The sequence below is a fragment of the Streptomyces sp. NPDC059169 genome, assembly GCF_042755225.1.
Lineage (GTDB): Bacteria > Actinomycetota > Actinomycetes > Streptomycetales > Streptomycetaceae > Streptomyces.
In genome coordinates, this window is the sequence record NZ_JBHZCF010000012.1 from 119,652 (window position 1) to 171,547 (window position 51,896).

44 protein-coding genes and 1 riboswitch (1 of these 45 only partly in view) are annotated in these 51,896 nt (G+C 70.6%); of the genes, 12 read left to right on the forward strand and 32 right to left on the reverse strand.

Going from position 1 to position 51,896, the window contains the following annotated elements; all coding sequences use genetic code 11:
• Nucleotides 1–1,702 carry the 5' portion of an APC family permease gene (locus ACFXOM_RS22570; RefSeq protein ID WP_384938447.1) on the reverse strand. It extends 347 nt beyond the left edge of the window, so only the first 1,702 of its 2,049 coding nucleotides appear in the window; the start codon lies at nt 1,700–1,702; its stop codon lies off the left edge, out of view.
• A gap of 287 nt (nt 1,703–1,989) precedes the next feature.
• Between ACFXOM_RS22570 and ACFXOM_RS22575 the strand changes: the two genes are divergently transcribed.
• Together ACFXOM_RS22575 and ACFXOM_RS22580 are read left to right on the forward strand one after the other, a co-directional pair.
• Entirely contained in the window at nt 1,990–2,658 is a 669-nt protein-coding gene (locus tag ACFXOM_RS22575; RefSeq protein WP_384938445.1) for a potassium channel family protein, read from the forward strand.
• Nucleotides 2,658–3,338, forward strand: coding sequence for a potassium channel family protein (locus tag ACFXOM_RS22580; RefSeq protein ID WP_384938443.1), 681 nt, complete (start codon nt 2,658–2,660; stop codon nt 3,336–3,338). Before ACFXOM_RS22575 ends, ACFXOM_RS22580 begins: the two co-directional genes overlap by 1 nt.
• A gap of 365 nt (nt 3,339–3,703) precedes the next feature.
• Here the strand turns inward: ACFXOM_RS22580 and ACFXOM_RS22585 are convergent, their stop codons facing one another.
• The 7 genes from ACFXOM_RS22585 to ACFXOM_RS22615 all read right to left on the reverse strand — a co-directional run bounded on the left by ACFXOM_RS22585 (nt 3,704) and on the right by ACFXOM_RS22615 (nt 10,852).
• Complete coding sequence (locus ACFXOM_RS22585; RefSeq protein ID WP_385038983.1) at nt 3,704–4,447, reverse strand: DUF3159 domain-containing protein; 744 nt, start codon at nt 4,445–4,447, stop codon at nt 3,704–3,706.
• A gap of 3 nt (nt 4,448–4,450) precedes the next feature.
• The gene (locus tag ACFXOM_RS22590; protein ID WP_384938439.1) at nt 4,451–4,858 is read right to left on the reverse strand and encodes an OB-fold nucleic acid binding domain-containing protein; all 408 of its coding nucleotides are present in this window, start codon (nt 4,856–4,858) and stop codon (nt 4,451–4,453) included.
• Between the two features lie 193 nt (nt 4,859–5,051).
• Nucleotides 5,052–5,735, reverse strand: a complete 684-nt coding sequence (locus ACFXOM_RS22595) for a response regulator (protein ID WP_384938437.1) — start codon at nt 5,733–5,735, stop codon at nt 5,052–5,054.
• A 55-nt stretch (nt 5,736–5,790) separates the two neighbouring features.
• Nucleotides 5,791–8,334: an ATP-binding protein gene (locus tag ACFXOM_RS22600; protein ID WP_384938435.1), complete on the reverse strand. Its 2,544-nt coding sequence runs from the start codon at nt 8,332–8,334 to the stop codon at nt 5,791–5,793.
• Between the two features lie 652 nt (nt 8,335–8,986).
• Nucleotides 8,987–9,754: a DUF3710 domain-containing protein gene (locus ACFXOM_RS22605; protein ID WP_384938433.1), complete on the reverse strand. Its 768-nt coding sequence runs from the start codon at nt 9,752–9,754 to the stop codon at nt 8,987–8,989.
• Nucleotide 9,755: 1 nt separating this feature from the next.
• Nucleotides 9,756–10,277 (reverse strand): dUTP diphosphatase, encoded by a 522-nt coding sequence (dut, locus tag ACFXOM_RS22610; RefSeq protein WP_384938431.1) that lies wholly within the window; start codon nt 10,275–10,277, stop codon nt 9,756–9,758.
• Entirely contained in the window at nt 10,277–10,852 is a 576-nt protein-coding gene (locus ACFXOM_RS22615; protein ID WP_384938429.1) for a PaaI family thioesterase, read from the reverse strand. Before ACFXOM_RS22615 ends, dut begins: the two co-directional genes overlap by 1 nt.
• 57 nt (nt 10,853–10,909) lie before the next feature.
• Here ACFXOM_RS22615 and ACFXOM_RS22620 point away from each other — a divergent pair, with 57 nt between their 5' ends.
• Nucleotides 10,910–11,380 (forward strand): DUF3093 domain-containing protein, encoded by a 471-nt coding sequence (locus tag ACFXOM_RS22620; RefSeq protein ID WP_384938428.1) that lies wholly within the window; start codon nt 10,910–10,912, stop codon nt 11,378–11,380.
• Nucleotides 11,381–11,582: 202 nt separating this feature from the next.
• Here ACFXOM_RS22620 and ACFXOM_RS22625 read toward each other — a convergent pair whose 3' ends face one another.
• From ACFXOM_RS22625 to ACFXOM_RS22640, 4 genes are all read right to left on the reverse strand, one after another.
• The gene (locus ACFXOM_RS22625; RefSeq protein WP_385038986.1) at nt 11,583–12,518 is read right to left on the reverse strand and encodes a hypothetical protein; all 936 of its coding nucleotides are present in this window, start codon (nt 12,516–12,518) and stop codon (nt 11,583–11,585) included.
• 13 nt (nt 12,519–12,531) lie between these two features.
• A complete protein-coding gene (locus tag ACFXOM_RS22630) occupies nt 12,532–12,828 on the reverse strand; it encodes a DUF4193 domain-containing protein (protein ID WP_338673390.1) in 297 nt (98 codons plus the stop codon).
• Nucleotides 12,829–13,232: 404 nt separating this feature from the next.
• Nucleotides 13,233–14,477, reverse strand: coding sequence for a sensor histidine kinase (locus tag ACFXOM_RS22635; RefSeq protein WP_384938424.1), 1,245 nt, complete (start codon nt 14,475–14,477; stop codon nt 13,233–13,235).
• Between the two features lie 3 nt (nt 14,478–14,480).
• Nucleotides 14,481–15,134 carry a response regulator transcription factor gene (locus ACFXOM_RS22640; RefSeq protein ID WP_384938422.1) on the reverse strand — a complete coding sequence of 218 codons (654 nt, stop codon included), beginning with the start codon at nt 15,132–15,134 and terminating at the stop codon, nt 14,481–14,483.
• A 325-nt stretch (nt 15,135–15,459) separates the two neighbouring features.
• On the opposite strand from ACFXOM_RS22640, the gene ACFXOM_RS22645 reads away from it, so the two are divergent.
• Nucleotides 15,460–15,633: a hypothetical protein gene (locus tag ACFXOM_RS22645; RefSeq protein WP_384938420.1), complete on the forward strand. Its 174-nt coding sequence runs from the start codon at nt 15,460–15,462 to the stop codon at nt 15,631–15,633.
• 313 nt (nt 15,634–15,946) lie between these two features.
• Here ACFXOM_RS22645 and ACFXOM_RS22650 read toward each other — a convergent pair whose 3' ends face one another.
• Complete coding sequence (locus ACFXOM_RS22650) at nt 15,947–16,747, reverse strand: inositol monophosphatase family protein (protein WP_384938419.1); 801 nt, start codon at nt 16,745–16,747, stop codon at nt 15,947–15,949.
• A gap of 44 nt (nt 16,748–16,791) precedes the next feature.
• On the reverse strand, nt 16,792–17,919 hold the full coding sequence (locus ACFXOM_RS22655) for a ferrochelatase (protein WP_384938417.1): 1,128 nt from the start codon (nt 17,917–17,919) through the stop codon (nt 16,792–16,794).
• Between the two features lie 129 nt (nt 17,920–18,048).
• On the opposite strand from ACFXOM_RS22655, the gene ACFXOM_RS22660 reads away from it, so the two are divergent.
• Nucleotides 18,049–19,287, forward strand: a complete 1,239-nt coding sequence (locus ACFXOM_RS22660; RefSeq protein WP_384938415.1) for an MFS transporter — start codon at nt 18,049–18,051, stop codon at nt 19,285–19,287.
• Nucleotides 19,250–20,566, forward strand: a complete 1,317-nt coding sequence (locus ACFXOM_RS22665) for a D-arabinono-1,4-lactone oxidase (protein WP_384938413.1) — start codon at nt 19,250–19,252, stop codon at nt 20,564–20,566. The genes ACFXOM_RS22660 and ACFXOM_RS22665 overlap by 38 nt, the downstream gene beginning before the upstream one ends.
• A gap of 22 nt (nt 20,567–20,588) precedes the next feature.
• Here the strand turns inward: ACFXOM_RS22665 and ACFXOM_RS22670 are convergent, their stop codons facing one another.
• The gene (locus ACFXOM_RS22670; RefSeq protein ID WP_384938411.1) at nt 20,589–21,410 is read right to left on the reverse strand and encodes a hypothetical protein; all 822 of its coding nucleotides are present in this window, start codon (nt 21,408–21,410) and stop codon (nt 20,589–20,591) included.
• A gap of 456 nt (nt 21,411–21,866) precedes the next feature.
• On the opposite strand from ACFXOM_RS22670, the gene sepH reads away from it, so the two are divergent.
• Nucleotides 21,867–22,949, forward strand: coding sequence for a septation protein SepH (gene sepH / locus ACFXOM_RS22675; RefSeq protein ID WP_384938409.1), 1,083 nt, complete (start codon nt 21,867–21,869; stop codon nt 22,947–22,949).
• 89 nt (nt 22,950–23,038) lie between these two features.
• Here sepH and ACFXOM_RS22680 read toward each other — a convergent pair whose 3' ends face one another.
• Nucleotides 23,039–23,893, reverse strand: coding sequence for a sulfurtransferase (locus ACFXOM_RS22680; RefSeq protein ID WP_385038989.1), 855 nt, complete (start codon nt 23,891–23,893; stop codon nt 23,039–23,041).
• A gap of 228 nt (nt 23,894–24,121) precedes the next feature.
• On the opposite strand from ACFXOM_RS22680, the gene ACFXOM_RS22685 reads away from it, so the two are divergent.
• On the forward strand, nt 24,122–24,901 hold the full coding sequence (locus ACFXOM_RS22685) for a VOC family protein (RefSeq protein ID WP_384938406.1): 780 nt from the start codon (nt 24,122–24,124) through the stop codon (nt 24,899–24,901).
• Nucleotides 24,902–24,973: 72 nt separating this feature from the next.
• Here ACFXOM_RS22685 and ACFXOM_RS22690 read toward each other — a convergent pair whose 3' ends face one another.
• The 4 genes from ACFXOM_RS22690 to ACFXOM_RS22705 form a co-directional block, all read right to left on the reverse strand.
• On the reverse strand, nt 24,974–25,624 hold the full coding sequence (locus ACFXOM_RS22690) for a thymidine kinase (protein WP_384938472.1): 651 nt from the start codon (nt 25,622–25,624) through the stop codon (nt 24,974–24,976).
• A 53-nt stretch (nt 25,625–25,677) separates the two neighbouring features.
• Nucleotides 25,678–26,871 carry an alkaline phosphatase family protein gene (locus tag ACFXOM_RS22695; RefSeq protein WP_384938404.1) on the reverse strand — a complete coding sequence of 398 codons (1,194 nt, stop codon included), beginning with the start codon at nt 26,869–26,871 and terminating at the stop codon, nt 25,678–25,680.
• A complete protein-coding gene (locus ACFXOM_RS22700; protein ID WP_384938402.1) occupies nt 26,871–27,455 on the reverse strand; it encodes a DUF5998 family protein in 585 nt (194 codons plus the stop codon). The genes ACFXOM_RS22695 and ACFXOM_RS22700 overlap by 1 nt, the downstream gene beginning before the upstream one ends.
• A gap of 207 nt (nt 27,456–27,662) precedes the next feature.
• Nucleotides 27,663–30,533 (reverse strand): GNAT family N-acetyltransferase, encoded by a 2,871-nt coding sequence (locus tag ACFXOM_RS22705; RefSeq protein ID WP_385038992.1) that lies wholly within the window; start codon nt 30,531–30,533, stop codon nt 27,663–27,665.
• 166 nt (nt 30,534–30,699) lie between these two features.
• On the opposite strand from ACFXOM_RS22705, the gene ACFXOM_RS22710 reads away from it, so the two are divergent.
• The gene (locus ACFXOM_RS22710) at nt 30,700–30,981 is read left to right on the forward strand and encodes an HPr family phosphocarrier protein (protein WP_189888432.1); all 282 of its coding nucleotides are present in this window, start codon (nt 30,700–30,702) and stop codon (nt 30,979–30,981) included.
• 126 nt (nt 30,982–31,107) lie between these two features.
• Here ACFXOM_RS22710 and ACFXOM_RS22715 read toward each other — a convergent pair whose 3' ends face one another.
• The 4 genes from ACFXOM_RS22715 to ACFXOM_RS22730 form a co-directional block, all read right to left on the reverse strand.
• Nucleotides 31,108–31,785, reverse strand: a complete 678-nt coding sequence (locus tag ACFXOM_RS22715) for a GntR family transcriptional regulator (protein ID WP_384938398.1) — start codon at nt 31,783–31,785, stop codon at nt 31,108–31,110.
• A gap of 203 nt (nt 31,786–31,988) precedes the next feature.
• Nucleotides 31,989–32,759: a M23 family metallopeptidase gene (locus ACFXOM_RS22720; RefSeq protein WP_384938396.1), complete on the reverse strand. Its 771-nt coding sequence runs from the start codon at nt 32,757–32,759 to the stop codon at nt 31,989–31,991.
• Between the two features lie 13 nt (nt 32,760–32,772).
• A riboswitch (cyclic di-AMP (ydaO/yuaA leader) is annotated at nt 32,773–32,936 on the reverse strand.
• Nucleotides 32,937–33,144: 208 nt separating this feature from the next.
• A complete protein-coding gene (locus ACFXOM_RS22725) occupies nt 33,145–34,527 on the reverse strand; it encodes a M16 family metallopeptidase (RefSeq protein WP_384938470.1) in 1,383 nt (460 codons plus the stop codon).
• 17 nt (nt 34,528–34,544) lie between these two features.
• The gene (locus ACFXOM_RS22730; RefSeq protein ID WP_384938394.1) at nt 34,545–35,885 is read right to left on the reverse strand and encodes a M16 family metallopeptidase; all 1,341 of its coding nucleotides are present in this window, start codon (nt 35,883–35,885) and stop codon (nt 34,545–34,547) included.
• Nucleotides 35,886–36,057: 172 nt separating this feature from the next.
• On the opposite strand from ACFXOM_RS22730, the gene ACFXOM_RS22735 reads away from it, so the two are divergent.
• On the forward strand, nt 36,058–38,508 hold the full coding sequence (locus ACFXOM_RS22735; RefSeq protein ID WP_384938392.1) for a DNA topoisomerase (ATP-hydrolyzing) subunit A: 2,451 nt from the start codon (nt 36,058–36,060) through the stop codon (nt 38,506–38,508).
• A 103-nt stretch (nt 38,509–38,611) separates the two neighbouring features.
• Here the strand turns inward: ACFXOM_RS22735 and ACFXOM_RS22740 are convergent, their stop codons facing one another.
• From ACFXOM_RS22740 to ACFXOM_RS22750, 3 genes are read right to left on the reverse strand one after another with little or no spacing between them, the layout of a single operon-like run.
• Nucleotides 38,612–39,730 (reverse strand): DUF1266 domain-containing protein, encoded by a 1,119-nt coding sequence (locus ACFXOM_RS22740; protein ID WP_385038995.1) that lies wholly within the window; start codon nt 39,728–39,730, stop codon nt 38,612–38,614.
• 20 nt (nt 39,731–39,750) lie between these two features.
• Nucleotides 39,751–40,863: a CobW family GTP-binding protein gene (locus ACFXOM_RS22745; RefSeq protein ID WP_384938388.1), complete on the reverse strand. Its 1,113-nt coding sequence runs from the start codon at nt 40,861–40,863 to the stop codon at nt 39,751–39,753.
• Nucleotides 40,864–40,915: 52 nt separating this feature from the next.
• A complete protein-coding gene (locus tag ACFXOM_RS22750) occupies nt 40,916–42,073 on the reverse strand; it encodes a citrate synthase (RefSeq protein WP_384938468.1) in 1,158 nt (385 codons plus the stop codon).
• 98 nt (nt 42,074–42,171) lie between these two features.
• Here ACFXOM_RS22750 and ACFXOM_RS22755 point away from each other — a divergent pair, with 98 nt between their 5' ends.
• On the forward strand, nt 42,172–43,407 hold the full coding sequence (locus tag ACFXOM_RS22755; RefSeq protein WP_384938386.1) for a citrate synthase: 1,236 nt from the start codon (nt 42,172–42,174) through the stop codon (nt 43,405–43,407).
• Between the two features lie 328 nt (nt 43,408–43,735).
• Here ACFXOM_RS22755 and ACFXOM_RS22760 read toward each other — a convergent pair whose 3' ends face one another.
• The 3 genes from ACFXOM_RS22760 to ACFXOM_RS22770 all read right to left on the reverse strand — a co-directional run bounded on the left by ACFXOM_RS22760 (nt 43,736) and on the right by ACFXOM_RS22770 (nt 48,090).
• A complete protein-coding gene (locus tag ACFXOM_RS22760) occupies nt 43,736–45,325 on the reverse strand; it encodes a cation acetate symporter (RefSeq protein WP_384938384.1) in 1,590 nt (529 codons plus the stop codon).
• Entirely contained in the window at nt 45,322–45,834 is a 513-nt protein-coding gene (locus ACFXOM_RS22765; RefSeq protein WP_385038998.1) for a DUF485 domain-containing protein, read from the reverse strand. Before ACFXOM_RS22765 ends, ACFXOM_RS22760 begins: the two co-directional genes overlap by 4 nt.
• Before the next feature lie 138 nt (nt 45,835–45,972).
• Nucleotides 45,973–48,090: a type IIA DNA topoisomerase subunit B gene (locus ACFXOM_RS22770; RefSeq protein ID WP_384938380.1), complete on the reverse strand. Its 2,118-nt coding sequence runs from the start codon at nt 48,088–48,090 to the stop codon at nt 45,973–45,975.
• A 436-nt stretch (nt 48,091–48,526) separates the two neighbouring features.
• Here ACFXOM_RS22770 and ACFXOM_RS22775 point away from each other — a divergent pair, with 436 nt between their 5' ends.
• On the forward strand, nt 48,527–48,757 hold the full coding sequence (locus ACFXOM_RS22775) for a hypothetical protein (RefSeq protein WP_384938378.1): 231 nt from the start codon (nt 48,527–48,529) through the stop codon (nt 48,755–48,757).
• Between the two features lie 201 nt (nt 48,758–48,958).
• Here ACFXOM_RS22775 and ACFXOM_RS22780 read toward each other — a convergent pair whose 3' ends face one another.
• Nucleotides 48,959–49,786 carry a serine protease gene (locus tag ACFXOM_RS22780; RefSeq protein ID WP_385039001.1) on the reverse strand — a complete coding sequence of 276 codons (828 nt, stop codon included), beginning with the start codon at nt 49,784–49,786 and terminating at the stop codon, nt 48,959–48,961.
• A 135-nt stretch (nt 49,787–49,921) separates the two neighbouring features.
• Nucleotides 49,922–51,487: an RNA polymerase sigma factor gene (locus ACFXOM_RS22785; protein ID WP_384938374.1), complete on the reverse strand. Its 1,566-nt coding sequence runs from the start codon at nt 51,485–51,487 to the stop codon at nt 49,922–49,924.
• Nucleotides 51,488–51,896 lie beyond the last annotated feature (409 nt).

Below are 51,896 nucleotides of genomic sequence, written 5' to 3' on the forward strand. Positions count from 1 at the left end.
CGTTGATGCCGCGACGGTCCCACTCCTCCTGGAGGGCCTTGGTCTCCGCCGGGTCGACGTTGATGCTGACGGCCTCCAGCTTGTCGGAGCGCATCAGCTTGGCGTAGGCAACGGCACGCAGCGTCGGGCGGTGCACCTTGGAGACCAGCACGATCGAGTGGACCCGGGACGGCCGCACGGTGTCGTCGCTCGGCTCGTCTGGGGCGGCGATCTCCTCCGCGACCCGGTCGTAGTGCTTGCGGATGGCCGTCATCGTTCCGTAGAAGATCACCATGCCCAGCAGGGCGACCCAGGCGCCGTGGGTGAACTTGGTGGCCAGGACGACCGTGAGCACCAGGCCGGTGAAGAACGCGCCGAAGGCGTTGATCGCACGCGAACGGATCATGTGGCGCCGCTTGGCCGGGTCGCGCTCCGTCCTGAGGTGGCGGTTCCAGTGCCGGACCATGCCGGTCTGGCTGAGCGTGAAGGAGACGAACACGCCGACGATGTAGAGCTGGATGAGCCGCGTGGAGTCCGCCCCGTAGATCCACACCAACAGCACGGCCGCTCCGGCGAGCAGCACGATGCCGTTGGAGAAGGCCAGCCGGTCGCCGCGGGTGTGCAGTTGGCGCGGCAGGTAGCGGTCCTGGGCGAGGATCGAACCGAGCAGCGGGAAGCCGTTGTACGCGGTGTTCGCGGCCAGGAAGAGGACCAGGGCGGTGGCTGCGGCGAGCAGCACGAAGAAGAACGTGCCGTCGCCGAAGACGGCCGCCGCCACCTGTGAGATCACCGGGTCCTGGACGTATCCGGAACCGACGGGCGTGCCGTTGCTGAGCAGGTCGTGGGCGGGGTTCTCGGCCATCCTGACGTCGGTGGCCATGGCGAGGCCGATGATCCCGCAGAACATGGTGACGGCGAGGGCACCCATGAGCAGCAGCGTGGTGGCGGCGTTCTTGCTCTTGGGCTTGCGGAACGCGGGGACGCCGTTGCTGATGGCCTCGACACCGGTCAGTGCGGCACAGCCGGAGGAAAAGGCGCGCAGCAGCAGGAAGATCAAGGCGAAACCGGCGAGTCCCTGGGCCTCGGGCTCGATCTCGAAGTCGGCGGTCGGCGCACGCATGCTGTCGCCGAGGACGAGGCCCCGGAATGCACCCCAGGCGATCATGATGAAGACACCAGCGACGAAGACGTAGGTCGGGATGGCGAAGAGCTTGCCCGACTCCTTCACCCCGCGCAGGTTCATGAGCGTCAGCAGCACGATGATGCCGATGGCGCAGAACACCTTGTGCTCCACGACGAACGGGATCGCGGAGCCCAGGTTCTCCACGCCGGAGGAGATCGACACGGCGACGGTGAGGACGTAGTCGACCAGCAGCGCGCTCGCCACGGTGAGACCGGCCTTCGGCCCCAGGTTGGTGTTGGCCACCTCGTAGTCGCCGCCGCCGCTGGGGTAGGCGTGGACGTTCTGCCGGTACGACGCGACGACCGTGAACATCAGGACCACGACGGCGACCGCGATCCACGGGCTGAAGTGGTACGCCGACACGCCCGCGATGGAGAGGACCAGCAGGACTTCGCCCGGGGCGTAGGCCACCGAGGACAGCGGATCGGAGGCGAAGACGGGGAGTGCGATGCGCTTAGGGAGGAGCGTTTCTCCGAGCCTGTCGCTGCGCAGCGCCCTACCGATCAGGATCCGTTTGGGAATGTCGGTCAGTTTGGACACGCAGAGGATCGTAAGGGTTCCATCTGAACGACGCCCACCCGCCGCCCCCGTCCGGCGGGGAAAGGCCCCTCCACGCGACGCTGCGCCGTTCCGCGCCCACGGAGGGCGACGCGGCCACGGTCCAGGATCGGCACCGCGGATGAGGGCGCGGAGGGCACCGCGGCATAAGCTCGTCAGGGGCAGCACCGCACGCGGCTGCTTCGTCGTTGCCCAGCAGAGCCGAGAAAGAAGAGTGAGCAGGGTGTTTGCACAGGTCACCGGGATGACCAGGACTGCGGGGTAGATAAGTGCACATCGTCATCATGGGCTGTGGCCGTGTGGGAGCGGCGCTCGCGCAGACCCTGGAACAGCAGGGGCACACGGTCGCCGTCGTCGACCAGGACCCGACCGCCTTCCGTCGTCTGGGCTCGGGATTCGGCGGCCGCCGCGTCACCGGGGTCGGCTTCGACCAGGACACCCTGCGCGAGGCGGGCATCGAGGAAGCCGGGGCGTTCGCCGCGGTGAGCAGCGGGGACAACTCGAACATCATCGCCGCGCGGGTGGCCCGCGAGATGTTCGGCATCGAGAACGTCGCCGCGCGGATCTACGACCCGCGGCGTGCCGAGGTCTACCAGCGACTGGGCATCCCGACCGTCGCCACCGTCCGCTGGACCGCGGACCAGATGTTGCGTCGGCTGCTGCCTTCGGGCGCCGAGCCGCTGTGGCGGGACCCGAGCGGCGGCGTGCAGCTCGCCGAGGTCCACACCTCGCCGGCCTGGATCGGCCACAAGATCAGCAAGCTGCAGGAGGAGACCGGCGTGCGTGTCGCGTTCCTCACGCGGCTGGGAGAAGCGGTGCTGCCGACTTCGCAGACGGTGCTTCAGGAAGGCGACCTGGTCCACGTGATGATGCGGACCGACGAGATCGAGAAGGTCGAGGCGGCGTTCGCCCAGGGTCCCGAGGAGGGTGGTCACTGATGCGGGTCGCGATTGCCGGGGCCGGCGCGGTGGGTCGTTCCATCGCGGGAGAGCTCCTGGAGAACGGGCACGAGGTGCTGCTGATCGACAAGGCTCCCACGGCCATCTCGGTGGAGCGGGTGCCGCAGGCGGAGTGGCTGCTGGCCGATGCCTGCGAGATCACGTCACTGGACGAGGCCGCTCTGCAGCGGTGCAACGTCGTGATCGCGGCGACCGGTGACGACAAGGTCAATCTGGTCGTGTCACTGCTCGCGAAGACCGAGTACGGTGTGCCGCGCGTGGTGGCCCGGGTCAACAACCCCAAGAACGAGTGGCTCTTCAACGAGGCGTGGGGCGTCGACGTAGCGGTGTCCACGCCACGTCTGATGTCGGCACTGGTCGAGGAGGCGGTGAGCGTCGGCGACCTGGTACGACTGCTGCGGTTCAGCCACGGTGACGCCAACCTGGTCGAGCTGACCCTGCCCCCGGAGTCGGCGCTCGCCGGTACCCAGATCGGGGACGTGGCGTGGCCCGAGGACACGTCGCTGGTGACGATCATCCGGGGCCCGCGGGTCCTCACTCCGCACGGTGAGGAGACCTTGGAGCCCGGCGACGAGCTCCTGTTCGTGGCGGCCCAGGCGCGCGAGGAGCAGTTGGAGGAACTGCTGTCGGTACGTCGTGAGGACACGGCGGCCGGCTGACGGTGCACGCCGGTGACGGGCCCGGGGGCCTGCTGCGTTCCCCGGGCCCTCCGGTGTGCGGGGGCCAGGCGCTCGCACCCGGGTTCGGCAAGCGCCTGGCCCAGGCGACCCAAGCGCCCAGCCCGGGCGACCTCCGTCAGCATCTGGACCCGGGCGGGACGCGGAAGGTGCCCTGCATCGCGCGACGCGTGTCGACGGCCGGTCCGGTCCGGTCCAAGGGCGCAGACGACGCGTGGGACGCAGCGGTGGCCGGTCGCACGCCGGGACGAAGCGGCGCGCATCGCACAGCCCGGGCGCACACGGACGGCAAGGCCCGGGACCCCGTCGAACCGGTCCCGGGCCTGCTGGGTGCACAGCGGTACGCCTCAGCCCTCGCGTTCCTGCGCGGCAGCGGCTTCACGTTCCTTCTCGGCGCGTTTCTGCTCCTCCATCTCCGCGAAGACGTCGATCGGCGGCGGAGCCTTCGCGAGGAAGACCCAGGTCAGGTAGACAGCGAGGAGGAACGGCGGGATCTTGAGGGCGACGAGCACCCAACCGAGCTGGGTGGTGTCGGCCCACCAGTAGAGCGGGAAGAGGATCGCGCACTTGGCGAGCAGGATCAGCCCCCACGCCCAGCTGGCCTTGGCATAGGCCTTCTTGCGGCCGGGGTTGCGCGTGCGCCAGGAGAGGTTCTCCTTGAACACCGGACCCAGGATCAGGCCGATCAGCGGCGCTCCGGCCAGGGTCGTGATGATGTACGCGAGTGCCAGGCCCAGCGTGTACAGCATGCCCGGCAGGTAGAAGTCCTTGGCGTTGCCGGTCATCATCGCGAAGACCACGCCGAAGGCCACGCCGAAGACGCCGCTGAAGGCGTGCTTGACCGTGTCGCGGCGGATCAATCGGACGGCGACCAGCAGCAGCGACACCGCGAGGGCCGCGATCGCCGAGATGTGCAGGTCCTTGTTGATCGTGAAGATCGTGACGAAGAGCAGTCCGGGAAGGACCGTCTCCACCATGCCCCGGACTCCGCCGAAGGCCTCGAACAGGGCTGCCTCGGTGATGGCCTGCGGCGTGGTGGCCGGACCATCGGGGTCCCGTTCCTGTGCGGTCGGCTTGTCGAGAGACGTCACCGGCTACTCCTGTCCGAGCGGTCGGAGTTCGTATTTGGGGTTGAACAGCACCCGACGGCCGTGGCTCATGGCGATCCGGCCCGAGGCGATCATCTTGCGGCCCGGTTCTATACCCACGATGGAGCGCCTGCCCAGCCAGACCACGTCCAACGCGGCGGAGCCGTCGAACAGCTCCGCCTCCAGGGCTGGCACTCCGGCCCGCGGCCTCAGGGTGACCGTGCGCAAGGTACCAGCCACCTTGACGATCTGGCGGTCACCGCAGTCGGAGATGGGCGTGCAGCCCGACGCCTGCGCATCCTCCTGGAGCTCTTCGGATTCCAGGTCCTGCTGGGAGCTGGAGAGTCGGTCGAGCATCCGACGGAAGCGGCCTACCGGCTTCTCGGCTTGGCCGGATCGAGGTACAGCACTCATACAGAAAGCCTACCGGGGTGTTCGGGGGCTCGATCAACGCCCGCGGCAGCGAACCGCGGGCGCCGTCGTCCGCTGGGGTCCACCTGCCGTACGGGGCGGGCCGTTGCCCCGCCTCGAGCCGTGCGGGCGGTGCGGGTCCTCGGCTCGACGGCGGCGACGACCGGCACCCTGCACGCGGGCGGATCGGGGGCGGTCAGCGCTCGAACCGGTAGCCCATGCCGGGCTCGGTGACGAAGTGCTTCGGGTGCGAGGGGTCGGCCTCCAGCTTGCGTCGCAGCTGCGCCATGTACACCCGCAGGTAATTGGTCTCCGTGCCGTACGAGGGGCCCCACACCTCCTGGAGGAGCTGCTTCTGGCTGACCAGCCTGCCGGTGTTGCGGACCAGGACCTCCAGCAGGTGCCACTCGGTCGGGGTGAGCCGGACGTCCCTTCCGCCCCGGTTGACCTTCTTCGCGGAGAGGTCGACGGTGAACCCCTCCGTCTCGACGATCACGGTGTCGTCGTCGCCGCCGACCGGTTCCGCCCTGCGCACCGCGGCGCGCAGCCGCGCCAGCAGTTCGTCCATGCCGAACGGCTTGGTCACGTAGTCGTCGGCCCCGGCATCGAGTGCCTCGACCTTCTCGTCAGAGGTGTGCCGCGCGGACAACACGAGGATCGGCACACGGGTCCAGCCGCGCAGCCCCTTGATCACCTCGACGCCGTCCATGTCCGGCAGACCCAGGTCGAGAACCACGACGTCGGGGTGGCGTGCGGCGGCCAGCTGCAGCGCCGTCGCCCCGTCGGGAGCCGCGTCCACGTCGTACCTGCGCGCCTTCAGGTTGATCACGAGGGCGCGTACGATCTGCGGCTCGTCGTCGACCACGAGCACTCGGGTCATGAGTGCCTTCCTTCCGTCTTCTCGATCGCTGCGTCGGGGTGATGGGTGGGCCGGTTCAGCTCGTCATGCGGGCGGGCAGTTCGCTGCCGAGCGGGATCACCCCGGGTGCCGCCCGCAGGGTGAGGACCATGGTCAGCCCGCCGCCGGGCGTGTCCTCGGCGGCCAGCGCGCCGCCCATGGCCTCGACGAAGCCGCGTGCCACGGCCAGGCCCAGTCCGACGCCCGCACCCCGGGGGGCGTCGCCGTAGCGCTGGAAGGGCTCGAAGATCCGTTCCTTCGCCTCGTCGGGCACCCCGTGGCCGCGGTCGACGACGCGCAGTTCCACCCGGCCGCCCAGGGCACTCGCGGACACCATGACGGCGGTGGTCTCTGGGCTGTACTTGACGGCGTTCTCGACGATGTTGGCCACGGCACGCTCCAGCAGCCCCTTGTCGACGCGGACCATCGGAAGCGTCTCGGGGATCTCCAGGTGCACGGACGCGTCGGGGACGCCCATGAGCGCCATGGGGACGACCTCGTCGAGATCGACGTCCCGGATGAGCGGGGTGACGGTGCGGGTCTGCAGGCGGGACATGTCGAGCAGGTTGCCCACCAGGTGGTCGAGCCGATCGGCGCCGTCCTCGATGCCTTCGAGGAGCGCGTCCCGGTCCTCCTCGGACCATTCGACGTCGTCGGACCGCAGTGAGCTGACGGCGGCCTTGATCCCGGCGAGCGGGGTGCGCAGATCGTGGCTGACGGCGGCCAGGAGGGCCGTACGGATGCGGTTGCCCTCGACGAGGGTGCGGGCCTCCTCGGCTTGTCCGACGAGACGCTGCCGTTCGAGGACGACGGCGGCCTGGGCGGCGAAGGCACCCAGCACCCGGCGGTCCTCGGCCGGCAGGACACGGCCGGAGAGTGCCAGCGCCATGTGGTCGCCCACGGGCATGTCCACGTCGGCGTCTTCGGGACGGCCCGCCGGCCCGGGGCCCACGCTGCCGGCGCAGGTCCACGGATCGACGTCACCGGCGCGCTCCAGCAGTGCCACCGATTCCATGGAGAAGGTCTCGCGTACCCGTTCCAGTAGCGCTTCGAGGCTGTCCTCACCGCGCAGCACGCTGCCTGCCAGGAAGGAGAGGACCTCGGACTCGGCGCGCAGCCGGGCGGCCTGGTGGGTGCGACGGGCGGCCAGGTCGACCACGGAGGCCACCGACACCGCCGTGGACACGAAGATCGCGATGGCGACGATGTTCTTGGGGTCGGCGATGGTCAGCCGGTGCAGTGGCGGGGTGAAGTAGTAGTTCAGCAGCAACGATCCGAAGGCGGCCGAGGCCAGCGCCGGGAGCAGTCCCCCGACGAGCGCGGCGGCCACGGTCAGCGCCAGGAACAGCAGCATGTCGTTGGCCAGGCCGAGTTCGACGCTGACGTGGGTCAGCAACAGGCACAGCAGGGCCGGCCCGGCGATGCCCACCGCCCATCCCCAGATGATCCGGGAGCGGCCGAGACGGGCGCCGCGGGTGACGGGGAGCCCGCGGCCGCGGCCGACCTCGCCGTGCGTGACGATGTGGACGTCGAGGTCGGGTCCGGATTCCCGGGCGACGATCGCACCGACTCCCGGTCCGAAGACGTACTGCCAGGTCTTGCGGCGCGAGGAGCCGAGCACGATCTGCGTGGCGTTGACGCCGCGGGCGAATTCGAGGAGCGCGCTGGGGATGTCGTCGCCGATGACGTGGTGGAACGATCCACCGAGGTCCTCGACGAGGGTCCGCTGCACCGCCAGCTCCTTGGGCGAGGCGGAGGTCAGTCCGTCGCTGCGGGCGATGTAGACGGCGAGGATCTCGCTCCCCGACCCCTTGGCGGCCATCCGGGCGGCACGGCGGATGAGGGTGCGTCCCTCGGGTCCCCCGGTGAGACCGACCACGATCCGTTCCCGGGCCTGCCAGGTGGAGCGGATGTTGTGCTCGCCCCGGTACTGCTGGAGGTACTCGTCCACCCGGTCGGCGACCCAGAGGAGTGCCAGTTCGCGGAGGGCGGTGAGGTTGCCGGGGCGGAAGTAGTTGGAGAGCGAGGCGTCGATCTTGTCCGGCTGGTAGATGTTGCCGTGCGCCATGCGTCGGCGCAGCGCCTGGGGCGACATGTCGACCAGTTCGATCTGGTCGGCCCGGCGGACGACCTCGTCGGGGACCGTCTCGCGCTGGCGCACGCCGGTTATCGACTCGACGACGTCCCCGAGCGACTCCAGGTGCTGGATGTTGACGGTCGAAATGACGTCGACCCCGGCGGCGAGGAGCTCTTCGACGTCCTGCCAGCGCTTGGCGTTCCGCGAGCCGGGGACGTTGGTGTGGGCCAGTTCGTCCACGAGGGCGACGACGGGGCTGCGCTCCAGGACCGCGTCCACGTCCATCTCGGTGAAGGTGGTGTCGCGGTACGGCACCAGGCACCGTGGGACCTGCTCCAACCCGTCCAGCATCACCTCGGTGCGCGGCCGGTCGTGGTGCTCCACGAACCCGACGACACAGTCGGTGCCCCGCTCGACCCGCCGGTGCGCCTCGGAGAGCATCGCGTACGTCTTCCCCACGCCCGGTGCCGCTCCGAGGTAGATCCGTAGCTTGCCGCGTGCCATGGCCCCATTGTCCTTCAGTGGCAGCCACGCAGGGGCTGCTGCGTCCCCCGTGGACGCCCTGCCGCAACCTACTCGGAACCACCGGCATACCGGGTACGACGGGGAGGTTGGACACCGTTTTGACGGGATTCTGATGCCCGCTCCGGCCCGTCCGACCACTACCCGACCGGAGCGCCGGAACGGGGGCCTGCCGGCGGGCGGCAGGGGAGGAGCCGGGCGGGTCACCGGGCGCGGACGGTCCGTGCCCTGGGCTGATGCCGTACGACGGCCGTGCCGGACCGGCCGGCCACGTCGCGTGGGCCGAGGGGGCCGATCCTGCTCGCGGGCAGGAGCCTGTGGACCCGCCGAGCGCGCCAGGGGCCCCTCGTCTCGCCGTCGCCGGGTCCGCGAGTCACGTGCATCGACGGGGTCGGCGTGCGGCCCGGACGGGGCCTCCGGTCAGCGCTTCCGCACCCTCCGCTGCGGGCTGCCTCCGGGCCCGTTCCTCCGGCGGCACGGGCCGTTGCCCATACGTGTCCGCCCCTCACGGCGGGTGACACGCAGGAGGGCCGCGCTCCGTAGCGGAGCGCGGCCCTCCTGCGTGTCACGTGTGCCCGGTGCACCGGCTCGCTCACGTTCCCTCCCCGGTCGCGCGCGCCGGGGACCGGTGGTGTCAGCGCACCTCGGTGATCTCCGGGCCGCGCTGCAGCTGTCCCATGCCGCCCGAGAAGCGGGACGTCTCCTGGTCCTCCTGCTGCACGCCCTCGGGGACCATCTGCGCATCGCTGGGCAGCTTCAGGACGATAGGGTCGCGGGGCGCCATCGGCCCCTCGCCGCGCACCACCACCGTGTCCCGGAAGATCTGCTCCAGCAGTCCTGCCGCCTGCGGCTGCACGGCGCCCTGTCCGGAGATCACGCCCCGCAGGAACCAGCGCGGACCGTCGACCCCCACGAACCGCACGAGCTGCACACCGCCGGTGCCGTCGGGCAGCTGCACCGGGACCTGCGCCCGCAGCTCCCAGCCGAGGGTGCCCTCGACCTCGTCGATGACACCGCCCTGCTGGGTGATTCCGCTGGCGATCTCCTCGCGGACCTCGCCCCAGATGCCTTCCTTCTTCGGCGCAGCGAATGCCTGGAGCTGGATGGCGCTGTCGCTCAGCACGACCGTCGCGGCGACGATCGCATCCCCCGCGACCTCGACGCGCAGTTCCATGCCCTCGACTCCGGGCACGAAGAGTCCGCCCAGGTCCACACGGCCTTCCTCTGGCTTGGCGACCTCGGTGAGGTCCCAGGGGCCGTCGGGCCGGGGTGCCGGAGGAAGGTTCACCCGGCGCGGCGCCTTCTCCTCGGCCGCCTCGTCCGTGTCGCGTTCGTCGACGACCTGCTCGGTCTCGCTCGCCACGTCATCGGCGGCACCACTCTTCTTGCGACGTCCGAACACGTCACTGTCCTTCCCGGTCGGATACGACCGAAGCGTATCGATTCCCACCCTGTGAACCGCCCGAGCCGCCCACAGCGGCATGACCGCCGGTGGACCCGAAGCCCCCCTCGGCCCGTGCCGAGCCGGGAAGCTCCGCCACCTCGTGGAAGCGCACCTTCTCGACCTGCTGGACGACCAGTTGGGCAACCCGGTCGAACCGTTCGAACCGCACGCTCTCGCGCGGGTCCAGATTGACCACGATTACCTTGATCTCCCCACGGTACCCGGCATCCACCGTCCCTGGGGCATTCACGAGGGCGACACCGCACCGGGCCGCCAGTCCCGAACGCGGATGCACAAAGGCCGCGTACCCGTCCGGAAGGGCGATGGACACGCCCGTCGGCAGAACGGCGCGCTCGCCCGGCGCGAGCTCCGCGGCCTGCGTGGTGACCAGGTCGGCACCGGCGTCGCCGGGGTGCCCGTAGGAGGGGAGCGGCACCTCCGGGTCCACTCGTCGGATCAGGACGTCGACGGGACTGCGCATCAGGGGTTCACCTCGAAGGCGCGGGTGCGCCTGACCTGGTCGGGGTCGGCCATGGCGGCCTGGATCTCCTCCGGGCGGCCGTTGTCGATGAAGTGGTCGACCTTGACTTCGATGAAGAGGGCTTCGGCCCGGACCGCGACGGGGCCCTCGGGCCCTCCGATCCGGCCGGTGGCCCGGGAGTAGATCTTGCGGCCGCTCACGGCGGTGACCTCGGCCTCCAGGAACAGCACCGTGTCCACCGGAACGGGACGGGCGAAGTCGGTCTCCAGCCGCCCGGTCACGGCGATCACCCGCAGCAACCAGTTCAGCGAACCGAGCGTCTCGTCGAGGGCCGTGGCCAGCACACCGCCGTGGGCGAGGCCCGGTGCGCCCTGATGGGCCGCGGTGACGGTGAACTCGGCGGTGAGACTGACGCCCTCACCCGCCCGTGCCTCCAGGTGCAGCCCGTGGGGCTGACCGCCCCCGCAGCCGAAACAGTGCTCGTAGTGCGCGCCGAGGAGCTCGCCGGGAGCGGGCGCGTCAGGGTGCCTTACCGGCGGTATGGCGTCGGCCGGAGGAGTCAGTGGAGTGCTCACAGGCGCAGACCTTACCCGCGCGGGTCGCCGCAGGTCGTGCCGTGCCAAGCTTGGTCCATGCAGTCCTCCGCCACTCCTTCCGCGCCGCGCTACGACGAACGCCTGACGGCCCCCCGTTCCTGGTGGCTCATCGCTGTCCTGGTGGGGGTGTCCGGCGGGCTGGTGATGCTTCCGCTGGGGCCGGTGCCGATGCTGGCCGGCCTCATCGGCGCTGGTGCACTGGCGGCGGCGGCGGTCAGCTCGTACGGCTCGGCGCGGATCCGGGTGGTCGCGGACTCCCTGGTCGCGGGCAGCGCCCGGATCCCGGTCTCCGCGCTCGGCGAAGCCGAGGCGTTGGACGCCGAGGAGGCCCGGGCCTGGCGGTCCTACAAGGCGGACCCGAGGGCGTTCATGGTGCTGCGCAGTTATGTGACCACGGCGGTGCGGGTGCCGGTCACGGATCCGGAGGATCCGACGCCCTACGTGTACCTCTCCACGCGCGACCCCCAGGGCCTGGTGGCCGCCCTCGGCGCCGTGCGGGCCGGCTGACCGCCCGCAGGCACGGAGGGTCTCGTCGCACGACGCACGACCGCAGCGTTCCGGGCGTTCCGGCTGGTCCGAGGGGACGGGTGGATACGAGCGGCCTGCGGGTACGGGTGGCTCTCCGGGCGGGCCGGTATCAGTTGCCGGCTCCCCGACCGGCGCTCGGTCGTCCGGCACGCTCCGAGAACCCGTCCGCGGTGCGGCCGCCTCAGAGTCCGAGTTCCCTGCGGACTTCGGGCGGGAGGTCGCCGGGCAGCTCCTTGGGCTGCTCCAGCGGAGGTTGTGCGGGCAGGGCGTCCCACGGGACTTGTCGGTTGCGCAGGTCTTTCCTGATGCGCTCGGCGAGCTTCCTGGTGTCGCGCCGGTTCATCAACGCACCCACCGCGGCCCCGATCATGAAGGGGATGAGGTTCGGTAGGTTGCGGATCGTGCGCTTCATGACCTGCTGGCGCAGCTCGCGTTTCATGTGGCCGCCGAGGGCCGCGTCGATCGTCCACGGCTTGGTCACGTCGACGCCGCGCTCCTCCGTCCAGCTGGTGAGGTAGGCGCTGGCTCGCTCCGTGACGCCGCCCGGCGGCCGCATGCCGTAGACCTCGTGCAGCTCGGCGATGAGCTTCAGCTCGATGGCGGCGACGCTGACGATCTCCGTCGCCAGTTCGGCCGGGAGCGCCGGCGGAACGGGCAGCATCGCGGCGGCGCCGATGCCGGCGCCCACGGTGGACGTGCCGTTCGCGGCGCCCGCGATCAGCTTGTCCGCGAGCTCTTCGGGGCCGAGCCCCGGGAACTGCTTGCGCAGGGTCGCGAGGTCGCGGACCGGGATCCGCGGCGCGATCTCGATGACCCGGTCGACGACGTACGCGAGTCCGGCCTTGGCGATCCGGCCGCTCCGGCGTACACCCCGCTTGACGTTGTCGAGGCGCCGGGCCTTGGTCAGGGGCCCGTCCTCCGGGGTTGCCTCGAGCGAGGCCGCGAGGCCCCGCTCGTCGTCACGTACGCCGGGAGGGGGCAGGCCGTCGGGGCGCCCGTGCCCGTCCGGCGTCGGGGCGCCGTCCCACGGGCCCGGACCGCTCGGGTGCGCCTCCGGAGAGCCCTTCCGCCGGAAGCGACGCTTCCGGGGCCGGTCCGCCGGTTTGTCGCCCGCCACGGCCGACCGGACCTCAGTCGCAGTCTCGGCAGATCGGCTGGCCGTTCTTCTCCCGGGCCAGCTGGCTGCGGTGGTGGACGAGGAAGCAGCTCATGCAGGTGAACTCGTCCGCCTGCTTGGGCAGCACCCGGACGGCCAGCTCCTCGTTCGAGAGGTCCGCGCCGGGGAGCTCCAGCCCCTCTGCCGCCTCGAACTCGTCGACGTCGACGGTCGAGGTCGACTTGTCGTTCCGACGGGCCTTGAGCTCCTCGATGCTGTCCTCGTTGAGGTCGTCATCGGTCTTGCGTGGGGTGTCGTAATCCGTTGCCATGTCGCTCTCCCCCTCTGGGTGTCTGCGGTGTCTCCAGCGCACGTAACGCGTGAGAGGCCGGACTTGTGCCCGACCTGAGGCGGAGATTTTGCCTCACATCAAGGTCTGTTACTCAATCGACACCCAACCGGACCCCCCAAGGGCGATCGGGTTGGATGGCGATGAGGACCGTACACGGTCCTAATGTCGCACTTCACAGGCGCCACCCCCGTGTACTTCCCGTGATCTGGACCCTCGGAAACCAGGACTTTTCCCAGCTTTCCAACAGGATTTCCGATCACGGAGCGTAGATGGCCGGAAAGCCCCCTCTGTGATCGATCACACACGGATCCCTCGGGTGCAGGTCCCTAAAATTCCGCGTAAAGCGAACACGAGGCGATTTCCCAGCGGCGGTCACCCGCGCGTCACACCGGCAGCGTGACACGCATGACGAGACCGCCGCCCTCGCGCGGCTCCGCGATGATACGGCCACCGTGGGCCCTCGCGACGGACCGGGCGATCGACAGGCCGAGCCCGACGCCCTTGTCGCTGCCGGTGCGCTCCTGCCTGAGCCGCCTGAACGGCTCGAAGAGGTTGTCGATCTCGTAGGCGGGCACGACTGGTCCGGTGTTGGACACGACCAACACGGCCTGACCGGGCAGGGCAGCCGTCGTGACTTCCACCCAGCCGCCCTCGGGGACGTTGTACCGCACCCCGTTCTGAACGAGGTTCAGTGCGATCCGCTCCAGCAGCACGCCGCTGCCCTGCACGACGGCGAGGGCCCGCTGGCCACGGATCTCCACTCCCTTGGCCACGGCTTCGGCGTGGGTCTGGTCGACGGCCCGCTCCGCGACCTCCGCGAGGTCCACGGGCTTGCGCTCCACGATCTGGTTCTCGCTGCGGGCGAGCAGCAGCAGGCCTTCCACCAGCTGCTCGCTGCGCTCGTTGGTGGCGAGCAGCGTCTTGCCCAGCTGATGGAGCTCCGGAGGCGCCTCCGGGTCCGCGAGCTGCACCTCCAGCAAGGTGCGGTTGATCGCGAGCGGGGTGCGGAGCTCGTGCGAGGCGTTGGCCACGAACCGCTGCTGGGCCGTGAAGGCGCGCTCCAGCCGGTCCAGCATCTCGTCGAACGTGTCCGCGAGCTCCTTCAGCTCGTCGTCCGGTCCGTCCAGCTCGATCCGCCGGGACAGGTCGGACCCGACCACGCGCCGCGCGGTTCGGGTGATCTTGCCCAGCGGGGAGAGCACCCGGCCGGCCATCGCGTACCCGAAGGCGAACGCGATGACGCTGAGACCGAGGAGCGCGAACAGGGAGCGGGTGAGGAGGTCGTCGAGCGCCTGCTGGCGCTGTTCGGCGACGCACAGCTTGAGCGCGGCGTTGGTCGCGTCATCGGTGGTGGCTTCGTTGAGGCGCGGACAGGCCGGGCTGGTGAAGCTCACGTCGACCCCTCGGGGAACGTGGATCTGCACCGACTGCAGTAGGCCGTCGTGCAGGGCCTGGGCGGCCAGCAGGTAGATGATCGAGAGCAGCAGGATGCCCGCGATCAGGAACATCCCGCCGTACAACAGGGTGAGCCGTATCCGGATGGTGGGCCGCAGCAGAGGGCCGACGGGCTCGCGTGGGTCCCAGGTGGGTTTCGGGGGCGCTGCGGGGGGCGCGGGTGCGGTGGCCACGGCTCAGATCCGGTAGCCGGAGCCGGGAACGGTCACGATCACCGGTGGTTCCCCGAGCTTGCGGCGCAAGGTCATCACGGTGACGCGCACCACGTTGGTGAAGGGATCGGTGTTCTCGTCCCACGCCTTCTCGAGCAGCTGCTCGGCGGAGACGACGGCGCCCTCGCTGCGCATCAGGACCTCCAGCACGGCGAACTCCTTCGGGGCGAGCTGGATCTCCCTGCCGTCGCGGAAGACCTCGCGGCGGTTGGGGTCGAGCTTGATCCCGGCCCGCTCGAGGACGGGCGGGAGCGGCACGGTGGTGCGGCGACCCAGGGCCCGGACGCGGGCGGTGAGCTCCGTGAAGGCGAACGGCTTGGGGAGGTAGTCGTCCGCGCCGAGCTCCAGGCCCTCGACCCGGTCGCTGACGTCGCCCGCGGCGGTGAGCATCAGGACGCGCGTGGGCATGCCCAGCTCGACGATCTTGCGGCAGACGTCGTCCCCGTGGACGAGCGGGAGGTCCCGGTCGAGGACGACCACGTCGTAGTCGTTCACTCCGATCCGCTCCAGGGCGGCCGCGCCGTCGTACACGACGTCGACGGCCATGGCCTCCCGGCGCAGTCCGGTGGCCACCGCATCGGCGAGCAGCTGCTCGTCCTCGACGACGAGTACGCGCACGTGGCTGGTCCTTTCTGTGGAGCGCCCGAGCCGATGGCCGGGGCATGCTTTCGGGTCAGTGACCGGTTTCGTAGCACTGACTGTGTCCCTCCATCCTGCCCCTTACGCGCGTAAACCGGCTGTAAACCGGAGCCTCGATCCGGTGACGCCGGGAATTCACGGGATTCACGGCAGAGTTGAGGTTTCTCAGAGGTTGGCCATGGGGAGGACGACTCCAACCCCACGATCACGCCGTGTATGTGGCTTGCCACACCCCGCTCTCCGTCCCCCCAGGGAGAGGGCGTGATCCACCCCGCCACCGATCCCACGACGAGGGGGCGCAACCATGGACGCATTCACCGCAGGACTCCTGCAGCGCATCAAGGCCACGGAGACCGACCTCAGCCGTGCGCGCGAGACGGGCGACGACTTCCTGGCGGACGTCGAGCAGGCCGAGCTGGACGACCTGCATCGCCTGGCAGCGGAGCACGGCGTCGCGGTCGGCGCAGCGAGCGCCTGACCGGACTCGCAGAAGGGCCCGGCGCGCAGCCGGGCCCTTTCGCATGCCCGACCGGGCTGCCCCCGCCCTCTTTCCTCTCCCCCGCTCCCTTCCCGCTTCCTGCTTCCCGCTCCGGGCCGAGCCGCCGCCACCACCGTTCCCGCGGCGTGGACGAAGCGCCTCGTGGTGCGCGGGGAACGCCGGGGTGCCGGGACGCCTGCGTGACTCTCCGAGCGGCGCGCAGGTTGCCCGTTCGCCAACCGGACCGGTAGTACGCCGGACCGGTAGTACGCCGGCCCCACCCGGCCACGGTGCGCGAAGCCCCGGGACGGGTTCAGTCGTGCCAGGCCCCCAGCTCCTCCAGAAGCTGCTGCAGCGGCTCGAACACTCCGGGCGTCGCCGCGACCGCCAGGTCCCCGGTGGGAGGCCCGCCCGGGCGTCCGCCGCTGAGCGCGCCCGCCTCGCGGGCGATGAGGTCGCCCGCCGCGAGGTCCCACGGGTGCAGGCCCCGCTCGTAGTAGCCGTCGAGACGGCCGGCGGCCAGGTCACAGAGGTCGACCGCCGCCGAGCCGCTGCGCCGGATGTCGCGCAGCCTGGGGATGAGCTGCTGGGCCACGTCCGCCTGGTGGGCGCGGACGGGGTGGACGTAGTTGAAGCCGGTCGCCACCAGTGCCTGGTCGAGCGGCGCCGCGGGACGGCACAGCAATCGCCGGTCACCACTGAAGGCGCCCTGACCGAGGACCGCCCGGTACGTCTCGCCCCGCATCGGCACGTCGACCACGCCCACCACGGTCTCGCCGTCCCGCTCGGCAGCGATCGACACCGCCCAGGTGGGCAGGCCGTACAAGTAGTTGACCGTGCCGTCGAGCGGGTCGACGACCCAGCGGATCCCGGTGGTGCCCTCGGTCGACGAGCCCTCCTCTCCGAGGAGACCGTCCTCGGGCCGGTGCTCGGCGAGGTAGCCGGTGATCAACTTCTCCGCGGCAATGTCCATCTCGGTGACGACGTCGATCGGACTGGACTTGGTCGCGGCGACCTCGAGGTCGTCGGGCCTGCCGTCGCGCAGGAGCACGCCGGCCCGCCGGCCCGCCTCCAGGGCGAGGGACAGCAGTTCGTCGAGGAGTGGATCGGTCACGGTGGCTCCCTCGTGCGTATGCGCGTTCACGTACAGGCGATCGGTCAGGCGTACGGGCTGTCGGCGCCGGCCGCCGCCGGGCGCTCCGACCGTGCCGGGCAGCAGCCGATCGGGCACACGTCGTGCGACGGTCCGAGCTCGCCCAGCGAGCACCGCTCGACGGGCCCGCCCCGCTCGGCCGCGGCCCGCTCCAGCACCAGCTCGCGGATGGCGGCCGCGAACCTCGGGTCCGCGCCCACGGTCGCCGAACGCCGTACCGGCAGCCCCAGTTCGGCCGCCTTGGCCGTCGCCTCGGTGTCCAGGTCGTACAGGACCTCCATGTGGTCCGAGACGAATCCGATGGGCACCATCACCACCGCAGGCACCCCGGCGCCGTGCAACTCCTCGAGGTGATCGCAGATGTCCGGCTCGAGCCACGGCACGTGCGGGGCACCACTGCGCGACTGGTAGACCAACTGCCACGGGTGGGCGACGCCCGTCTCGTCCCGCACCGCGTCCGCGATCACGCGGGCCGCGTCGAGGTGCTGGCGCACGTACGCTCCGCCGTCGCCGTGCTCCGCCACCGGTCCCGAGGCGTCCGCCGCCGCGTCGGGGATCGAATGCGTGGTGAAGGCCAGCCGCGCCTCCGCTCGTACGCGCTCGGGAAGGTCGGCAAGCGACGCGAGCACCCCGTCGACCATGGGACCGATGAACCCGGGGTGGTTGAAATAGTGCCGCAGCTTGTCCACGCGCGGCAGCGGCAGGCCCTCGGCCTCCAGGGCGGACAGTGCGTCAGCCAGGTTCTCCCGGTACTGGCGGCAGCCCGAGTACGAGGCGTAGGCGCTGGTCGTGATGACGGCGACGTGCCGCCGACCGTCCAGGACCATCTCCCGCAGCGTGTCCTTGAGGTAAGGCGCCCAGTTGCGGTTGCCCCAGTAGACCGGCAGCTCGAGCCCGGCGTCCTCGAAGTCCTTGCGGAGCGCCTCCAACAGCGACCTGTTCTGCTCGTTGATCGGGCTGACCCCGCCGAAGAGGAAGTAGTGCTGCCCGACCTCTTTGAGGCGCTCCCTGGGGATGCCGCGGCCCCGCGTCACGTTTTCCAGGAACGGGACCACGTCGTCCGGGCCTTCGGGACCGCCGAAGGAAAGCAGCAGCAGGGCGTCGTACGGGGCGGGATCGAGCTGTTCGGCCATGGTGTCGATCCTGCCACCCTTCCCACCGTCCGGCGGCGATGCCCCCGGAGCTCTCCGGAAGGCATTGGAGTAAGGCTTACCTAACCCGTAAGCTGTATCGGCCACTCACATCCCTTACGGAGCGCCGCCTTGCCCAGTCCCTACCGCGCGATATTCGCCGCCCCCGGCGCCACGGCGTTCTCGGCCGCCGGTTTCCTCGGCAGGATGCCGCTGTCCATGATGGGCATCGGGATCGTGACCATGATTTCCCAGCTCACCGGACGGTACGGGCTGGCGGGTGCGCTCTCGGCGACGCTCGCCCTCTCGGCCGCGGTGCTCGGTCCGCAGGTCTCCCGACTGGTCGACCGCCACGGTCAACGCAGGGTGCTCCGCCCCGCCCTGCTCGTTTCGGTCACGGCGGTCACGGGCTTCCTCGTCTCGGCGCAGCGGGGCGCCCCCGACTGGATCCTCTTCGCGTTCACGGCCTGCGCGGGGTGCATCCCGGCCGTGGGCGCGATGACCCGGGCGCGCTGGGCCGCGATCTACGAGGGGTCGCCGCGCGCGTTGCACGCCGCCTACGCGTTCGAGTCGATCGCCGACGAGGTGTGCTTCATCGTCGGACCGATCGTCTCCATCGGACTGTCCACGATGTGGTTCCCCGCGGCCGGCCCCCTGTTGGCCGGCCTGTTCCTCGTCATCGGCGTCCTGTGGTTGACAGCGCAGCGGGCCACCGAGCCCGTGCCGCATCCGGGCGGCGAGCACTCGGGTGGGACCGCGCTCCGCTCGCCGGGCCTGCAGGTGCTCGTGGCGACGTTCGTCGCCACGGGCGGGATCTTCGGTGCGATCGACGTGGTGACGGTGGCCTTCGCCGAGGAGCAGGGCGACAAGGCGGCGTCCAGCCTGGTCCTCGCGGTGTACGCGCTGGGATCGTGCCTGGCCGGAGCGGTCTTCGGGCTGCTGCACCTCAAGGGCGATCCCTCCCGCAGGTGGGTCCTGGGCGTCTGCGCGATGGCCGTGAGTATGATCCCCCTCCAACTGGCCGGGAACCTGCCGATCCTGGCCGTGGCGCTCTTTGTCGCTGGCCTCGCCATCGCACCGACGATGGTGACCACGATGGCCCTCGTCGAAGCGCACGTACCGCGCACCAAGCTGACCGAGGGCATGACCTGGACGGGTACCGGGCTCGCGGTCGGCGTGGCGCTCGGCTCGTCGGCCGCCGGCTGGGCGGTCGACGGGTACGGGGCCGGTGCGGCGTACGCGGTGCCCGCGGTGGCGGGAGTGCTCGCGGCCGTGGTGGCGTTCCTGGGGTACCGCCGGCTGCGCAGGCCGGTGCCGACGCGGGAGGGACGGGATGACCAGCACATCCAGAACGGGGAACGCGTGGCGTAACTGGGCGGGGACGGTGACCTCCCGCCCGGCGCGGGAGGTCTCGCCCGCCTCGGCCGACGAGTTGGCCGAGGCCGTGCGCCGGGCGGCACAGGACGGTCTGCGCGTGAAGATGGTCGGCTCCGGCCATTCCTTCACCGCCATCGCCGCCACCGACGGCGTGCTGGTCCGCCCCGACCTGCTCACCGGCATACGGGCGATCGACCGCACGGCGATGACCGTGACCGTGGAGGCGGGCACCCCCTTGAAGCGGCTCAACGCCGCGCTCGCCCGCGAGGACCTGTCGCTCACGAACATGGGCGACATCATGGAGCAGACGGTCGCGGGGGCGACGAGTACCGGGACCCACGGCACCGGCCGCGATTCGGCCTCGATCGCCGCGCAGATCGAGGGCCTTGAACTGGTCACCGCGGACGGTTCTGTGCTCACCTGCTCGAGGGTGGAGAACCCGGAGGTCTTCGCTGCGGCCCGGGTCGGACTCGGCGCGCTCGGCGTGATCAGCGCGGTCACCTTCGCCGTCGAACCGCTCTTCCTGCTGACGGCCCGCGAGGAACCGATGTCCTTCGACCGCGTCACGGCGGAGTTCGACGAGCTCCACGCGGAGAACGAGCACTTCGAGTTCTACTGGTTCCCGCACACGGGCAACTGCAACACCAAGCGCAACAACCGCAGCGCGGGGCCCGCGGCCCCCGTCGGGGCGGTCAGCGGCTGGATCGAGGACGAGCTGCTGTCCAACGGCGTGTTCCAGGTGGTCAATTCGCTGGGCAGGGCCGTCCCGGCGGCGATACCCCCGATGGCGAAGGTCGCCAGCCGGGCGCTGTCCGCGCGAACGTACACGGACATCCCCTACAAGGTGTTCACGAGCCCCCGCCGGGTGCGCTTCGCCGAGATGGAATACGCACTCCCGCGCGAAGCCGCGATCGGTGCACTGCGCGAGGTCAAGGCGATGATCGAGCGTTCACCCCTGCGGGTCAGCTTTCCCGTGGAGGTGCGGACCGCCCCCGCCGACGACATCGCACTCTCCACGGCATCGGACCGGGACAGCGCCTACATCGCCGTCCACATGTACAAGGGCACGCCGTACCGCGCCTACTTCACCCGGGTCGAGCGGATCATGACGGCGCACGGCGCCCGCCCCCACTGGGGAAAGATCCACACCCGGGACGCGGAGTACCTGGAGACGGTGTACCCGCGGTTCGGCGAGTTCAGGGCACTGCGGGACCAGTTGGACCCGGATCGGGTGTTCGGCAACGACTACCTGCGCAGGGTGCTGGGCGCCTAATCGCCCTACGGGCGGCGGGACCTCAGGGAGCCACCGGGGCGTCCGCCCCGGTGGACTCCGTCGGCGTCGGCGTCGGGGCAGGTGCGGACTCTTCCCCACCGGAGGGCCCCGAGGGACCGGCGGCCGGGTCCGACGGCCCGGGCACCGGGCTGCGACCACCGGGCGGGCCGGAGCTCGCGCCCTCCCCACCGCCCTCCCGAGGACTGCTCCCCGGGCTCGCGCCCGGACTCCGTTCCTCGCCGGCGCCCTTGTCAGTCCCTCCGTCACCCTGCTCGCCTGGACCACTCCGGTCGGCGGAACGCGATGAGGGCGGCGGGGACGACGGGGGCTGCGGTGACGCGGAGTCTCCCCCGCCACCGCCGCGCACGGCGGAGCCGACGGTCGTTCCGGCGCCACCACCGAGCTCCCGTCCGACGGCGAGTTCGTAGGCCGTGATGCCGGCCATCGCCACGGCGAAGACGACGGAGGCGGCAAGTGCGGACCGCTTCCAGCCGCGGACCCGCGTACCGTGGGTCGTCGCCGCCCCGAACTCCCCGTGCGCGGGGCGCCCCTGCCCCGAACCGGCGCCCACCCGACGGCTCCCGGGCCGCGGTTGGCCGGCGGCGTCGCGGATCTGTTCGCCGGTTCGCCGGAACAGGTGCTGGAAGACGGAGCCGCCGCAGGTGGCCACGACACTGACCACGCCTGCGCCGACGATCGTGCCGTAGACCCCCAGTTGGGAGGCGAGCACCGCCGCGGCGATCGCCGCGAGTGCACTCCCGGCTACCTGCGCGACGCTCAAATCAAGCCGCTTCTCCTGCTCTTGTGCTGCGCCCCCGTCGTGGTCGCGCCGGTTGTGGTCCATCTCCAACCTTCACTCGCCCATCTGTCCTACCGTGCACCAGAAAGAGACATCCGGGCGAATCGAATCGTTCCATTTCTGCGGATTTTGTGAAGCATGACACCGGACAATCGAGGCCTTGGAGGGCCAACTCCCACCTCGCACCACAAGTTCGGCGGCGCGCCGGGTCCACTCCGATGGCCCGAATGGAGTACTGTGGCGAGCCCTGGGTCCGGTCTCTCTCACGGGTGTGCGGCCCCAGGGAAGGGGGCCGAAGGCGGCACTCGAACCGGCGGCGCCGCGGCACCGCACGGTCACCCGATGCACCGCGTGACGAACGTCGTCACACAGCGTGGCAAACAGGTAACCGTGCCATAACGGCGATCCAGGGCCCATGCCCGACACGCCGGGCAACTCGGCAAGGTTGTGGCAGGCTGCACCCGGGCAGGCCACACTCGACTAGCGGAAGCAGCGACGCACGTGACGTCGGCAGGCACCACCCGGGAGGTCCCCATGCCCGAACTGCGTGTCGTGGCCGTCTCCAACGACGGCACACGACTGGTGCTGAAGGCTGCGGACAGCACGGAGTACACGCTTCCGATTGACGAACGGCTGCGCGCGGCCGTCCGCAACGACCGCGCCCGCCTCAATCAGATCGAGATCGAGGTGGAGAGCCATCTCCGCCCTCGGGACATCCAGGCGCGCATACGGGCCGGCGCCTCCGCCGAGGAGGTCGCCCAACTCGCCGGCATCCCCGTCGACCGGGTGCGCCGCTTCGAGGGGCCGGTGCTCGCCGAGCGCGCCTTCATGGCTGAGCGCGCCCGCAAGACGCCCGTCCGCCGCCCCGGGGAGAACGCCGGTCCCCAGCTCGGCGAGACGGTGGCCGAGCGCCTGCTCCTGCGGGGCGCCGAGAAGGACAGCGTGCAGTGGGACTCCTGGCGCCGGGACGACGGCACCTGGGAAGTACTGCTGGTCTACCGGGTTGCGGGCGAGCCGCACTCGGCGAGCTGGACGTACGATCCGCCGCGGCGGCTCGTCCAGGCCGTCGACGACGAGGCGCGTGCCCTGATCGGCGAGACCGACGACGCGATCGCGGTCAGCCAGGAGCCGAGCTTCCCGTTCGTCCCGCGCATCGCCCGGCTACCGAGGGACCGGCCGCTGGACCGCAGTCTCGACCGGCAGCCGGAACGCCAGCTGGAGCGCGCGCCCGCGGCTGCGGAGTCCGAGGAGAGCGAACGCGACTCCCTGACGAGCCTGCTCGAAGCGGTACCGAGTTTCCGCGGCGACATGGTCGTCCCGGAGCGGCCCGTGCCGGAACCGCCGTCCGCCGAACCCGTCGAGGAGCCCGCCGCCGAGGAGCCGGCGGCTCCCGCCGCTTCTGCCGGCGCCGGATCGGCTTACGCCGATGTGCTGATGCCCCGCGCCGTCAGCGGCCACCGAGACCGCCTCACCGGCACCACGGACCGCCAGGCGGAAGCGGACGGTGTGCGTCCGGGACGCCGTGCGGCCGTGCCCAGCTGGGACGAGATCGTCTTCGGCACCCGGCGGAAGAAGCAGGAGTAGTAAGGCCCGCCAGCGAGGGCTCGTACGCGTACGCCGCGTACGAGCCCGTCGTGTGCGCCCGCGAGGCCGACCGGGCCCGGGCGCGCGGCCTACTGCGGGTCGGGGCCCGTCGCCACGGGGCGGGAGTCGTCGAGTGACCATTCCGACCAGGAGCCTGCGTAGAGGGCGGCCGGGATCCCCGCGATCGCCAGAGCGAGCACCTCGTGGGCGCCGGAGACGCCCGAGCCGCAGTAGACGCCCACCTCGGACGCCTCCGTGGCGCCCAGCCGCTTGAAGCGGGCGGCCAGGTCCTCCGCCGGCAGGAACGTGGTACCGCCGGCGACGACGTTGTCCGTGGTCGGAGCCGACACCGCCCCGGGAATGTGGCCTCCGACCCGGTCGATCGGCTCGACGTCGCCCCGGTAGCGCTCTGCCGCCCGCGCGTCCAGCAGCAGCCCGGAGCGCGCCAGGGCCGCGGCCCGGTCCGCGTCGAGCAGCGGCAGCGCCCCCGGAACCGGCGTGAAGTCGCCGGGGATCGAGGCCGGGGCATCCGTCGACAACGCGCCGTCCCAGGCCGCCAGGCCGCCGTCGAGCACCCGCACGTCGGCGTGCCCCGTCCAACGCAGCAGCCACCAGGCCCGCGCCGCGGCCCACCCCTGACCTCCGTCGTAGACGACGACCGGGGAGTCGGCCGAGACACCGGCGCGGCGCATCGCCGCACCGAAGACCGTCAGGTCCGGCAGCGGGTGCCGCCCGCCCGCCCCGGGCGGGCCCGCCAGCTCGCTGTCGAGATCGACGTACACGGCTCCGGGGATGTGACCGGCCGCGTACGCGGCGTGCCCGTCGAGGGGCGGGGCACCGGCCGCGGCGGCCAGGCTCAGCTGCCAGCGGACGTCGAGCAGTACCGGAGACCGCGCTCCAGCCAACTCGCTCACGAGTTCGGTTGCGGTGATGATGGGGTTCATAAGGGCCATCCTCGCGCAGGGTGTGGCAGGCCCGTGCCACGGACGGAACGGATGGGGCTCGTCAAAGCGGGCATCCTCCCTTTCGGGATCCCGCGAAGAGCGGCGCGGCCCGGCGCGGCGCGCGCCGGGCGGTGCAAGCATCTGCAGGGGCTTGCGGCCGCTCTGCACGGCGGACTCCCCCGGTTCCGCGCACGGCCACGACGACGATGGTCCGAGGTGAGAGTGACGATGACGACCGAGGAGACTCGGCGCAGACCCGGCACACCCTGCTGGGTGAGCCTGATGGTGCACGGCCTTGACCCGACACAGGACTTCTACCGGGCCCTGTTCGGATGGGAGTTCAGTCCCGGCCCTCAGCCGCTCGGCCCCTACGTCCGCGCCCTGGTCGACGGCAAGGACGTGGCGGGCATCGGCCGGCTCCCCGCGGACCGCCATCTGCCGATCGCCTGGACGACCTACATGGCATCCGACGACGTTGACGAAACCGCCGAGCAGATCAGGTACTGCGGCGGCACCGTCGGCGTCGGCCCCCTGGACGCGGCGGACGCGGGCCGGTTGGTGATCGCCTCGGACCCGGAGGGTGCGATCTTCGGTGTGTGGCAGGCCGCCGCGCACGCCGGCACGGCCCTCTTCGGCACGCATGGCACCCCGGTCTGGAACGAACTGGTCACCAGGGAGACCTCGTCGGTGAGCAAGTTCTACAGATCGGTCTTCGGCTACGAAGCAGAGCCGGTCGTCTCCGCGGAATTCGACTATCTGACCCTGCACCTGGGCAATCGCCCGGTCGCGTCGATCCACGGCGTGGGCCACGCCCTTCCCCGGGACAAGGGTGCGCACTGGATGACCTACTTCGAGGTCGAGGACCCCGACGAGACGGCATCCCGCCTGGTGGATCTCGGGGGACACGTCATCCAGCCGCCGCGCGAGGGGCCGAGCGGACGACTCGCCACCGTCGCCGATCCGGAGGGAGCGGTCTTCACGATCGTACGGACCGCGACGCGCGACTGATCCGTCGCGACGGCCGGGAGGTGCGCTTCGTACGGGAGCGCCCCGTGCGGGGCGAGGACGCTCGCTCGATCGTCATTCCCGGGAGACGGGCAGCACATCGGGCGACAGCGCGCCGGCCCGGGAGGCGGCCGCCGTCATCCGGCGCCGGTGGTGCCTGCGGCACAGCACCTCGTAACCGATCTCGTCGACCGACTGGTTCACGTCACCGACCACCACCTGCGCGCCCTCGACGACCATCTCCCCGTTGATCGTGCGGGCGTTGTGCGTGGCCCGTGCACCGCACCAGCACAGCGCCTCGACCTGGAGGACCTCGACGCGGTCGGCGAGTTCGACCAGACGCTGCGAGCCGGGGAAGAGCTTGGAGCGGAAGTCCGTCGTGATGCCGAACGCGAAGACGTCGAGTGCGAGCTCGTCCACGACCCGGGCGAGCTGGTCGATCTGCTCGGGCGCGAGGAACTGCGCCTCGTCGGCGATGACGTAGTCGCAGCGGCCGCCCCGGGACAGATGGGCGACGAGGTAGGCGTAGAAGTCGAAGCCCTCGGCGGCCTCGATCGCATCGGTCACGAGGCCGAGCCGTGAGGACAACTTGCCCTCCCCGGCGCGGTCGTCACGGGTGAAGATCATGCCCTGGAGTCCCCGGGCCGACCGGTTGTGCTCGATCTGCAGAGCGAGGGTGCTCTTTCCGCAGTCCATCGTTCCGGAGAAGAACACCAGCTCGGGCATGAGGGAGTGACGGCCTTTCACGTGGGTGAGGGTGACGGCGACGGAGGACGGATTCAGGAGCGTACTTCGAGCAGCGGGACGAACTGCTCGGCGGGGGTCATCGAGCCGTGGACGGCGACCATCGCGGATTCGTGGGGCTCGTTCACCGAGGCCGTGATCACGACGTCGTCGCTCGCCGCTGCGACGACGTCGCCGATGCGCTGGTGGACCCTCTCGTCGACGCGCGGCCCGAACCAGCCCGCATCGATCGCCTCGCCCCGGCTCGCCACCCAGAACCGGTCCCCGAGCACCTCGCGCCACACCGCGAGCACATCGGCCTCGGCACCCGGGACGGCGTAGACGTGCCGCGCCCGGCCCTCGCCGCCGAGCAGGGCGACCCCCGCCTTGAGCTCCCAGTCCTCGTCGAAGTCGATGCGGGAGTCCTCATCGAAGGGAATGTCGATCATGCCGTGGTCAGCGGTGACGTACAACGCCGCGTGTGGCGGCAGCTGCTCGGCGAGTCGCTGGACGAGCCGGTCGACGTACATCAGCTGGCCGCGCCAGGCGTCGGAATCGACGCCGAAGCGGTGTCCCTTGCCGTCGAGCTCGCTGTAGTAGGTGTAGACGAGCGACCGGTCGCCGGCGGCGAGCTGCTCGGCGGCGAGGTCCATCCGCTCCTCGCCGGTGAGCCGACCGTGGAACGTGCCGCCACTCAGTGCGATCTTGGTGAGCGGCGTGTCCTGGAAGGCGGGCGAGGAGACCTGGGCGGTGTGCACCCCCGCCTCGTCGGCCAGCTGGAACACGGTCGGGTAGGGCTGCCAGACGCGCGGCGAGGTCCAGGGCTTCCACCGCAGCTGGTTCATCAGCTCGCCGGTCTCCGGATTGCGGGCGGTGTAGCCGGGCAGACCGTGGGCGCCGGGGGGCAGGCCCGTACCGACGGAGGCGAGCGACGTCGCGGTGGTGGCGGGGAAACCAGCCGTCAGGGGACGACCGGTGCCGCCGCACGAGGTGCCGAGGAGCGACGTGAGGTACGGCGCCTCTTCCGGATGCGAGAGCAGCTGCTCCCAGCCGAGGCCGTCGATCAGGAAGACGCAGTTCCGGTCGGCGGGGGCGAGCGGCTCGATGGCGGGGTGGAGTCCCGGGACGCCCTGGCCCGCGGCGATCGTCGGCAGGAGGTCGGCGAGCGAGGCCGAGCCGTATGCGGGCACGGGTGCCGTGTCGAGGGCGAGCGGGACGGGGTGGTCCTCGGGCCAGTAGGGCTGGGCCATCAGCGGGTGGCGGCCGTGGCCTCGGACAGCGCCTGCGCGAAGGCCAGCGTCTGGCGTACCGCGTCCGGTCCGTCGCCCGCCTCGCTGACGCGCAGGCTGAGGTCGTCGGCGGTGGAGTTGCCGGTGTAGCCGTGGTCGGCGTCGCAGTTGGGGTCGCCGCAGGCGGCCGGCTCGAGATCGATGCGGGAGACCGCGCCCCAGCCGATGGTGAGGACGACCTCGCGGGGCAGGGTGCCCGGGGCGTACGACTCGGGGTTGGCGACGACGCGGCTGACCACGACGGACGAGATCCGCGGGAGCTTGACGGACTCGGTGGAGGTCGTCGCGTAGGGGGTCGGCGAGGTGCTGTCCGCCGCCTGCTCGTCGGTGTGGCTGACGATGAAGCGGGTGCCGGTCAGCACCAGCACCGTGACGTGCCTGCGGACCTCGTTCGCGTCGAACGTGGTCTCCTGGTGGACCAGGTACGACGCGATCTGCTCGCCGCCGACAGCCGCCTCCACCGCTTCGGCCACGAGAGCCGGGTAGTAGCCACTGCGCTCGATGGCCGCGCGCAGCCCCTGGGTCGTCGTACCGGTCTTCGCCATGGGCTCCATCCTACGGGGCCCCGGGACCCCGGGAGTGCCCCCTACGGCGGGGGCCTTCCGGGGCGGCCTGTCCCCGGGCGGCTGCCCGGAGCCGGGCGGGGGACGATGAGCGGGCACGACCGTCGCCGCGGGGGCGGCCCGACCGGGGCCGACGGCCGCACCACTGCGTGCCGGACGGGCCGATCGGGCACCAGTGGTCGCCGCCGCTCAGTAGACGGGCAGCCGCCTCGGCCCGAGGTCGGTGCGGGGCGGTGGCGGGGCGAGACGGATCGAGGCGTCCAGCACCGAGAGGCCGTGCTGGGCGACGACCACCGGTTCGAGGCTGACGGCGACCACCTCCGGGTGGTCGTCGACCAGGCGTGAGACCCGCAGCAGCAGGTCTTCGAGGGCGGCGGTGTCGACGGGTGCGGAACCGCGCCAGCCGAAGAGGAGCGGGGCGGTCCTGACGGACCGGATGAGTTCGGCCGCGTCACGGTCGGTGGCCGGGACGAGGCGGTGGGCCGTGTCGCCGAGCAGATCCGTCGCGGGACCGGCGAGCCCGAACGACAGCACGGCGCCGACGGCCGGATCGATGGCGGCCCGGACGACGGTGTCCACGCCCCGCGGCGCCATCGGCTGGACGACGGGCCTGAGCTCTTCGGGCTTGCCGAGGGCCTCGGTCAACTCGGCGTAGGCCTGTCGCACTTGGCGCTCGTCGGCGAGGTCGAGGCGAACGCCACCGAGGTCGGGGCGGTGACGCAGGTGCGGGGCCGTGGTCTTGAGGGCCACGGGGTAGCCGAGGAGTGCGGCGGCCTGCGCGGCCGTGTCCGGGGTGGGCGCGGGCAGGGTCGGCCGTACGGAGATCCCGTAGCGCCCGAGGAGTGTCCGCGCGTCCTCCTCGCCCAGTGTGACGCCACCGTCCGCGGGCGCCCGATCGAGCAGTCCCCCGATGAGTGCCGCGGCACCGCCCTCGTCGACGTCCTCGAACTGCGGCACGCGGCCCGGGTCCGCTGCGGCCCGGCGCCACTGTCCGTACCGCACGGCCTCGGCCAGGGCGCGCACGGCCCTTTCGGCCGCCGGGTAGGCCGGGATCGACCGTTCGGCAGGACCGCCGTCGGGGGGCGGTTCGCCCGGCGCAGGTCCGGTCGCGGCGGACGCCGGCTGTGTGAAGGGGCGGGGCGTCCGCGCGGTGAGGGTCTCGGGGTCGGCCTCCGGGCCGGTCCCGCTGCGCGGCGGAGCGGAGCTGGTCGCCGCCGACAGGGCTTCGGCCAAGCCGCCGAGTTCGACGTGGACGACGACGACGGGCTTGGCCGGGGCTGTTGCCGCGGCCGAGCGCAGGGCCGCCGCCAGGACCTCCCCGTCGCCCGACTCGGTGACGCCGTTGGCGCCGACCCAGGGGATCGCGTTGACGACGACCGCGTCGCACGTGTCGTCCCGCAGCGCCGCCAGGAGCGCGCCGCAGAAGTCCTGTGGCGTCGCTCCCGTGGTCAGGTCGCGCGGCGGCAGCGGGCGCAGTCCCTCGGTGAGGCAGGCGTCGTAGGTGAGCAGCCCCAGCGACTCCGAATTGCCCAGGATCGCGATCCGCGGCCCGGCCGGCAGCGGCTGCCCGGCCAGCAGCAGCGCCGCGTCGACGAGTTCCGTGACCGTGTCGACACGGATGACGCCCGCCTGCCGGAGCAGCTCCGCAACGGTGGTGTGCGGGACGCGCGTCACCGGCACCGCGTGCCCGGCGGGCGCGCTGCCGCTGTGGCGAGCGCCCTTCACCACCACGACCGGCTTGACCGCGGCCGTGCGCCGGGCCAGTCGGGTGAACTTCCGCGGGTTGCCGATCGATTCGAGGTACAGCAGGACGACGTCGGTGTCCGGGTCCTCGTACCAGTACTGCAGGAAGTCGTTGCCCGAGACGTCCGCCCGGTTGCCGGACGAGATGAACGACGACAAGCCGGCGCCCCGCCGGTGGAGCCCGCTGAGCAGCGCTATGCCGATCGCACCGGACTGGGTGAACAGCGCCGTCCGGCCGTGCGCCGGCGCCTCCGGCGCGAGCGAGGCGTTCAGCCGCACCTCCGGCGTGGTGTTGATGACCCCGAACGCATTGGGCCCGATGATCCGCATGCCGTACGAGCGCGCCTGTCGAACCAGTTCGCGCTGGCGCTCGCGACCCTCCGGACCGCTCTCGGCATAGCCGGCGGCCAATACGACCAGGCCCTGCACCCCGTGCTCACCGCAGTCCGCAACGACCTCGGGCACCCGTTCGGCGGGCACGGCGACCACGGCGAGATCCACCGGTTCGCCGACCTCCGCGACGGACCGGTACGCGGGCACGCCGTCCATCTCGTGCGCGCCCCCGGACAGCGCACGGTTCACGGCGAACACACGACCGGTGTATCCGCCCGCGAGGAGGTTGCGCAGCGCGGCGCGGCCGACTCCGCCCGGGGTACGGCCGGCGCCGATCACCGCCACGGAGCGGGGTGCCAGCAGACGCTGCACCGAACGTGCCTCCGCCCGCTGTTCCCGGGCGCGCTGAACCGCCAGTGACTCGGCCGTGGGTTCCAGCTCCAGCGTGAGGTGGACGGACCCGTCCTCGAAACTGCGCTTCTGGGTGTAACCGGCGTCGGTGAACACCTTGATCATCTTGCTGTTCGCCGGCAGCACTTCCGCGGCGAAGCTCCGGATCCCCCGCTCCCGGGCGACCGCCGCGATGTGTTCCAGCAGGGTGGAGGCGACGCCGCGACCCTGGTGCGCGTCCTGTACCAGGAAGGCGACCTCGGCCTCGTCCGCGGGTGCGGACGCGGGCATGCCGTCCGCACCGATCCGGTCGTAGCGGACGGTGGCGATGAACTCGCCACCCACGGTCGCGGCGAGACCCACCCGGTCCACGTAGTCGTGGTGCGTGAAGCGGTGCACGTCCTTGGCGGACAACCGCGGGTACGGGGCGAAGAAGCGGTAGTACTTCGACTCGTCCGAGACCTGCTCGTAGAAACTGACGAGCCGCTCGGCGTCCTCGGTGGTGATGGGCCTGATGCGCGCGGTTCCACCGTCGCGCAGCACCACGTCGGCTTCCCAGTGGTCGGGGTACGCGTGGTCCGCCGGGCTCTGCATGGGGCAAGGGTACGGCCCGGGCACCGGTCGCGTGGCCCGGAGGCCGGAGGCAGGCTGGGAGGGCCGGATCGGCGCGCAACCCCCTCACCGCAGGCCGGTCCGCGAGCCTCCCGGCACCCGTGAGAGACTGGTCTAGACAACTTCTGAGACTCCGAAGGACATCACCATGGCAGAGCGCCGCGTCAATGTCGGCTGGGCCGAGGGCCTGCACGCCCGCCCCGCGTCCATCTTCGTCCGTGCCGCCACGGCCTCCGGGGTCCCCGTGACGATCGCCAAGGCCGACGGCACCCCGGTCAACGCCGCCTCCATGCTCGCCGTGCTCGGCCTGGGCGCGCAGGGCGGCGAGGAGATCGTGCTCGCCTCGGACGCCGACGGCGCGGAAGCCGCGCTGGACCGACTGGCGAAGTTGGTCGCCGAGGGGCTCGAAGAGCTTCCCGAGACCGTCTGAGCGTCCTCGCGAAATCATCACGGACCGCGGCACTGGAATTCCAGTGCCGCGGTTCTATTTCCACCCGCGCCGAGGCAGAAAAAACCGCGCGCCGAAATGCGCACTTGTTTGTATACGGGATCGGTGTTAATTCCGGTCGCCGACCCTGTTTACGGCATGTTGCGGAGACCTCACGCGCTCACGGACCCGCAGCCGGTGCGCGCCCGTCGTCCGTTCGGCGTGCAGCGCCGTGAGGGCACGTGCCCGCTCCGCGTCCCCGCGCGCCACCGCGTCGACGATCGCCCCGTGTTCGGCCCAGGCCTCGACCGGGCGCACGGGCTCCTCGACGGAGTACATCCAAGCGATCTTGTGCCGCAGCTGGGTGAGCAGGGCGGTGAGCCCGGGACTCCCCGATGCTTGGGCCAGGGTCTCGTGGAACCAGGCACCGAGCGCGCGCAGATCATCGCCCTGACCCCGACGCGCCCGCTCCTGACCGAGCCTGACCAGGCCCCGCAGCACCCTGAGATGCGCATCCGTGCGCCGCTGGGCGGCCCGCGCCGCCCCCAGCGGCTCCAGCAGCATCCTGACCTCCAACAGATCTGCCGCCTCCTGCTCGGTGGGCTCCGCGACACAGGCCCCCGCGTGCCGCCGCGTGACCACGAAACCCTCCGACTCCAGGGTGCGCAGCGCCTCGCGCACGGGCACGCGCGAGACGCCGTACCGGCGCGCCAGCTGCTCCTCGGTGAGGCGGCTCCCACGCTCGAAGACACCGGAAACGATGTCCTCGCGAATCGCCGTGCATACCGAGCGCGCTGGAATGCGCATACCGAACCTCCGCCTTTAATCCGCGCGAAACCCAGTCGAGCGACGCCTGTTCGGTGACTCTATTCCAAGAGGTCCGAATTTCCGATGGCCACCCGTAATCCATGGATATTTTTTGGCCGGAGTACGACGAAGGCCCCGGCTCGGTCGTCCCGGGCCGGGGCCTTCGTGAGGAAGGAGGGTGCGGAGGAGGAGCTGAGGACGGATCAGACGTTGACGCCGTGCGAGCGCAGGTAGGCGATCGGGTCGATGTCCGAGCCGTAGTCGGCACCCGTGCGCGCCTCGAAGTGCAGGTGCGGGCCGGTCGTGTTGCCGGTCGAGCCGGACAGGCCGATCTGCTGGCCCGGAGTGACCTTCTGCCCGACGGAGACACCGATCGAGGAGAGGTGGCCATACTGCGTGTACGTACCGTCGTGCATCTTGATCACGACGTTGTTGCCGTAGGCACCGCCCCAGCCGGCCTCCACGACCTCGCCCATGCCGACGGAGACGACCGGAGTGCCGGAGGAGGCGTGGAAATCGACGCCTGTGTGGCTGCCGGAAGACCAGATCGCACCGCCGGAGTGGTAGCCCGTGCTCACGTACGAGCCGGCGACCGGCGTGGTGTAGGACATCAGGCGCTTGCGCTCGGCCTCGCGCGCGGCGCGCTCGTGGGCCTCGCGGGCCGCCTTGACGCGGATCTCCGCCTTGCGCTTCGCCTCGGCCTCGGCGAGCGTCTGGGCGGCGGCCATCGAGGCCTCCTCCTGCTGCGCATCGGCCTGCGCGCCGACCTGACGGGCCAGCGAGTCATCGGTGACGATCGCGTTGAGCCCGGTGTCCTCGGGCGAGGAGGCTTCCGTGTCGGCGGCGAACGCCGGGGAGGCGAGGGTTCCGATCACGCCGGTGGTGGCGATGGCCGCCGCTCCCGTGATGCCCGCGCGCTTGCGCGAAAGGCGGCTCGGACCACGATGCTTCCCGGTGGCACGGGTGAACGCCATGAAGTGGCTGATCCTTTCCTTCCTTCTCGCCTACCGGGTTAGCTGACGGGTTCGGAGCAGGAAGGTCTCCTACGGGCCCCTCCGCGCGGATGCGAAGGCGTCCGATTCACCCCAGGGGACATGTGGGTCCCCGGCTCCCCAGGCTCGCGCCCGACGGGGACTCGGCGATGACTGCCCGATGCCGCGGGTGCGGCGGTACGACCGGCGGACAGCGCACTCGACGCTAGGCCGATCTTCATCCGATCACCAAACAGACACGCCCCTTTGTAGTGCACGCCACAGATCAGACGGGCAGGCAAACCAACAAAGCGGACATACGGAAAGGCCTCGTTGACACGCGGCCAACGAGGCCTCCCGGGCAGCGCCGGACGCGTCCGGCAGTCAATCAGCCGGAGACTACGGTCACTTCGCCGATTCCGAGGGCCTTCACCGGCTCCTCGATCTCCGAGGCGTCGCCGACGAGGATCGTGACGAGACGGTCGACCGGGAAGGCGTTGACGGCCGCAGCCGTGGCCTCGACCGTACCGGTCTCCACCAGGCGCGCGTACAACTGCGCCTGGAAGTCGTCGGGAAGGCCCTGCTCGACCTGGTCGGCGAGCGTGCCCGCGACCGAGGCGGCCGTCTCGTACTTCAATGGGGCCACACCCACCAGGTTCTGCACGGCGACGTCGCGCTCCGCGTCCGTCAGCCCCTCGGCGGCGAGGGTGCGCAGCACCTTCCAGAGGTCCTCCAAGGCCGGCCCCGTGTGCGGGGTGTCGACCGAACCGCTGATGGCGAGCATCGCGGCGCCCGTGGCCCCTCCGGGCGAGGAGGGGGCGGCAGAGCGCAGCACCTGGCTGAAGGCCCGCACGCCGTAGGTGTACCCCTTCTCCTCGCGCAGGACGCGGTCCAGCCGGGAGGTGAGCGTGCCACCCAGGCAGTACGCACCGAGGACCTGCGCCGCCCAGACCCGGTCGTGGCGGTCCGGGCCGATGCGGCCGATGAGCAGCTGCGTCTGGACCGCACCGGGACGGTCCACGATGACGACGCGGCCCGTGTCATCGGCGGTGATCGGCGGCATGGGCCGGCTCTCCACCACATCACCCGACCAGTTGCCGAGCGTGTCGGCGAGGAGGGCGTCCACGTCGGTTCCGAGGAGGTCGCCGACGATCACGGCGGTGGCCGCGGCGGGGCGCACGTGGGCCTCGTAGAAGGCCCGTACAGCGGCGGCGTCGATGCGCGCCACCGTCTCCTCGCTGCCCTGGCGGGGCCGTGACATCCGCGAGGAGGCGGGGAAGAGCTGCTTGGACAGCTCCTTCGCGGCGCGCCTGCCCGGGTTGGCGGTCTCGTGGGGGATCTCGTCCAACCGGTTACGGACGAGACGGTCGACCTCGCTGTCGGCGAACAGCGGCGCGCGCAGCGCCTCGGCGAGCAGACCCATGGCCTTGGGCAGCCGGGAGACGGGCACCTCGAGGGAGACCCGGACGCCCGGGTGGTCGGCGTGCGAGTCGAGCGTTGCTCCGCAGCGCTCGAGCTCCGCGGCGAACTCCTCCGCCGTGTGCTTGTCGGTGCCCTCGGACAGTGCCCTGGCCATGATCGTGGCGACACCGTCCAGGCCCTCGGGCTCGGCGTCGAGCGGGGCGTCGAGGAAGACCTCGACGGCCACGACCTGCTGGCCGGGTCGATGGCACCGCAGCACGGTCAGCCCGTTGTCGAGCGCGCCGCGCTCGGGCGCGGGGAAGGCCCACGGCCTGGCGTCTCCGGGCTGCGGCTGCGGGTGGAATTCCATGGTCGCGGCAGCGTCGGTCACTGGTCCGCCCCCTCTTCGTCGTCGTGAGCACCGCTGTCGGCGGAGGCGGGCTCGTACACCAGTACCGCCCTGTTGTCCGGCCGCAGCCGGGCCCTGGCGACCGCCTTCACCTCTTCTGCGGTGACGTCCAGGACCCGCTGGACGGCACTGAAGGCCAGCTGCGGGTCACCGAACAGGACGGCGTAGCGGCACAGTTCGTCCGCGCGGCCCGCGACCGTGCCGAGCCGGTCCAGCCACTCGCGCTCCAGCTGAGCCTGTGCGCGCTCCATCTCCTCCGGACTGGGCCCCTCAGCGGCGAACCGGGCCAACTCGTCGTCGACGGCGGCCTCGATGTCCGGTACCTCGACGCCCGCGGACGTCTTCACGTCCAGCCAGCCGAGCGAGGGGGCTCCGGCCAGCCGGAGCAGGCCGAAGCCCGCGGCGACGGCCGTGCGATCACGGCGGACCAGGCGGTTGTGCAGACGGGACGACTCACCGCCGCCGAGCACCGTGAGGGCCAGATCGGCGGCGTCGCACTCGCGGGTGCCGTCGTGCGGCAACCGGTAGGCAGCCATCAGGGCTCGGGCCGGTACGTCCTCGACGACTTCCTCCCGCAGCTGCTCGCCGATGACGTCGGGCAGGGACCCGTCGCGGGGCGACTGCTTCCCGTCGTGGGACGGGATGGAGCCGAAGTACTTCTCGACCCAGGCGAGGGTCTGCTCCGGGTCGATGTCGCCGACGACCGACAGGACCGCGTTGTTCGGCGCGTAGTACGTCCGGAAGAAGTGCCGCGCGTCCTCCAGGGTCGCCGCGTCCAGGTCGGCCATCGACCCGATCGGGGTGTGGTGGTACGGGTGCCCGTCCGGGTAGGAGAGGGCGGTCAGCTTCTCGAACGCCGTCCCGTACGGAACGTTGTCGTAGCGTTGGCGCCGCTCGTTCTTGACGACGTCGCGCTGGTTCTCCATGGACTCGTCGTCGAGGGCGACGAGGAGCGACCCCATGCGGTCGGCCTCCAGCCAGAGCGCGAGCTCGAGCTGGTGGGCGGGCATCGTCTCGAAGTAGTTGGTGCGCTCGAAGCTCGTGGTGCCGTTGAGCGAGCCGCCCGCGCCCTGGACGAGCTCGAAGTGACCGTTGCCCGGCACCTGCGCGGACCCCTGGAACATGAGGTGCTCGAAGAGGTGGGCGAGGCCGGTGCGGCCCCTGACCTCGTGGCGCGAGCCCACGTCGTACCAGAGGCACACCGCGGCGACCGGGGTCAGGTGGTCCTCTGAGAGCACCACGCGAAGGCCGTTGGCCAGGCGGTGCTCGGTCGCTTTCAGGCCGCCGGAGCCGGCCTCGGCTGTCGCCGTGTGACCCATGGGCATGTCGTCCCTTCGATCGCGGTTCAGGGTGTCCTGCCACTGTATGCAAGCGGGCTGACACCTGGCGAAGTTCCCCGCGGTTCCGGGTCGCGGTCAAGCTTGTCAGCGGGACGGTCCACAATGGTCGGCGTCAGATCCCGCACATGTTGGTGAAGGAGCCGCAAGCGCGATGGCCCGCCGCAGCACGAAGACGCCGCCGCCCGACGACTTCGAGGAGAGGATCCTCGACATCGACGTCGTCGACGAGATGCAGGGCTCCTTCCTCGAGTACGCGTACTCGGTGATCTACTCCCGCGCCCTGCCCGACGCACGGGACGGCATGAAACCGGTCCACCGCCGGATCGTGTACCAGATGAACGAGATGGGGCTCCGCCCCGACCGCGGCTATGTGAAGTGCGCCCGTGTGGTCGGCGAAGTGATGGGCAAGCTCCATCCGCACGGAGACGCGTCGATCTACGACGCGCTGGTGCGGATGGCACAGCCCTTCTCGATGCGCCTGCCGCTGGTCGACGGCCACGGCAACTTCGGTTCGCTGGGCAACGACGACCCTCCGGCAGCGATGCGCTACACGGAGTGCCGGATGGCCGCCGCCACGGGGCTGATGACCGAGTCGATCGAAGAGAACACGGTCGACTTCACACCGAACTACGACGGGCAGGAGCAGGAACCGGTCGCCCTCCCGGCAGCCTTCCCGAACCTGTTGGTCAACGGCGCCTCCGGCATCGCCGTCGGCATGGCGACGAACATGCCGCCGCACAACCTCGGCGAGGTCGTCGCCGCGGCCCGTCACCTGATCAGGCACCCCGGCGCCGACCTGGAGACGCTCATGCGTTTCGTCCCGGGGCCCGACCTGCCCACGGGCGGCCGGATCGTCGGACTGGCCGGAATCAGGGACGCGTACGAGACGGGCCGCGGCACCTTCAAGATCCGTGCCACGGTGGCCGTGGAGAACGTGACGGCGCGCCGCAAGGGTCTCGTCGTCACCGAACTGCCCTTCACCGTCGGCCCGGAGAAGGTGATCGCGAAGATCAAGGACCTGGTCGGTTCCAAGAAGTTGCAGGGCATCGCCGACGTCAAGGACCTCACGGACCGTGAGCACGGCCTGCGCCTGGTCATCGAGATCAAGAACGGCTTCATCCCGGAGGCCGTGCTGGAGCAGCTCTACAAGCTGACGCCGATGGAGGAGTCCTTCGGCATCAACAACGTGGCCCTGGTCGACGGCCAGCCGCTGACGCTCGGCCTCAAGGAGCTGCTGGAGGTCTACCTCGACCACCGCTTCGACGTCGTACGGCGGCGCAGCGAGTTCCGGCGCGGGAAGAAGAGCGACCGGTTGCACCTCGTCGAGGGACTGCTCGTCGCCCTGCTCGACATCGACGAGGTCATCCGACTCATCCGCTCCAGCGAGAACTCGGCGCAGGCCAAGGAGCGGCTGATGGCGCACTTCTCGCTCACCGAGGTGCAGACGCAGTACATCCTCGACACCCCGCTGCGCCGGCTCACCAAGTTCGACCGCATCGAGCTGGAGGGCGAGCGCGACAAGCTCACCGCGGAGATCGAGGAGCTGACCCGGATCCTGGAGTCGGACACCGAGCTCCGCAAGCTCGTTTCGTCCGAACTCGCCTCGGTGGCCAAGAAGTTCGGCACGGAGCGGCGCACGGTGCTGTTGGAGTCCGCCGGTGCGCCGGTGGTGTCCGCGTCGCTGCAGGTGGCGGACGACCCGTGCCGGGTGTTGCTGTCCTCCACCGGACTGCTGGCACGCACGGTCACCGGGGAGGCACTCCCGGAGGGGAGCACCCGGCGTGCGAAGCACGACGTGATCGTCTCCGCGGTGCCCGCGACCGCACGCGGCGAGGTGGGCGTGGTCACCTCGGCCGGGCGGCTGCTCCGGCTGTCGGTGATCGACCTGCCACAACTCCCCGAGACGGCCGGCACACCGAACCTGTCCGGTGGTGCCCAAGTCTCGGAATTCCTGACGCTGGAGGCGGACGAGCAGGTGATCTGCCTGACCACGCTCGACGAAGCCTCACCCGGCCTCGCCCTCGGCACGCTCCAGGGCGTGGTCAAGCGTGTGGTGCCCGACTTCCCGGCGAACAAGGACGAGCTGGAAGTGATCACTCTCAGGGAGGGTGACCGGATCGTGGGCGGTACCGAGCTGCGCACCGGTGAGGAAGACCTGGTGTTCATCACTTCCGACGCACAGCTGCTGCGCTATCCGGCGGGCCAGGTCAGGCCGCAGGGCCGCCCGGCGGGCGGCATGGCGGGCATCAAGCTGGCCGAGGGCGCCGGAGTGCTCTCGTTCACCGCCGTCGATCCTGCGGTGGACGCGGTGGTCTTCACGGTCGCGGGCTCCACCGGGACCCTGGACGACTCGGTGACCACGGCGAAGCTCACTCCGTTCGACCAGTTCCCGCGCAAGGGCCGGGCAACCGGTGGGGTGCGCTGCCAGCGCTTCCTCAAGGGCGAGGACGTGCTGCTACTGGCCTGGGCGGGTGCAGCACCGGCGCGGGCCGCCCAGAAGAACGGAACGCCTGTCGAGCTCCCCGAGCCCGACCCGCGGCGCGACGGTTCGGGCACGCCGCTGGCGAAGCCGGTCGCCTCGCTGGCCGGACCTGCTTCGTAGGGCACCCGCCCTGACGGACCGGTGGCAGGAGCGTCCCGTTGCGGCGTCCCTGCCACCGATGGTCCGTCTCCCGGGCGCCGGTGTGGCCCCGGGTGCAATGGGGTCAGCTCCAGGGCAAATGCCGCCAGGGGCTGCCCTCGTCCTGCACGAGCAGCCGGTGGGAGGACAGGGCGTCGTCGTAGTAGCGGCCGTACTCCTCCTCGTCGAAGCGCAGTACGCGACCCAGTACGTACCCCGCCGAGAAGTCCTCCCACGACCGGTAGGCGGTCCTGCTGAGCGCACCCGCGCGTACGATGGCGCATTCCGCCTGGTGCGGGGTGCAGAAGCGGGCTGCCAGCCCCCAGCGGGCCACGGACGGGGCCCGTCCGTAGTCATAGGCACATACGGACGTCACCCGGCCGTCGTCCGAAAGCAGTCCGTCGGCGCGGAACCTGGCCTCGTACCGCGTGATGCGGCGTACCAGGTCCTCCATCTCCTTCACCACGGGCGCCGGAGCACCACGGTCACGCAGGGTTGCGGCAGCGGTCTCGCGCCAGAGCTCCGGGGTGGGCGGCTTCCCGAGGCTCTCGACCAGTCGCGTGCGCACCCGGAGTGCGAACTCGGGTTCCGGCGGGCTGTCGGAGCGGGCGAGCAGTGCGCCGACCCGCTCCTGCCAGCCGTCGTGACCGGTGATCCCCCAGGCCTCGCGCAGGACGCGGCGCTGGGTGCCGTACGCGCGGTACACCGTTCCGACCTCGTTCCAGGGCACGCCGTTGGTCACCGCGAGGTGCCCGCCGCAGGCGAGTCCGAAGGCGAGCGGCCCGTACAGCGGCCCGGTGTGCAGCGCGGACAGCCGTTTCGGGGCGCTGCGGGCGTTCTCGGCGTAGTAGCGGCGCCACACGTCGCGGTCCCGGGATGACGCCGGAAGGTGTACGGCTGCGGGCGTGCCACTGTTGACGGCGAGCCACTGTCCCGCCTCGGTCCACCGGAAGTCCGCCACCCACGCGAGCGTCACCTCGTGGAAGACCCAGTCCGGACGCCAGGGCGGCAGCATGCCGCGTGTGAGCAGCGGCCTGCACAGCCCTCCGGTCGCCGGGTCGACGACCGCGGGCCAGCGGATCAGGTCCGGCTCGGCGTCGACCTCGTGGCGGGCCTGGCCGATGAACAACTCCTCGGCGGCGAGCACCTGCAGCTGGGCGTGCCGGTCCCCGCGCAGCCCGGCCTCGTGTAATCGGCGTTCCACCGGCCTGGGTGGCGTCCACTTCAGGACCACGGCCCGCTCCGGTCGTCCTCGTCCGGAACCCGCTGCTCGGGCGCGTACCGCAGGACTCCCCACAGGGCGTGCTCGGCGGGGGCGTCCTCCGGTGCACGCACCCGGGTGGCGTCGAGCGCCCCGAGGAGACCCGCCGTGTCGACGCCGGAGCCGATGAGGACCAGTTGGGTCTGCCGATCGGCGCCGTCCGGCCACGGCTCGGGATAGAACCGCAGGAACCGGCCGACTGAGTGCACGGCGTACCGATTGGCGGGGTCGGCCTCTCCGAATCCGACGAAACCCTTGATCCGGTACAGCCCCTGCGGTCGCGAGTCGAGGAAGTCCATGAGCCTACGGGGGTGCAAGGGCTCATCGGAGGTGAACGAGACCGTCTCGTAGGCGGCATGCAGATGATGTCGGTGCCCGTCGGTGCCGTGACCGTGCTCGTCGTGCCCCGCTCCGTCGTGATCGGCCTCGTCGTCGTGCAGGTCCTCGAAGGAGAGCTGCCCCACGCGCTCGGCCTTCGGACGGCATTCGAAGAGAAGCTCGGGATCGATGCGACCGTAGGACGCCCGCACGACGGCTACGCCTTCGGCGACGCCCGCGATGTGCTCGCGCAGCCGCCCCACTTCGACCTCGGCGATCCGGTCCGTCTTGTTGACGACGATCAGATCGGCGATCCGGAGGTGCCTGTCGATTTCGGGATGCCGCTCGCGGGTCGCTCCGAACTCGGCGGCGTCGACGACCTCGATGAGACCGCCGTACACGATGTGCCGGTTCTCGCTTGCCAGGAGCATGCGGACGAGCTCCTGCGGTTCCGCGAGGCCGCTCGCCTCGATGACGATCACGTCGAGGCGCGCGGCGGGACGGGTGAGCTTGTCGAGGAAGACGTCCAACTCGCTCGCGTCCACGGCACAGCACAGACAACCGTTGCCGAGGGACACCGTGGAGTCGCCGAGCTGGCCCGCCACGGTCATCGCGTCGATCTCGATGGACCCGAAGTCGTTGACGATCGCGCCGATCCTCGTCCCCCGGCCGGCCCGGAGGAGGTGGTTGAGCAAGGTGGTCTTGCCTGACCCCAGAAAGCCCGCAAGGACGATCACGGGGATCTGCGGCTGGCTCAACGCGGTACCTCCGGGGCTCTCGTGTGCGTCGGACCTCCAGGATATGGGCAGTTCAGGCGACCTCCGGGAGCGGCTGGGGCGGCACGGGCCCCACGTAGCGCGCGGCCGGACGGATGATCTTCGAGTCCTCCGCCTGCTCCAGGACGTTGGCGCTCCAGCCGACGACGCGAGCGGCGCAGAACGTCGGTGTGAACATCTCCCGTGGCAGTCCACAGAGCTCCATCACCACTCCCGCGTAGAACTCCACGTTCGTGTGCAGCTCGCGCCCCGGCTTCAGCTCGGCGAGGATCGCCTCGACCCGCGCCTCCACCTCCACCGCGAAGTCCACGAGTGGCCCGCCGAAGCTCCGGGCGATCGAGCGCAGCATGCGCGAGCGCGGGTCCTCCGTGCGGTAGACGGGGTGGCCGAAACCCATGATCCGTTCCCCGGCACATACCCGTTCCCTGATCCAGGCGTCGATGCGGTCCGGACTGCCGATCGCATCCAGCGTGTCCAGCGCGCGGCTCGGCGCGCCGCCGTGCAGCGGCCCGGACATCGCGCCGACGGCCCCGACCAGACAGGCCGCCAGGTCGGCACCGGTGGAGGCGATCACCCGGGCGGTGAAGGTGGAGGCGTTGAAGCCGTGGTCAACGGTGGAGATCAGGTACTGCTCGACGGCCCGTGCCCGGGCGGGATCCGGCTCGGAACCGGTCAGCATGTAGAGGTAGTTGGCGGCGTACGGGAGGTCGTCGCGCGGCGGGACGGGGGTCAGCCCCCGGCCGAGCCGGTACAGCGCGGTGAGCAGCGTGGGCACCGCGGCGCAGGCCGCGAGCGCGTCCGCACTCCGCTGCCCGGCGTCGAGGTCGTACCCGGGCCGTAGCCCCGCCGATGCCCCGAGCAGTGAAAGCCCGGTGCGCAGTCCGGCGAGCGGGCCGGAGGGGGCACAGGCGCGGGCGACGGCGGGCAACACCTCGCCGACGTCGGTGGGGATCCGGCGCAGCTCCGCCGTCTGCCGCAGGAACGCCCGGCGCTGTGCGGCATCCGGCAGGCGTCCGTGGAACATCAGGTACCAGACGTCCTCGAAGGTGCTGTTCTCCGCGAGCTCCACAGCCGAGTACTGGCGGTAGTGGTAGAAGCCCTCTCGCCCCCGTACGTCCCCGAGTGCGGTGTCGGTGACGACGACGCCCGCGAGTCCGCGCGGAACGCCGGGGACCGCCGTGGCTCCGTCCATGGTGTGCATGACGCCTCCTCCGTTGAATTGATTCGACTCTCCATGCTTGATATAATCATTGTCAATATTGATTGAATCAATACGTGTACGGTGTTCTCATGACGGATCACGCAGCGGACGAGGAACGGCTGACCACGCGTCAGGCAGCCGAAAGGCTCGGCGTCAAGCCCGAAACCGTGTACGCGTACGTCAGCCGCGGACAGCTCTCCAGCCGCCGCGGCTCCTCGGGGCGGGGCAGCACGTTCGACGCCAAGGAGGTCGACGCCCTCCTCCGCAGGAACCGGAGGGAAGCCGCCCCGGCCAGCGACGTCATCCAGCGGATCCGTACGGACATCACCCTGATCGACAAGGACCGCTACTACTTCCGCGGCGTCGACGCGACCGAACTCGCCCGCACCTACCGCTACGAGGAGATCGCCGACTGGCTCTGGACCGGCACCCTGCGGCCCGGCACCCGGTTCACCGCCCCTCCCCCGATGCTCGCCGCCGCCCGTCGTGCCGTCGAGGCGCTCCCGTCGCACAGCAGCCCGACGGACCGTCTGCGGGTGGCAGCGATCGCCGCCGCGGTCACCGACCCGCTCCGCTTCGACCTCAGCGGCGACGCGGTGCTCGGCAGCGCCCGCTCACTGATCCCGACCCTGGTCGACGCACTCCCCCAGGCCGGTCAGACGCACCGGGGCGAAGGAACGCTGGCCTGGCGGTTGTGGTCCCGGCTCACCGCCGCCCGCCCGGACGACGCCTCACTGCGGGCCTTCGACATGGCGCTCTCCCTGCTGATCGACCACGACCTCGCTGCATCGACTCTCGCCGTCCGGGTCGCGGCATCGGCACGCGCCCATCCCTACGCCGTGGTCTCGGCGGGCCTCGGCGCGCTGGACGGCCCCCTGCACGGGGCAGCGAGCGGTCTCGCCCACCGGATGCTCGTCGAGGTGCTGGAGCGCGGCAGCGCGGCCGCAGTCGTCGCGGACCACCTGCGGGCGGGCCGCCGGGTGCCGGGACTCGGGCACCGTCTCTACCCGGGCCGCGACCCGCGGGCCGAGGCCCTGTTCACGGCGCTCGCGGACGTCCCCGGGGCCGCTCCGGCGCTGGAGGCCGCGCGTGACGTCGAGGACACCACCGCGCGTCACGTCCCCCTCCACGCCAACGTGGACCTCGCGCTGGCCGTGCTGTCGGTGTCCTCCGGGATGCTCGCCGAGGCGGGCGAGACCGTGTTCGCCGTGGCACGCACGGCGGGCTGGATCGCGCATGCACGGGAGGAGTACGAGGAGCGCCCGCTGCGGATGCGCCCCAGTGGCCAGTACGGTGGGCCCCGCCCGCCGCGTCCGCTGCCCTGAACCGAGCGGACCTCCGCGCCCCGGCGCCTGGCCGGGGCACGGCCGGCACCCCGGACCTGCCCAAGCGGCGCTCCCCGCCCACCGCGAAGCCCATCCGCAGGGTGCTCCTCGACCCAGAAGCCGCCCTGTCCGCCCGGGAGGTCGCCGAACGTGCGGGCGTGCGCCGGCAGACGGCGCAGCGCTCCCCGTAGCTCCTGGAGCGCTCGGGCCGGGTCCAGCTCTCCCTGCGGTACGTCGGGACGGGCCGTATGCGTGGGCGGAGGGCCGGGGCGCACCGTGGAAACGCCACTCGCAGGCCGTCCGAGGCCGGCAGCTCTGTGCTCGCCGTTCATACCGCGCCGGCACCCGTCAGCGCCCGGACCTCCGTCTCGGCGTGCTTGGCGTCGTCCGGTGCCTCGGGGGAGGTGACGGTGCCGATCCATCCCGCGAGGAACCCCAGGGGAATGGAAACCACTCCCGGGTTCTGGAGCGGGAAGACGTGGAAGTCCGCCCCCGGGAACAGGGCTTCGGGGCTGCCGGACACCACAGGCGAGACCAGCACCAGAAGAACCGCCGGAACGAGACCGCCGTAGACCGACCACACGGCACCGCGGGTGGTGAACTGCCGCCAGAACAGCGAGTACAGGAGCACCGGCAGATTGGCCGAGGCGGCGACGGCGAAGGCCAGGCCCACCAGGAAGGCCACGTTCAGGTCGCGGGCGAGCAGGCCGAGCCCGATCGCGGTCACCCCGATGCCCGCCGCGGCGATCCGCGCCACGGCGACCTCGCTGTGGTGCTTGGTGTGACGGCGCTTGAGCGAGGCGTACAGGTCGTGGGCGACCGAAGCCGAGGAGGCGAGAGTGATCCCGGCGACGACCGCCAGGATCGTCGCGAAGGCCACCGCCGCCACGACGGCGAAGAGCACCGTGCCCCCGGTCGAGCCCGCACCCCCGCCGAGTTCGAGCGCGAGCAGGGGAACCGCCGTGTTCCCCGCGGCGTTCGACGCGCGCACCTCCTGCGTGCCCAGGAGCGCGGCGGCGCCGAAGCCGAGCACGATCGTCATCAGGTAGAAGCTGCCGATGAGGCCGATGGCCCAGACGACCGAACGTCGGGCGGCACGCGCGGTCGGCACGGTATAGAAGCGGGACAGAATGTGCGGCAGCCCGGCCGTGCCGAGAACGAGCGCCAGCCCCAGACTGATGAAGTCCAGACGCGCCGTCCAGTCAGCGCCGTAGCGCAGTCCGGGCGAGAGGAAGGCCGTGCCGTGACCGCTCTGCCCGGCGGCCGCCGTGAGCAGTTGGTTGAAGTCGCCGTGGAAACGTGCAAGTACGAGTCCGGTGAGCGCGATCGCACCCGCCATCAGCAGTACGGCCTTGACGATCTGGATCCAGGTGGTGGCGCGCATCCCGCCCAGCGACACGTAGACCACCATCAGGGCGCCGACCCCGATCACGGTCCAGGAGCGTGCGGCCCCGCTCGTCCCTCCGACCAGCAGGGCGACCAGGCTCCCGGCGCCGACCATCTGCGCCACCAGGTAGAGGACCGAGACCGCCACCGAGGACGTGCCCGCGGCGATGCGGACCGGGCGTTCACTCATCCGGGCCGCGACGACGTCGGCGAGCGTGAACCTACCGCAGTTGCGGACCAGTTCGGCGACGAGCAGCAGGACCACCAGCCAGGCCACCAGGAAGCCCACCGAGTAGAGCATCCCGTCGTAGCCGTAGAGCGCGATGAGCCCGGAGATGCCGAGGAAGGACGCGGCGGACATGTAGTCCCCGGCGATGGCGAAACCGTTCTCTATGGGCGAGAACAGCCGTCCGCCCGCGTAGAACTCCTCGGCCGAGCCGTGCCGGTTGCGGCTGACCCAGGTGGTGATCCCGAGAGTGACGGCGATGAACGCGCTGAAAAGCAGCAGCGCCAGGGTGTGGTTGCCGCTCAACGCCCGCTCCCCCGCTCCGCCCCGGCGTCGCGCGTCGGCTCCTCTCCCCGTGTGCGGTCGAACACCGTCCACCGCAGGTCCAACGCCGCCCGGTCCCTGCACAACCGGGCGTGCCTGGCGTACGCCCAGGTCAGCAGGAACGTGGTGAGGAACTGCCCGAGTCCGGCCAGCATCGCCACGTTGACCGCACCGGCGACCGTCCTCGCCATGAGCCCGGGCGCGGCGGTGGCTGCGACGACATAGGCGACGTACCAAACGAAGAAGGCGAGGCTGGCGGGGACCACGAACCGCCGATAGCGGCTGCGCACTTCCTGGAAGGCGGCACTGCGCTGCACTTCCAGGTAGACGTCCGCGGCCCGGCGGTGCGCCTGCGGGCACCCGGCGCCCAGGGGGGACGGGGTGGCGGGTATGCCCGCCCCGTCCAACTCGCCCCAGCCGGAGGCCAGCACGTCGTACCAGGGGTCGTCGATGCCTGTAGCCCCGGTGTCCCGGCCTTGCTTCGTCTCCACGCTCAGTTCTCCTTGTCAGCGACGCCTTTCGGTCGCGTGCCCAAGAATGGACAGAACGGGGACTTCCCGGACTCTTCTCTTGTTCTCTTCACCCCATTAGGTGACGGATGCTGTGCTTCCGCGTCAGAGGGACGGGTATCAGGCGTCAATGCGCGAGCGGTCCAGCGTCGCCGCGGAACTGGTGATGAACTCCTTGCGCGGAGCGACCTCATTGCCCATCAGCAGATCGAAGACCTGCTCCGCGGCCTCCAGGTCACCGATGTTGATCCGGCGCAACGTGCGGTGCCTCGGGTCCATCGTGGTCTCCGCCAACTGGTCGGCGTCCATCTCGCCGAGACCCTTGTAGCGCTGGATGGAGTCCTTGAACCGGATGCCCTTGCGCTGGAACTCCAACAGCGTGGAGCGCAGTTCGTTGTCCGAGTACGTGTAGACGTACTTGTCCTGCCCCCTCTTGGGCTGAATCAGCTCGATCCGGTGCAGCGGCGGCACCGCCGCGAAGACGCGGCCCGCCTCGACCATCGGCCGCATGTAGCGCTGGAAGAGCGTGAGCAGCAGGCAACGGATGTGTGCACCGTCGACGTCGGCGTCGACCAGGAGGACGATCTTGCCGTACCGAGCCGCGTCGATGTCGAAGGTACGACCCGAACCCGCCCCTATGACCTGGATGATCGCCCCGCACTCGGCGTTCTTGAGCATGTCGGAGACGGACGACTTCTGGACGTTGAGGATCTTGCCTCGGATCGGCAGCAGCGCCTGGAACTCGGAGTTCCGGGCGAGCTTCGCCGTACCGAGCGCCGAGTCCCCCTCGACGATGAAGAGTTCGCTCCGCTCGACGTCGTCGCTGCGGCAGTCGGCGAGCTTGGCCGGCAACGAGGACGACTCCAACGCCGTCTTCCTGCGCTGTGCCTCCTTGTGCTGGCGGGCCGCGATGCGCGTGCGGGCGGCGGCGACAGCCTTCTCCAGCACGGCCCGGGCCTGGGCCTTGGCGTCGCGCTTGGTCGACGTCAGGAACGCCTTGAGCTCCTTCGCCACGACGTTGGCGACGATGCGGTTGGCGGCGGAGGTGCCGAGGACCTCCTTGGTCTGGCCCTCGAACTGCGGCTCCGCGAGCCGGACGGTCACGACCGCGGTCATGCCCTCCAGCGCGTCGTCCTTGACGATGTCGTCCTCGGCGACGCGCAGCAGCTTGGTCGAGCGCAGCACCTCGTTGACGGTCTTGGTGACGGACCGTTCGAAACCAGTGACGTGCGTACCGCCCTTGGGGGTCGCGATGATGTTGACGAAGGACTTGATCGTGGTGTCGTAGCCGGTCCCCCAACGCAGCGCGATGTCGACGGCGAGGTCACGGGTGACCTCCGTCGGCGTCATGTGGCCGCGGTCGTCGAGGACCGGGACGGTCTCCTTGAACGTGCCGTTCCCGGTCAGCCGAAGGACGTCGCAGACGGCCTTGTCCTGGGCGAGGTACTCACAGAATTCACTGATGCCACCGTCGAAGTGGAAGGTCTCCTGCGACGTGCCCTCGCCCTCGAGGCCCCGCTCGTCGCGGACGACGATCGTCAGGCCCGGCACCAGGAAGGCGGTCTGGCGTGCACGCTGGTGGAGCGTCTCCAGGGAGAGCTTGGCGTCCTTCAGGAAGATCTGGCGGTCCGCCCAGTAGCGGACACGCGTGCCGGTGCGGGTCTTGGGGACGCGCTTACCCTTGATCAGCCCGTTGGCCGGGTCGAACGGGGCGTCGGGGCCGGACTCGGTGAAGATGCCGGGCACACCGCGCCGGAAGCTGATCGAGTGCGTCGCACTACCGCGGTCGACCTCGACGTCGAGGCGGGCCGACAGGGCGTTGACGACGGAGGCGCCCACGCCGTGGAGACCACCGGACGCAGCGTACGAACCACCGCCGAACTTTCCGCCGGCGTGCAGCTTGGTCATCACGACCTCGACGCCGGAGAGCCCGGTCTTCGGCTCGACGTCCACGGGGATGCCCCGCCCGTTGTCCCGGACCTCGACCGAGCTGTCGTCGTGGAGGATCACTTCGATGTGGTCGCAGTAGCCGCCGAGCGCCTCGTCCACCGAGTTGTCGATGATCTCCCACAGGCAGTGCATCAGCCCGCGGCTGTCAGTCGACCCGATGTACATGCCGGGGCGCTTGCGGACCGCTTCGAGCCCTTCGAGAACGAGCAGATGCCGCGCGGTGTAGTTGGAACCGTCACGGTCTGCGGTCAGCAGCGCACTCGACGGCACTGACGTTTCGGCGGTCACGCGGTTCGCTCCTCGCTGAATTTGAATGTGGCCCTGTGGGGGTAGAGGCCCGGCGTCGGTCGCCCGGTCAGAGGGTACCGAGGCCTGGTAGAGCCGATGTAACGCCACCCTCATGATTCCTCATGCTAGTCCAGAGTCGCATAACTGTTCGATCCCTCGTTGGAGTGACGCGCACATCACGTTCCCTTCCAGGCATGAACCATTTAGGCTCCGGGCACGTCCTCATGAACAACCGGCAACCCAGCCGGAGGACCTGATGAAACAAGCAAGCCAAGCGAAACCGTAAAGCGAAGCAATACGGCACATTCGCCGCCAACCGGCAGCAGACAGCCGCCTCGACTGGAAGTTTCGAGGGAAAGGCACGAGCGGGAACGTTTTCGGCCTGGTTGGATGTTGACCCTGGTACGACAGCTCGTCGAGCTAGAGAAGAGGCGACGTGACTACTGTTCTGACCCCCGCGAGCCCGCTGACGGCCGCTGACCGCTGCGACCGCTGCGGCGCCCAGGCGTATCTGCGCGTCGTTCTGACCAGTGGCGGTGAACTGCTCTTCTGCGCCCACCACGGGCGCAAGTTCGAGCCGGAACTCAAGAAGATCGCCGCAGAGATACAGGATGAGACGGACCGACTGACGGCTGCACCGGCCAGCGCCGGCGACGACGAACGCTGACCTTCTCATCCATACGACGAGCTACGGGACCGGTTCAGGACCGGCCGACGGGCGGCTACCTCTCCAAGGAGGCAGCCGCCCGTTCTCGTTGCCGTAAGCGCCCGGTGCCCGATCGTGCCGCCTTCGACTCCCGAGCCCGCAACCACTGCGGCGACCACCCTGTCACCGCGCCCTCGCGGACGGTGCCGGTGTTCCTCCGCCTCAGCGAGTGCGCCCCATCGAGGCGAGCACCGAGGAAACCCGGGTGTAGACCCCCGGACTCTCCGAACGGCCGCAACCGCTGCCCCACGAGACGATGCCGATCAGACGGCCCCGCGCCACGAGTGGGCCCCCACTGTCCCCCTGGCACGCATCGCGCCCGCCGGCGTCACCGGCGCACACCATCGTGGACGCCACGTACCGGCCGCCCGCGCCGCCCGGATAGGCGCGCGCACACACATCGTCGGACAGCACGCGCACGGACGCCGAACGCAGGTCGTAGGCGTACGTGGCCATCCCCGTCGTGTCGCCCCACCCGTAGACCGTTGCGGCGGTGCCCGGCGCGTACGCCGCATCACCGTTACCCGCCGTCGCGATCGCGTGACTCACGGGGAGCGCGTTCGCGAGGGTGAGCACCGCGAGGTCGGCGGAACTCGTGTTGGGGTCGTAGCCGGGCGCGATCCGCACACTGCGCACGGGCACCTCCTGGCCGCCGGGGCTGCGTAGGTCCGTTCGCCCGGCGATCACACGCAGGTCGGTGATCTGCCTCACGTCCGAACCGAGCACCTCCCGGCTGAGGCAGTGCGCCGCGGTCAGCACCTTCGTGGGCGCCACCAGCACACCACCGCAGAACTGCCCGGCCCGCGTACCTCCGAACCGGTCACGGCTGGACAGCGCGACCACCCAGGGGCTCTCACCGGCGGCCACCGGCGTTCCCCCGATGACGACGCTGTCGGCCAGCGCCGGGGCCGCCGCGGAAACCGCCACCAGGACCGTGGCCGCGGCCGCTGCCACGGCTGCCGTCAGTGCTCGGGTGATAGGACGTCGCATGCGGTCTCCTGACTCTCCGGTGGAATCCGTGTACTCAGAGTCAGGCACCGCGCCGCGGGCTGCACCCGCACGACATGCAGAGGGCCCGTCTCCCGGGGGAAACGGGCCCTCTTACGAGCGACGCTGGGTGCGATATCAGTCCAGGTAGTCGCGGAGCACCTGGGACCGCGACGGGTGCCGCAGCTTCGACATCGTCTTGGACTCGATCTGACGGATCCGCTCACGGGTCACGCCGTAGACCTTGCCGATCTCGTCCAGCGTCTTCGGCTGACCGTCGGTGAGCCCGAAGCGCATGGAGACGACGCCCGCCTCGCGCTCGGACAGCGTGTCGAGCACCGAGTGGAGCTGCTCCTGCAACAGCGTGAAGCTGACCGCGTCGGCCGGGACGACCGCCTCCGAGTCCTCGATCAGGTCACCGAACTCGCTGTCGCCGTCCTCACCCAGCGGGGTGTGCAGCGAGATCGGCTCGCGGCCGTACTTCTGGACCTCGATGACCTTCTCCGGGGTCATGTCGAGCTCCTTGGCCAGCTCCTCCGGGGTGGGCTCGCGACCCAGGTCCTGGAGCATCTGGCGCTGCACACGAGCGAGCTTGTTGATGACCTCGACCATGTGCACCGGGATACGGATGGTGCGCGCCTGATCGGCCATGGCGCGGGTGATCGCCTGCCGGATCCACCAGGTCGCGTACGTGGAGAACTTGTAGCCCTTGGTGTAGTCGAACTTCTCGACCGCACGGATCAGACCGAGGTTGCCCTCCTGGATCAGGTCCAGGAAGAGCATGCCTCGACCCGTGTAGCGCTTCGCGAGCGAGACGACCAGACGGAGGTTGGCCTCCAGCAGGTGGTTCTTGGCGCGGCGCCCGTCCTCGGCGATGATCTCCAGCTCGCGCTTGAGCTTCGGGGCGAGCTTGTCGGAGTTGGCCAGCTTGTCTTCGGCGAACAGGCCCGCCTCGATCCGCTTGGCCAGCTCGACCTCCTGCTCGGCATTGAGCAGGGGGACCTTGCCGATCTGCTTGAGGTAGTCCTTGACCGGGTCGGCCGTGGCACCGGCAGCGGCGACCTGCTGCGCGGGGGCGTCGTCCTCGTCTTCGTCGGAGAGTACGAAACCGGCGCTCTCGGCGCCCTCGGGCTCGTCGGCACCGGCCTTGCCGGCCTGGGCCTCGTCGAGCACTTCCTCGCCTTCGAGGATCTCTTCGGCGTCCTTCTTGGTGGCGGTCTTCTTGGCCGCCGTCTTCTTGGCGGCGGTCTTCTTGGCCGCCGTCGTCTTCTTGGCCGCGCTCTTCTTCGCGGCCGCCTTCTTCGCGGGCGCAGCGGTCTCGTCCGCCTCGGACACCGCGACCTCGTCGGACGTGGCCGTCGGTGCTGCGCCGCCGGCCGCGACGGTCTTCGCCGCGGTCGTCCTGGTCGCGACGGACTTGGTGGCGGTGCGCTTTGCCGGGCTCTTCGCTGCGACGCTCTTGCGGGTGCGCTTCGGCGACTCCGCGGCACTGACCATCAGCGTCACACCCTCTTCCTCGAGGATCTGATTGAGGCTGCGCAGAACATTCTTCCACTGGGTTGGCGGAATCTGGTCAGCCTCGAAGGCCCGACGCACGTCATCGCCGGCGATCTGCCCATCAGCCTTTCCCCGCTCGATGAGCGCCATCACAGACTCGGACTCGGCGATCTCCGGCGGGAGCGTACGGGATGTGCTGGCCGACACGAACAACCTCTCGGAACGATGGGAAACGGCTTCCGGCCCCGCCCATGATCGGACCGGAGCCGACGTCCGCCGGCTGGGGATGCGCCGGCAACGCGGGCTGAGCCTCGGAAGGACACAGCGCCGTGAACGGCGTCTGCATTCCCTCCTCGACTGTCACCTCTTAGGTCATCGCACTGTTTCGAGGAGTGTTACGCCCAATCCGCGTGGCCCGAGTCACACCTCATTTGCGACTAAACGACCAGATGGTGAATTCTATCCGTTATCACCTCCACGATCGTGGGGTGGGGGGAGGGGAAAGGGGGGGAGAAGAAAAAAAAGAAACCAAAAAAAAAAAAAAGAAAGGGGGGGCAACGGATCGCTCCGCGGAGAAAAAAGGGAGTCCCTCCCCGGCAACACACAAAGAAATGAG

Excerpts from the sequence above, each read along its gene's own strand:
- ACFXOM_RS22580 (WP_384938443.1), top strand. The coding sequence starts at position 2,658 with ATGCGGGTCGCGATTGCCGGGGCCGGCGCGGTGGGTCGTTCCATCGCG.
- ACFXOM_RS22590 (WP_384938439.1), bottom strand. The coding sequence starts at position 4,858 with ATGAGTGCTGTACCTCGATCCGGCCAAGCCGAGAAGCCGGTAGGCCGC.
- ACFXOM_RS22595 (WP_384938437.1), bottom strand. The coding sequence starts at position 5,735 with ATGACCCGAGTGCTCGTGGTCGACGACGAGCCGCAGATCGTACGCGCC.
- ACFXOM_RS22600 (WP_384938435.1), bottom strand. The coding sequence starts at position 8,334 with ATGGCACGCGGCAAGCTACGGATCTACCTCGGAGCGGCACCGGGCGTG.
- dut (WP_384938431.1), bottom strand. The coding sequence starts at position 10,277 with ATGCGCAGTCCCGTCGACGTCCTGATCCGACGAGTGGACCCGGAGGTG.
- ACFXOM_RS22620 (WP_384938428.1), top strand. The coding sequence starts at position 10,910 with ATGCAGTCCTCCGCCACTCCTTCCGCGCCGCGCTACGACGAACGCCTG.
- ACFXOM_RS22630 (WP_338673390.1), bottom strand. The coding sequence starts at position 12,828 with ATGGCAACGGATTACGACACCCCACGCAAGACCGATGACGACCTCAAC.
- ACFXOM_RS22645 (WP_384938420.1), top strand. The coding sequence starts at position 15,460 with ATGGACGCATTCACCGCAGGACTCCTGCAGCGCATCAAGGCCACGGAG.
- ACFXOM_RS22655 (WP_384938417.1), bottom strand. The coding sequence starts at position 17,919 with ATGGCCGAACAGCTCGATCCCGCCCCGTACGACGCCCTGCTGCTGCTT.
- ACFXOM_RS22665 (WP_384938413.1), top strand. The coding sequence starts at position 19,250 with ATGACCAGCACATCCAGAACGGGGAACGCGTGGCGTAACTGGGCGGGG.
- ACFXOM_RS22670 (WP_384938411.1), bottom strand. The coding sequence starts at position 21,410 with ATGGACCACAACCGGCGCGACCACGACGGGGGCGCAGCACAAGAGCAG.
- ACFXOM_RS22680 (WP_385038989.1), bottom strand. The coding sequence starts at position 23,893 with ATGAACCCCATCATCACCGCAACCGAACTCGTGAGCGAGTTGGCTGGA.
- ACFXOM_RS22685 (WP_384938406.1), top strand. The coding sequence starts at position 24,122 with ATGACGACCGAGGAGACTCGGCGCAGACCCGGCACACCCTGCTGGGTG.
- ACFXOM_RS22690 (WP_384938472.1), bottom strand. The coding sequence starts at position 25,624 with ATGCCCGAGCTGGTGTTCTTCTCCGGAACGATGGACTGCGGAAAGAGC.
- ACFXOM_RS22695 (WP_384938404.1), bottom strand. The coding sequence starts at position 26,871 with ATGGCCCAGCCCTACTGGCCCGAGGACCACCCCGTCCCGCTCGCCCTC.
- ACFXOM_RS22700 (WP_384938402.1), bottom strand. The coding sequence starts at position 27,455 with ATGGCGAAGACCGGTACGACGACCCAGGGGCTGCGCGCGGCCATCGAG.
- ACFXOM_RS22705 (WP_385038992.1), bottom strand. The coding sequence starts at position 30,533 with ATGCAGAGCCCGGCGGACCACGCGTACCCCGACCACTGGGAAGCCGAC.
- ACFXOM_RS22710 (WP_189888432.1), top strand. The coding sequence starts at position 30,700 with ATGGCAGAGCGCCGCGTCAATGTCGGCTGGGCCGAGGGCCTGCACGCC.
- ACFXOM_RS22715 (WP_384938398.1), bottom strand. The coding sequence starts at position 31,785 with ATGCGCATTCCAGCGCGCTCGGTATGCACGGCGATTCGCGAGGACATC.
- ACFXOM_RS22720 (WP_384938396.1), bottom strand. The coding sequence starts at position 32,759 with ATGGCGTTCACCCGTGCCACCGGGAAGCATCGTGGTCCGAGCCGCCTT.
- ACFXOM_RS22725 (WP_384938470.1), bottom strand. The coding sequence starts at position 34,527 with ATGGAATTCCACCCGCAGCCGCAGCCCGGAGACGCCAGGCCGTGGGCC.
- ACFXOM_RS22730 (WP_384938394.1), bottom strand. The coding sequence starts at position 35,885 with ATGGGTCACACGGCGACAGCCGAGGCCGGCTCCGGCGGCCTGAAAGCG.
- ACFXOM_RS22735 (WP_384938392.1), top strand. The coding sequence starts at position 36,058 with ATGGCCCGCCGCAGCACGAAGACGCCGCCGCCCGACGACTTCGAGGAG.
- ACFXOM_RS22750 (WP_384938468.1), bottom strand. The coding sequence starts at position 42,073 with ATGGACGGAGCCACGGCGGTCCCCGGCGTTCCGCGCGGACTCGCGGGC.
- ACFXOM_RS22755 (WP_384938386.1), top strand. The coding sequence starts at position 42,172 with ATGACGGATCACGCAGCGGACGAGGAACGGCTGACCACGCGTCAGGCA.
- ACFXOM_RS22780 (WP_385039001.1), bottom strand. The coding sequence starts at position 49,786 with ATGCGACGTCCTATCACCCGAGCACTGACGGCAGCCGTGGCAGCGGCC.